Origin of the sequence: Brenneria goodwinii (genome assembly GCF_002291445.1) — a bacterium.
Lineage (GTDB): Bacteria > Pseudomonadota > Gammaproteobacteria > Enterobacterales > Enterobacteriaceae > Brenneria > Brenneria goodwinii.
On the sequence record NZ_CP014137.1, the window covers coordinates 922,615 to 980,285 of the forward strand.

The 57,671-nt window shown below is 54.3% G+C and carries 53 protein-coding genes and 1 pseudogene (2 of these 54 only partly in view); 35 read left to right on the forward strand and 19 right to left on the reverse strand.

Translation table 11 applies throughout. The annotated features are described in order from the left end of the window. From ACN28R_RS04055 to tssE, 9 genes are all read left to right on the forward strand, one after another. Positions 1–1,973, forward strand: the 3' portion of a protein-coding gene (locus ACN28R_RS04055; protein WP_095833666.1) for a type VI secretion system Vgr family protein. 538 nt of this gene lie to the left of the window's left edge; 1,973 of the gene's 2,511 nt are visible here — the last part of the coding sequence; the start codon falls outside the window, past its left edge; it ends in the stop codon at positions 1,971–1,973. Positions 1,974–1,989: 16 nt separating this feature from the next. Beyond that, positions 1,990–3,234 carry a hypothetical protein gene (locus tag ACN28R_RS04060; RefSeq protein ID WP_095833667.1) on the forward strand — a complete coding sequence of 415 codons (1,245 nt, stop codon included), beginning with the start codon at positions 1,990–1,992 and terminating at the stop codon, positions 3,232–3,234. Between the two features lie 6 nt (positions 3,235–3,240). Further along, complete coding sequence (locus ACN28R_RS04065) at positions 3,241–3,609, forward strand: hypothetical protein (RefSeq protein ID WP_145957960.1); 369 nt, start codon at positions 3,241–3,243, stop codon at positions 3,607–3,609. A gap of 53 nt (positions 3,610–3,662) precedes the next feature. Beyond that, entirely contained in the window at positions 3,663–4,052 is a 390-nt protein-coding gene (locus ACN28R_RS04070) for a hypothetical protein (RefSeq protein WP_145957961.1), read from the forward strand. Positions 4,053–4,191: 139 nt separating this feature from the next. Then, positions 4,192–5,808, forward strand: coding sequence for a type VI secretion system protein TssA (gene tssA / locus ACN28R_RS04075; RefSeq protein ID WP_095833668.1), 1,617 nt, complete (start codon positions 4,192–4,194; stop codon positions 5,806–5,808). A gap of 77 nt (positions 5,809–5,885) precedes the next feature. Beyond that, on the forward strand, positions 5,886–7,652 hold the full coding sequence (gene tssF, locus ACN28R_RS04080; protein ID WP_095833669.1) for a type VI secretion system baseplate subunit TssF: 1,767 nt from the start codon (positions 5,886–5,888) through the stop codon (positions 7,650–7,652). Continuing rightward, positions 7,616–8,698, forward strand: a complete 1,083-nt coding sequence (gene tssG, locus ACN28R_RS04085) for a type VI secretion system baseplate subunit TssG (RefSeq protein WP_095833670.1) — start codon at positions 7,616–7,618, stop codon at positions 8,696–8,698. Before tssF ends, tssG begins: the two co-directional genes overlap by 37 nt. After that, positions 8,679–9,215 carry a type VI secretion system lipoprotein TssJ gene (gene tssJ / locus ACN28R_RS04090; RefSeq protein WP_095833671.1) on the forward strand — a complete coding sequence of 179 codons (537 nt, stop codon included), beginning with the start codon at positions 8,679–8,681 and terminating at the stop codon, positions 9,213–9,215. Before tssG ends, tssJ begins: the two co-directional genes overlap by 20 nt. Before the next feature lie 7 nt (positions 9,216–9,222). Next, positions 9,223–9,651, forward strand: a complete 429-nt coding sequence (gene tssE, locus ACN28R_RS04095; RefSeq protein WP_048638260.1) for a type VI secretion system baseplate subunit TssE — start codon at positions 9,223–9,225, stop codon at positions 9,649–9,651. 505 nt (positions 9,652–10,156) lie between these two features. On the opposite strand, the gene iolG is transcribed toward tssE, so the two are convergent. The 6 genes from iolG to ACN28R_RS04125 form a co-directional block, all read right to left on the reverse strand. Next, entirely contained in the window at positions 10,157–11,185 is a 1,029-nt protein-coding gene (gene iolG / locus ACN28R_RS04100) for an inositol 2-dehydrogenase (RefSeq protein WP_197088989.1), read from the reverse strand. Positions 11,186–11,215: 30 nt separating this feature from the next. Next, positions 11,216–12,034 (reverse strand): sugar phosphate isomerase/epimerase family protein, encoded by an 819-nt coding sequence (locus tag ACN28R_RS04105; RefSeq protein WP_183092151.1) that lies wholly within the window; start codon positions 12,032–12,034, stop codon positions 11,216–11,218. 119 nt (positions 12,035–12,153) lie between these two features. Beyond that, positions 12,154–13,515: a sugar porter family MFS transporter gene (locus ACN28R_RS04110; protein ID WP_048638266.1), complete on the reverse strand. Its 1,362-nt coding sequence runs from the start codon at positions 13,513–13,515 to the stop codon at positions 12,154–12,156. A gap of 205 nt (positions 13,516–13,720) precedes the next feature. Beyond that, positions 13,721–15,655, reverse strand: coding sequence for a 3D-(3,5/4)-trihydroxycyclohexane-1,2-dione acylhydrolase (decyclizing) (gene iolD, locus ACN28R_RS04115; protein WP_095833673.1), 1,935 nt, complete (start codon positions 15,653–15,655; stop codon positions 13,721–13,723). A 27-nt stretch (positions 15,656–15,682) separates the two neighbouring features. Next, positions 15,683–16,846, reverse strand: a complete 1,164-nt coding sequence (locus ACN28R_RS04120; protein WP_095833674.1) for a Gfo/Idh/MocA family protein — start codon at positions 16,844–16,846, stop codon at positions 15,683–15,685. A gap of 20 nt (positions 16,847–16,866) precedes the next feature. After that, on the reverse strand, positions 16,867–17,790 hold the full coding sequence (locus tag ACN28R_RS04125) for a sugar phosphate isomerase/epimerase family protein (protein WP_095833675.1): 924 nt from the start codon (positions 17,788–17,790) through the stop codon (positions 16,867–16,869). Positions 17,791–18,481: 691 nt separating this feature from the next. Between ACN28R_RS04125 and ACN28R_RS04130 the strand changes: the two genes are divergently transcribed. From ACN28R_RS04130 to ACN28R_RS04165, 8 genes are all read left to right on the forward strand, one after another. Continuing rightward, the gene (locus ACN28R_RS04130) at positions 18,482–18,706 is read left to right on the forward strand and encodes a hypothetical protein (RefSeq protein WP_095833676.1); all 225 of its coding nucleotides are present in this window, start codon (positions 18,482–18,484) and stop codon (positions 18,704–18,706) included. A gap of 617 nt (positions 18,707–19,323) precedes the next feature. Continuing rightward, positions 19,324–20,763: a sugar porter family MFS transporter gene (locus tag ACN28R_RS04135; RefSeq protein WP_236840180.1), complete on the forward strand. Its 1,440-nt coding sequence runs from the start codon at positions 19,324–19,326 to the stop codon at positions 20,761–20,763. Positions 20,764–20,897: 134 nt separating this feature from the next. Next, positions 20,898–21,788: a TIM barrel protein gene (locus ACN28R_RS04140; protein WP_197088990.1), complete on the forward strand. Its 891-nt coding sequence runs from the start codon at positions 20,898–20,900 to the stop codon at positions 21,786–21,788. Positions 21,789–21,863: 75 nt separating this feature from the next. After that, positions 21,864–22,880, forward strand: a complete 1,017-nt coding sequence (locus ACN28R_RS04145; RefSeq protein ID WP_072065862.1) for a Gfo/Idh/MocA family protein — start codon at positions 21,864–21,866, stop codon at positions 22,878–22,880. A gap of 163 nt (positions 22,881–23,043) precedes the next feature. Beyond that, positions 23,044–23,868, forward strand: coding sequence for a transketolase (locus tag ACN28R_RS04150; RefSeq protein WP_048638273.1), 825 nt, complete (start codon positions 23,044–23,046; stop codon positions 23,866–23,868). A gap of 2 nt (positions 23,869–23,870) precedes the next feature. Beyond that, complete coding sequence (locus tag ACN28R_RS04155; protein ID WP_048638274.1) at positions 23,871–24,851, forward strand: transketolase family protein; 981 nt, start codon at positions 23,871–23,873, stop codon at positions 24,849–24,851. 57 nt (positions 24,852–24,908) lie between these two features. Continuing rightward, a complete protein-coding gene (locus ACN28R_RS04160; protein ID WP_048638275.1) occupies positions 24,909–25,697 on the forward strand; it encodes a 5-deoxy-glucuronate isomerase in 789 nt (262 codons plus the stop codon). Between the two features lie 21 nt (positions 25,698–25,718). Beyond that, a complete protein-coding gene (locus ACN28R_RS04165; protein ID WP_197089026.1) occupies positions 25,719–26,597 on the forward strand; it encodes a DMT family transporter in 879 nt (292 codons plus the stop codon). Positions 26,598–27,080: 483 nt separating this feature from the next. On the opposite strand, the gene ACN28R_RS04170 is transcribed toward ACN28R_RS04165, so the two are convergent. Then, positions 27,081–28,337: an MFS transporter gene (locus ACN28R_RS04170; protein WP_095833677.1), complete on the reverse strand. Its 1,257-nt coding sequence runs from the start codon at positions 28,335–28,337 to the stop codon at positions 27,081–27,083. A 232-nt stretch (positions 28,338–28,569) separates the two neighbouring features. Beyond that, positions 28,570–29,409, reverse strand: a complete 840-nt coding sequence (locus tag ACN28R_RS04175) for a sugar phosphate isomerase/epimerase family protein (RefSeq protein ID WP_095833678.1) — start codon at positions 29,407–29,409, stop codon at positions 28,570–28,572. 801 nt (positions 29,410–30,210) lie between these two features. On the opposite strand from ACN28R_RS04175, the gene ACN28R_RS04180 reads away from it, so the two are divergent. The 13 genes from ACN28R_RS04180 (at position 30,211) to ACN28R_RS04240 (ending at position 45,101) form a co-directional block, all read left to right on the forward strand. Continuing rightward, positions 30,211–31,146, forward strand: a complete 936-nt coding sequence (locus tag ACN28R_RS04180; protein ID WP_072065863.1) for a helix-turn-helix domain-containing protein — start codon at positions 30,211–30,213, stop codon at positions 31,144–31,146. Between the two features lie 785 nt (positions 31,147–31,931). Further along, positions 31,932–33,098, forward strand: a complete 1,167-nt coding sequence (locus ACN28R_RS04185) for an iron-containing alcohol dehydrogenase (protein ID WP_236840181.1) — start codon at positions 31,932–31,934, stop codon at positions 33,096–33,098. 61 nt (positions 33,099–33,159) lie between these two features. Further along, positions 33,160–34,674, forward strand: coding sequence for a 4-hydroxyphenylacetate 3-hydroxylase family protein (locus ACN28R_RS04190; protein ID WP_048638278.1), 1,515 nt, complete (start codon positions 33,160–33,162; stop codon positions 34,672–34,674). 186 nt (positions 34,675–34,860) lie between these two features. Then, a complete protein-coding gene (locus ACN28R_RS04195; RefSeq protein WP_095833679.1) occupies positions 34,861–36,168 on the forward strand; it encodes an acetyl-CoA hydrolase/transferase family protein in 1,308 nt (435 codons plus the stop codon). Between the two features lie 66 nt (positions 36,169–36,234). Next, positions 36,235–37,392, forward strand: coding sequence for an acyl-CoA dehydrogenase family protein (locus ACN28R_RS04200; RefSeq protein WP_095833680.1), 1,158 nt, complete (start codon positions 36,235–36,237; stop codon positions 37,390–37,392). Continuing rightward, positions 37,392–38,525: an acyl-CoA dehydrogenase family protein gene (locus tag ACN28R_RS04205; protein WP_095833681.1), complete on the forward strand. Its 1,134-nt coding sequence runs from the start codon at positions 37,392–37,394 to the stop codon at positions 38,523–38,525. The genes ACN28R_RS04200 and ACN28R_RS04205 overlap by 1 nt, the downstream gene beginning before the upstream one ends. Positions 38,526–38,570: 45 nt before the next feature. Next, positions 38,571–39,350 carry an electron transfer flavoprotein subunit beta/FixA family protein gene (locus tag ACN28R_RS04210; protein WP_095833682.1) on the forward strand — a complete coding sequence of 260 codons (780 nt, stop codon included), beginning with the start codon at positions 38,571–38,573 and terminating at the stop codon, positions 39,348–39,350. A gap of 7 nt (positions 39,351–39,357) precedes the next feature. Further along, positions 39,358–40,290, forward strand: a complete 933-nt coding sequence (locus tag ACN28R_RS04215) for an electron transfer flavoprotein subunit alpha/FixB family protein (protein ID WP_197088992.1) — start codon at positions 39,358–39,360, stop codon at positions 40,288–40,290. Between the two features lie 7 nt (positions 40,291–40,297). Beyond that, positions 40,298–41,578: an FAD-dependent oxidoreductase gene (locus tag ACN28R_RS04220; protein ID WP_095833683.1), complete on the forward strand. Its 1,281-nt coding sequence runs from the start codon at positions 40,298–40,300 to the stop codon at positions 41,576–41,578. Beyond that, a complete protein-coding gene (locus tag ACN28R_RS04225) occupies positions 41,575–41,865 on the forward strand; it encodes a ferredoxin family protein (RefSeq protein ID WP_072065864.1) in 291 nt (96 codons plus the stop codon). Before ACN28R_RS04220 ends, ACN28R_RS04225 begins: the two co-directional genes overlap by 4 nt. A gap of 107 nt (positions 41,866–41,972) precedes the next feature. After that, complete coding sequence (locus ACN28R_RS04230; RefSeq protein ID WP_095833684.1) at positions 41,973–43,148, forward strand: acetyl-CoA C-acetyltransferase; 1,176 nt, start codon at positions 41,973–41,975, stop codon at positions 43,146–43,148. Positions 43,149–43,344: 196 nt separating this feature from the next. After that, the gene (locus ACN28R_RS04235; protein ID WP_095833685.1) at positions 43,345–44,259 is read left to right on the forward strand and encodes a 3-hydroxybutyryl-CoA dehydrogenase; all 915 of its coding nucleotides are present in this window, start codon (positions 43,345–43,347) and stop codon (positions 44,257–44,259) included. 38 nt (positions 44,260–44,297) lie between these two features. Beyond that, on the forward strand, positions 44,298–45,101 hold the full coding sequence (locus ACN28R_RS04240) for an enoyl-CoA hydratase (protein ID WP_048638287.1): 804 nt from the start codon (positions 44,298–44,300) through the stop codon (positions 45,099–45,101). An 88-nt stretch (positions 45,102–45,189) separates the two neighbouring features. Here the strand turns inward: ACN28R_RS04240 and ACN28R_RS04245 are convergent, their stop codons facing one another. Next, positions 45,190–45,792 carry a TetR/AcrR family transcriptional regulator gene (locus ACN28R_RS04245; protein WP_220701760.1) on the reverse strand — a complete coding sequence of 201 codons (603 nt, stop codon included), beginning with the start codon at positions 45,790–45,792 and terminating at the stop codon, positions 45,190–45,192. 95 nt (positions 45,793–45,887) lie between these two features. Between ACN28R_RS04245 and ACN28R_RS04250 the strand changes: the two genes are divergently transcribed. Together ACN28R_RS04250 and ACN28R_RS04255 are read left to right on the forward strand one after the other, a co-directional pair. Next, the gene (locus ACN28R_RS04250; protein ID WP_095833686.1) at positions 45,888–46,751 is read left to right on the forward strand and encodes a nuclear transport factor 2 family protein; all 864 of its coding nucleotides are present in this window, start codon (positions 45,888–45,890) and stop codon (positions 46,749–46,751) included. 205 nt (positions 46,752–46,956) lie between these two features. Beyond that, positions 46,957–47,589 (forward strand): TetR/AcrR family transcriptional regulator, encoded by a 633-nt coding sequence (locus ACN28R_RS04255; protein WP_095833687.1) that lies wholly within the window; start codon positions 46,957–46,959, stop codon positions 47,587–47,589. 44 nt (positions 47,590–47,633) lie between these two features. Here ACN28R_RS04255 and ACN28R_RS04260 read toward each other — a convergent pair whose 3' ends face one another. From ACN28R_RS04260 to ACN28R_RS04285, 6 genes are all read right to left on the reverse strand, one after another. Next, on the reverse strand, positions 47,634–48,239 hold the full coding sequence (locus ACN28R_RS04260; protein ID WP_095833688.1) for a PqiC family protein: 606 nt from the start codon (positions 48,237–48,239) through the stop codon (positions 47,634–47,636). Beyond that, complete coding sequence (locus ACN28R_RS04265; protein WP_095833689.1) at positions 48,239–49,885, reverse strand: PqiB family protein; 1,647 nt, start codon at positions 49,883–49,885, stop codon at positions 48,239–48,241. The genes ACN28R_RS04260 and ACN28R_RS04265 overlap by 1 nt, the downstream gene beginning before the upstream one ends. Beyond that, positions 49,882–50,502, reverse strand: a complete 621-nt coding sequence (locus ACN28R_RS04270) for a paraquat-inducible protein A (protein ID WP_048638292.1) — start codon at positions 50,500–50,502, stop codon at positions 49,882–49,884. Before ACN28R_RS04270 ends, ACN28R_RS04265 begins: the two co-directional genes overlap by 4 nt. Next, the gene (locus tag ACN28R_RS04275) at positions 50,495–51,121 is read right to left on the reverse strand and encodes a paraquat-inducible protein A (RefSeq protein ID WP_095833690.1); all 627 of its coding nucleotides are present in this window, start codon (positions 51,119–51,121) and stop codon (positions 50,495–50,497) included. The genes ACN28R_RS04270 and ACN28R_RS04275 overlap by 8 nt, the downstream gene beginning before the upstream one ends. Positions 51,122–51,289: 168 nt before the next feature. Next, positions 51,290–52,042: a MipA/OmpV family protein gene (locus ACN28R_RS04280; protein WP_072065865.1), complete on the reverse strand. Its 753-nt coding sequence runs from the start codon at positions 52,040–52,042 to the stop codon at positions 51,290–51,292. Positions 52,043–52,093: 51 nt separating this feature from the next. Next, positions 52,094–52,756, reverse strand: a complete 663-nt coding sequence (locus ACN28R_RS04285) for a DUF3313 domain-containing protein (protein WP_095833691.1) — start codon at positions 52,754–52,756, stop codon at positions 52,094–52,096. A 744-nt stretch (positions 52,757–53,500) separates the two neighbouring features. Here ACN28R_RS04285 and ACN28R_RS04290 point away from each other — a divergent pair. Continuing rightward, the gene (locus ACN28R_RS04290; protein WP_095833692.1) at positions 53,501–54,694 is read left to right on the forward strand and encodes a CobW family GTP-binding protein; all 1,194 of its coding nucleotides are present in this window, start codon (positions 53,501–53,503) and stop codon (positions 54,692–54,694) included. Between the two features lies 1 nt (position 54,695). Here the strand turns inward: ACN28R_RS04290 and ACN28R_RS04295 are convergent, their stop codons facing one another. Next, positions 54,696–54,935 (reverse strand): hypothetical protein, encoded by a 240-nt coding sequence (locus ACN28R_RS04295; RefSeq protein ID WP_095833693.1) that lies wholly within the window; start codon positions 54,933–54,935, stop codon positions 54,696–54,698. 109 nt (positions 54,936–55,044) lie between these two features. Between ACN28R_RS04295 and ACN28R_RS04300 the strand changes: the two genes are divergently transcribed. Both ACN28R_RS04300 and ACN28R_RS04305 read left to right on the forward strand, forming a co-directional pair. After that, a complete protein-coding gene (locus tag ACN28R_RS04300; protein WP_236840182.1) occupies positions 55,045–55,188 on the forward strand; it encodes a hypothetical protein in 144 nt (47 codons plus the stop codon). Between the two features lie 90 nt (positions 55,189–55,278). Next, positions 55,279–55,425: pseudogene (locus tag ACN28R_RS04305) on the forward strand (DUF2501 domain-containing protein); the annotation flags it as partial. A gap of 260 nt (positions 55,426–55,685) precedes the next feature. Here ACN28R_RS04305 and ACN28R_RS04310 read toward each other — a convergent pair. From ACN28R_RS04310 to ACN28R_RS04320, 3 genes are all read right to left on the reverse strand, one after another. Next, positions 55,686–56,648, reverse strand: a complete 963-nt coding sequence (locus ACN28R_RS04310) for a sugar-binding transcriptional regulator (protein ID WP_048638309.1) — start codon at positions 56,646–56,648, stop codon at positions 55,686–55,688. A gap of 140 nt (positions 56,649–56,788) precedes the next feature. Next, positions 56,789–57,568, reverse strand: coding sequence for a triose-phosphate isomerase family protein (locus ACN28R_RS04315; RefSeq protein WP_095833694.1), 780 nt, complete (start codon positions 57,566–57,568; stop codon positions 56,789–56,791). Then, positions 57,559–57,671, reverse strand: partial view of a dihydroxyacetone kinase family protein gene (locus ACN28R_RS04320; protein ID WP_095833695.1) — the 3' end only. 1,648 nt of this gene lie beyond the right edge of the window; the window shows 113 of its 1,761 coding nt (coding positions 1,649–1,761); its start codon lies beyond the right edge, outside the window — the gene reads right to left on this strand; its stop codon occupies positions 57,559–57,561. The genes ACN28R_RS04315 and ACN28R_RS04320 overlap by 10 nt, the downstream gene beginning before the upstream one ends.

Below are 57,671 nucleotides of genomic sequence, written 5' to 3' on the forward strand. Positions count from 1 at the left end.
TGCTGGCGGAAGTGGGTATCTGGTATCGCTTCGAGATGGACGCGCGGCTGAAAAGGGAAGTGGTGGTGTTCGCCGACGACCAGCAGTTCTACCAGTTTGACGTGAGCCTGCCGCTGCGCAGTCCGTCGGGAATGAACGACAACGGGGTGGAGTCGGTATGGGGGCTGAGCTCGGCGCATCAGGTGGTCAGCCAGTCGGTGCGGGTGAAGGATTACAACTACCGCCAAGCGGGAGACGGTCTGCAGACCGAAGCGGAGGTGAGCGGCGGCGGGGAGAGCACTTACGGACAGGTGTACCGCTACGGCGACAACTACCTGACGCTGGGTGGCGAAAGCGGTGAGTCGGGCGGCGAGACGGCGGAAGGAGGCGATTTCTACGCGCGGCTGCGCCACGAACGGCTGCTGAATAATCAGCATCAACTGAGCGGGAAGAGCAATGCCTCAACGCTGGCGCCGGGACAGATGCTGGAAATCGCCGGCGGGGTGCCGGCGATATTCGCCAAAGGGATAGTCATCACTACTATCAGTGCCGGCGCGCGGCGTGACAGCAGCTATATGCTGACGTTTACCGGCATTCCCTACAGTGAAACGGTGGGATTCCGCCCGGAGCCAGAAGCGCGACCGAGGATAGCGGGGACGCTGCCGGCGCGGGTGACGAGTATTACCGCGGGCGACACATACGCGCATCTGGACAAGATGGGGCGTTACCGGGTGAAGTTCGACTTCGACCTGGATAACTGGAAGACGGGTTACGAAAGCCTGTGGGTGCGTCTCGCCAAACCCTACAGCGGCGACACCTACGGCATGCACCTGCCGCTGCTGGCGGGAACGGAGGTGGCGATAGCGTTTGAAGAGGGCAACCCGGACCGGCCGTATATCGCCTGTGCGCTGCATGACTCACGGCACCCGGACCATGTGACGCAGGCGAACAACAAACGCAACGTTATCCGCACGCCGGCCAACAACAAGCTGCGGATGGAGGACGAGCGGGGCAAAGAGCATATCAAGCTGTCGACCGAGTACGGCGGCAAGTCGCAGTTGAACCTGGGGCATCTGGTGGACAGTACCCGTGAGCAGCGGGGAGAAGGGTTTGAGCTGCGCACCGACCAGTGGGGGGCGATACGGGCGGGGAAAGGGATTTTCATCAGCGCGGAGAGGCGGGAGCGCGCCGGTTCCGAACAGCTGGACATGCAGGAAGCGATAGCGCAGTTGGAGAATGCCCGGTCGGAAGCGCAAGGGCTGCGGCATGCGGCGCAGGCGGCGAGGGCGGAGCTGGCGGATATCGAGAAGCAGACGGCGCTGCTGAATGAGACGCTGAAGGCGCTGAAACAGCAGGCGGTGCTGATATCGGCGCCGTCGGGGATAGCGCAGGTGACGCCGGGGAGCGTGCAACTGTCGGCGGGCGAGAATCTGATAGCCACGAGCGGAGCGGACGGGGATATCGGCATCGGCAAATCGTTTCGTGTGGCGGTGAGGGAGACGCTGAGTCTGTTTGCGCAGCGGCTGGGAATAAAGCTGCTGGCGGCGGCGGGCAAGGTGGAGGTGCAGGCGCAGAGCGATGCCATGGACCTGCTGGCGCAAAAACAGCTGACGGTGGCGAGTCAGGACGACAGGGTAGTGGTGACGGCGAAGACGGAACTGCTGCTGAACTGCGGCGGGGGGTATATCCGGTTTAAGGACGGTCAGATTGAGCTGGGGGCGTCGAATAATGTGCTGCTGAAGACGCCGGTGGTGCAGCGGATGGGATCTGCGTCAATAGAATCGCCTATATTGCCTCAGTTTAATAATATAGCTGATTATAATATTCGATTTCTTATGACAGATGATATGAATAAACCATATGTGAAGACTAATTATATCGCCTATTTCCCTGATGGGACATATACAAAGGGAACTACGGATACTCAAGGATACACTGAAGTTTTCGCCAGAAGCAGTGAAGAAGCTATATCCATCCATTTATTGCAGAGCTGATATTTAAGGAGGGCTCGTGGCCAAATATCGCATATGCACCAAATTTAGCTCTAATATACCCTATCAATATATTTATTATGACTTATCCATACATAAAACTAAAGGGGATGGCGAAAAATTTTTTTTACTTCAGGTAGAAAAACAACCCGTACTTCCTGGCTATATAACAGGTGTGCATGAGACAAAAGAAATTGATGATGATTTGTCTATTATTTATATTATGGATATCATGTTATATCGAAAGTCCGGTGAAGAGTATATTCGCGTTTTTCATGAACCGGTTAGTAGGATGTATCGACTGAAAGATATGATAAGTGGAAAACCGGTTTCATCTGATAAAAAAGAAAGTGTATGTTATTTTGAAACCTCTCAACAGGTGCAGAAATCAGAACAAGGGAATATAAATAATTATCATGTAAAAATTTCTTGTGAAGAAAGAATGTTTATTGCACCAGAACATCCTATCGGTGATCCTCTTGACCCGTTTAGTAAAGAAAAAATTGATAGGGAACTACAAATAAGAACGTCTTCTTCCACATTAAGTAGCCCGTCTCTTGGTGTCAATGTGTATCCTTATCCATTTCAACAGGAAACCATGTTATGTGGTCCTGCCGCATTTTTTTATTGTTTGCTTATAGATAGACCTGATTTATATGAAGCCATAGTTAGAGGGTTATGGCGCAATGGAAAAATAAAGGTCGGTGACTTAAATATAGAACCATCTTTTAAAACCAGAAGACCTGGTAATTTATTTTATTCTCATGGAAAACAGAAGATATCAAGCATCGACTGGATTTCACTTGCTAGCTTGAGGGATTCAGAAAATAGATTGATGACATATGACTCTCCTGACGATAAAGTTTCTGCTATAACTATGTGGGGGCGTATCGAAGATTGGTTTACTAAAATGGGATCAAGAAAATTATTTAGTAATATCTCTTTAACTCACAGTAAATTACGTGATGTTGTTATGCTTAATAATTATGTTGGGCAAGGTCGGCATATTACCAGTTTGATATCGGCAGGTATGTTGCAACTGGGTGCTGATTCGCCCTTTAAAGACCACTGGATTGTTTGGGAAGGTCCTGTCAGACTGGCGAAAGACAATACGCCAGTTACATTGGAGAGTGATTTAAACGAAATAGTAAAACTTAATTTATTTTCATGGGGTGAGGTTAAGGATTGGCTAGAGATGAATTTAACCTTGTCGGATTTTCTTAAAAATACATTTGGAGCTATGGTGTTTGAAAAAATACCATAATGGCATATGAAAAGAATAACGATTTTTTGTTTATCTCTTTTAATCTTAGGGTGTGTGTCTAAGGTTGAGTTTTCTCCGGATAAATTACCTGATGGCTATGTTGGTAAACCGTACTACGCCAAAGTAACTATCATTGGTAACTCAGGGCATGTAGATGGTGCAAGTATTGAGTATAAAATTAAACCAGAGGAGTCAGGGTTAAAAATTTCTTTTTGCGATCCAGATTCTCCTGTCCGATTTAATTGTGTGGTTATACGCGGCGTACCAAGTAAAAGCGGTGACTCCGTGGTTTCTTTGCAGGGTGCGACGCTGACGACGTCATATTTTTTATCAGGGAAGGTTTTTGATAAAAAATATGTCTTTAAAATTAATTAAAATATTTTCAAATGTGGGTTTTTATCTGATAAAAGGGAAGAGAGTGTACTGTTTTGAAAAAGCTCATCAGGTATATGAAAAACATAATGATTATATGCTTATCTCTTTTAATCTTAGGATGTGTGTCGAAGGTTGAGTTTTCTCCGGATAAATTACCTGATGGCTATGTTGGTAAACCGTATTATGCAAAAGTAACTATCATTGGGAATGCCGGCCCTGCGGATGGCGCTAGAGCCAATTATTCAATTAATCCTTCAGATTTTGGATTAAAAATACATCTTTGCGATCCGGATTCTCCTGTGCGGTTTAATTGTGTGGTGATAAGCGGTGTGCCAAATAAAAGCGGTGACATCGTGGTTTCTTTGCAGGGCGCGACGCTGACGACGTCATATTTTTTATCAGGGAAGACTTTTGATAAAAAATATGTCTTTAAAATAAATTAAAATGTTGTGTTATTAGATTGATGTTGATAGATCATTTTGAAGAATGGCTCTGGCAAAAATTTGTATGAAAAGTGCGAAAATATCTTTTTATTTAATCAGTAAGCCACTCGACTTTAGAATAATTATTAAGGATGCATAGATGTTGCAACAATTAATCACCAGCTGTTTTGGTCAACGTGATCCGTTGGCGGAAACCCGGAAGTGGGTGAATGGATGGCATCACTGGCTGCAACCGATTGATAGCTCATCACCGGTGGGTGAAGACCCCGCCTATGATGACGATTTTCAGCGAATGCGTGATGAGGTTAATAAACTTTCCGGGGTAGATACCGATCTGGTTTGCAGCCTGGCGGAAACGTTGCTCACCACCCGCTGTAAAGATGTCCGCGTCGCCACTTACTATATCTGGGCGCGATTGCACCGTGACGGAGAAGCGGGGCTGGCTCAGGGGTTACTGTTGCTGGCGGGATTGGTGTCGACTTTTGGCGAGTCCTTGTTGCCTGCCCGTAAGAACAGCCGGCGTCTGGCGTTGGAGTGGTTAACCGGCGGTAAATTGCAGGACAGCCTCTATCTTTATCCGGAAGTTGCCGCTGCGGATTTTGAAAAAATAGTCGGCGCGCTGGCGTTGCTGGACCACCTGTTCGCCGGCTGGAAAGAAGAAAACCGACCGGCGTTGCAGGGGCTGGCGGCAACGATGCACGAACGGCTGTTGCGCTCCGGCGGCGCGCCGTCCACGGCGCGGCCTGCGACGGAGTCCGCGGTATCCGGCGAATCGTCTCCGCCCCCCTTATCCAGCCAGACAATGCATAGCAGCCCGCCGCCGACGCAGCGTATTCAGTCCGGGCGCGATTTGCTGGATCAGGCGCGTGAGCTGTCTCGCTACCTGCGCGATCAGCCGCAGGGATGGCTTTCCAGCGCGCGGCTGATGCGTAGCTTGCGCTGGGATACTCTGCATCAGTTGCCGCCGCAGGATGCCTCCGGGCGTACCCGTCTGATGCCGCCGCGTAGCGAGCTGCGCGCGCAGTTAAAACGCCTGCACCAGCAGCAGCACTGGCTGGAACTGCTTGAGCAAACCGAACGTATGTTCGCCGAGGGTGTTAATCATTTCTGGCTGGATTTACAATGGTATACCTGCCAGGCGCTGAGCAAATCGGGTCACCCTTATGAGCAGTGGGGTGATATCATCAAGCGCGACTTGGGTATGTTTCTGGAGCGGTTGCCCGATCTTGAATTGCAAAGCTACAACGACGGTACGCCCTTTGCCGATGAAATAACCCGGCAATGGATAGATCAGCATGTACAGGGAAATCAGGCGCCGATCGAACCGGATCTTCAGGCTAGCGCGTCGCATGACGATAACGATATTTTATCGCAGGAGAGCGAGGCGCTGGCGCGAGTAGAAAATGACGGCATCGATGCCGCGCTGGCCTGGCTGGGGGAGTTGCCCGAGGTGAATACTCTGCGTCAACGTTGGCTGCAGCGCCTGCTGATGGCGCGGGTGTCGGAGCAGGGCGGACGCACGGACATCGCTCTCGCTCTGCTCAATGAACTGAATAGTTCGCCGCAGCCGTTGCAATTGCAATACTGGGAACCGGAGTTGATTTTCGAAGTACGGGCGAGATTATTGAAGATAATGCGGGTAAAAATGCAGCGCAGCGAGGGAGATAAAACCATGCTGGCGCAACAGATAGATACCCTAATCGCCGGTCTGGTGGCTATCGATCCGGTCAAGGCGGCGTTGGTGTGCGGCCAATAGAATGGCGTACCCACGCCCCCGTTAAAATATTTCATCTGCCATGATTGAGCAGGTAAAAATGTGATGATGAGGACAACATGGATGATCTAACCCTGCGCTACTTTGAAGCTGAAATGCGTTACCTGAAAGAAGCAGCGAAGGAATTTGCGCAGGCCCATCCAGACCGAGCGGCGATGCTCAATCTGGATAAAGTCGGCGATCGCGATCCCTATGTCGAGCGCCTGTTCGAAGGCTTCGCCTTTATGATGGGGCGGCTGCGTGAAAAGCTGGACGATGACCTGCCGGAACTGACCGAAGGGCTGGTCAGTCTACTGTGGCCGCACTATCTGCGTACGATCCCGTCGCTCTCTATTGTGGAGCTGGCTCCGGAGTGGCGCGATATGAAAACTACTGATGCGGTCAAGGCCGGGTTTGAGGTTATCTCCCGTCCAGTCGGTGCTCGCGGCACTCGCTGTCGTTACCGTACGACACGTTCCTTGCTTTTGCATCCTCTGAATCTGACCCAGGCCTCACTGCATAGCGAATCAGACGGGCGTTCGATTATCCGTTTGCGTTTTGATTGTAGCGAGCTGGCGGACTGGCGTCGTGAAGACCTGAGCCGGTTACCGCTCTACCTCAACGCGGACAGCCCTGTCAGTTCGGCGCTGCACTTGGCGTTTACCCGCCAGACCCAGGCGATATACCTGCGCCATCCTGGTCAAGGCAGTGAACGCAGCCGGCTGAACGGGTATTTTTCGCCTCAGGGATTTGGCAGCGAAGATCTGCTATGGCCAAAAGGCGATGCCGCCTTTAGTGGCTACCAGCTATTGCTGGAATATTTTACTTTCCGTGAAAAGTTCATGTTTGTCGAACTCAATGGTCTGGAGAGGGTTGATTTTCCGGATAATCTCCCCTGGTTCGAACTGGATGTGGTGCTGAATGAGTCATGGTCGCACGAGCTCACCTTCAGTCAGGAAAATATTCTGCTGCACTGCGTGCCGGTGATTAATCTGTTTGAACTGGATGCCGATCCTCTGACCATTTCCGGGTTGGAAAATGAATATTTACTGCGGCCGCTGCGGGTGCAGGACGGACATACGGAAATCTATTCCGTGGACAGCGTGCGTTCCTCGAAACGGGTAAAAGAGCAGGAATATGTTCCTTTCACCAGTTTTCGTCATCGTGGCGGCATGTTGCGCCACACGGCACCCGAACGCTATTTTCACACCCGCGTGCGGCGCGGGCCATCCGGACTGCACGATACCTGGCTTATTCTCGGCGGCGATGCGTTCGAGTCGGATAAATTGTTCCCCGACGAAACCCTGTCGCTACGTATGACCGGCACCAACGGACAACTGCCTCGCAAGGCGCTGCGCAGCACGCTGTTGGACAGTGCGCATCAATCGGCGCAGGTGCCGTTGCGCGTGCGTAATCTGTGCTCGCCAACCATGCCTTGCTATCCGCCCGCGGAAGATCGTTTTCACTGGCGCGTACTCAGCCATTTGGGGTCGAACTTTCTCAGTATGATGGATAACGCCGAGGTACTGCGCGGCACGTTGGCGCTCTATGACTGGACCGACAGTGAAATGAACCGGCGGCGGCTTGAGGCTATTGTCGATGTGAAACACCATTTGATGCAGCGTTTCGAGAAAGGGTTTATGCTGCGCGGCGTGGATATTGAAGTGACGCTGAACAATGAAGGATTCAGCGGGAAAGGCGATATTTGCCTCTTCGGCGAACTGCTCAACCGCTTTTTCGCACTGTATGCCGATATTCACCTGTTCACCCAGCTAACGTTAATTATACAACCGAACGGAGAGTGCCTGCGATGGAAAGAGAATCACAGCCAGCGCATACCCGGTTGATTGCTGCGTTGCAGGAAAGCCTGCCTAAAGCTAACTTCTATCGTTTTTGTCAGCTTATTGAGTTCGCTCAGGGGGCCGCGCCGCCTTTGGGGACCACCGTGACGCCCAAAGACGATCCTGTGCGTTTCCGGCCCCATCCGGGGATGGGATTTCCAGCCAGCGAGCTGAAAGGAGTCGAATGGGACGAACAGCGCCCCGAGCAGCCCCCGACCATTCGCACGACATTTTTGGGGCTGTACGGTGTCGATTCGCCATTGCCGACCAGCTATCTTGATGATATTGCCCAGCGGCGAGAGGGGCATGAGGCGCTGGAAGCGTTTCTGGATATTTTCAATCATCGCTTTTTGACGCAGTTTTATCGCATCTGGCGTAAATACTCCTATCCGGCTTCGTTTGAACCCGGCGGACGCGATAATACGTCGCAGTGTCTTTTGGGGTTGATAGGGCTGGGAATACCGGGCGCCGCCAAACACATTGCCACGCCGATTTCTCGTTTTCTGGCGTTGCTAAGCACCATGCGTATGCCGACGCGTACCGCGGAAGGTATCGTTGCGCTGGTCAAACTGTTGTCGCCCGAAACGCGCGCCGAAGTGCGGGCGCACTATCCACAGCGGGTTGCCATAAAACAGCGAGTGGCGCTTGGCGGCAAGACACCGGTGAATTTGTCTCAACGACAGGTGCTTGGCAAAAGCGCGATTGATGCGAATAGTCAGTTTGAGCTGACGCTTTACCCAGCGACGCCTGAACAGGCCAAAGACTGGATGGAGAACGGACAGCTTCACACCGATCTGATGGTTCTGCTGCGAGTCTATCTTGGCTGGCGCTGTACCGCCAGATTGCGCCTGAGGGTGCCGCGCAGCGTATTGCCCCACGCCACGCTTGGCAGTCGCGAAGTGTTGCTTGGCCGCAACAGTTTACTCAGTCTTAAAAAAAATATTTCACAATCTGGACTCCAGGAGGATGTTACTGTCCATCTGGGCATTTATCGAGGACTGGAGCCCAATACTATTAAACGAGAGGCCATTGATGGCGGTTATCACTTCTAAATTTAATGTCGCTTATGCGGCGATACCTTTGATTTTGGCTACCACACTTACTGGCTGTGGGTTAACGCAAAGTGTCTCTGATGGTACGGTTTCGATGACGAGATCGCTGTTTTATAAAACCATAAAGACGCTGCATCTTGATTTTACCACCCGTAGTACGGTCAACGCCGATGACAATAATGCGCCGCTGGCGACGGTAATTCGCATCTATCAATTAAGAGATCGCAAAGCGTTTGACCGGGCGGATTACCAGACGCTTTTAGAAAACGCGAATGAGGCGCTCAAGGGCGATATTCTGGCGGAGCGCGATGTGACGGTGATGCCTGACGGTTCAGCGGCGCTGGATATGCCAATGGAGCAGAATGCGCGCTATGTCGCGGTGTTCGGGCTATTCCGTTCGCCGGATATTCAGGGAGATACCTGGCGAGTGGTACTTGAACGCAACGATCTGGATCCGGATGAAGCTCGGCGTATTCAACTAGAGAGCGGCGGTCTGAAACTGCTGCCTGAGGACTAATGGTGCAATGAATCCTTCATTGTATGAAATGTTGACCTTCAATTTTGCGGGCGAACTGGATATTCATCAGGTCGACGAACGCCAACAGGTGATTATGTCGGTTCTGGATAATATGCAGCGCATTCTCAACAGTCGCGCCGGTACGCTGGCGCATCTGCCGGATTATGGTCTGCCGGACATGAATGAGATCTTACAAGGGCTGCCGGCGACGTCTCATTTGCTAATGGCGACCATGCGTCTTACGTTGCTGAAATATGAGCCGCGCTTAAAGCAGGTCACGCTGACGCTACTGCCAGAAATCGCGCCGGGCCATCTGCGTTACACCATCGAAGCCGAACTAAAAGAGGTGGGATTGGTGCGCTTTGGCACGGAGTTTATTCCTGAAGGGCGCGTGCTGGTCAGGCATTTGCGTCAGCAAGGACAAATGGAACCCTAGTTTTACCCCCACACGCCTTTTTTATCCCCCCGACCATGAGTCAGTCTGTTACGGGCGTTAGACTTGTTCCCGTAGCGGATTGATGCGACGAAAAAAAACGCTAATTGTTTAACATGCAAAAAGCAGACGCCTATCGACGTCTGCTATCCGCGTTGAACGTCTCGCAGGTTTCATCCATATTTCGCTCATTATCGAAGAGTTCAGGTCTGAAAACGTTAAAGTCATGCCCTATCTATGCACCAGAGGGCGAAAATATGATTGCAGTACTTTTCGAGGCGGATGTCGTGCCCGCACGGCAAGGTCGCCTTTAAAAAATGGTTTGATGTGATGGTGTGATCGGCTGGTTAGCGTGTGGCCCGTAGATGATGTGGTCGGCGGGGCGATGATCGGTATAACTCAGTCCGGTTGGCGATGGGGCGGATCGCTCACGTCGGACTGAGTTCCCTCCTAGTGTTCCGCTATTCGGAACAGTGAGTTGGGGGGCATGGTATAGATGAAACAATAGCTATTCCACTTCTGAAATTTTTACTGGACGGCCCTCTTTAATTGATTTATTTGCCGCGGCGGCGATGAGAACCGGATACAAACCATCCGTATCCGTAATCGGAGGAACTTTGTCGTTGATTACTGCGTCGGCAAAGGCTTTCATCTCATCGATAAACGCTTGCGTATAGCGATCCCACATTACCTTATAGGTCGTACCGTAGGAGGTGTCATCGGCGCCAAATACGACGGCGGTATTGGGGATATCATTCGCACTCTGTACCGAACCCTTCGTACCGAATACCTCCAAACGCTGATCGTAGCCATAGACCGCCTGACGACTGTTGTCGATTACGCCGAGCGCGCCGTTTTCAAAAGTCAGTGTGACCAGCGCGGTGTCCACGTCGCCTTCCGCACCGATAGCCGGATCGACCAGTACGGTTCCTTTGGCATAAACCTCGGTGACTTCGCTGTCGGCTAAAAACCGAATCATATCAAAATCATGGATCATCATATCGTAGAAGAGCCCTCCCGAACGGCGCACATATTCAATCGTCGGCGGCTGCGGATCGCGGGAACTGATGCGCAGGATATGCGGCGTGCCAATCTTGCCGTCGCGCACGGCGTCATACACCGCGCGGTGGTTATGATCGAAGCGGCGAACGAAGCCGATCTGCATTTTTACGCCGGCTTCCTTTACGGCGGCGAGCGCCTTACGAACGCGTTCAACGTCATGATCGACAGGCTTTTCGCAGAAGATATGCTTGCCGGCGGCGGCGGCCTTGATAATTTGGTCGGCGTGGGTATCGGTCGACGAGCAGATCAGGACCGCATCAATTTCCGGATCGGAGAAAACCGAATCCACATCCTTGGTTGCGACAGGAATTCCGAGTCCCTTAACGAAAGATTCGCCTTCCTGAGTGAGGTATGGGTCCGCCACGGTTTTGATCTGCATATCCCGTACGCTGGAATAGATATTTTCGATATGAACGCGCCCGATGCGTCCGGCGCCGAGGACGGCTATTTTCATTGGAGTCGTTATTTTTTTCATTTGTATTGTTCCTATTTAGGGTATGTAGGGCTATTGAATCGCTTTCTTCAGGATTTTTATGTCCTCACGCACAAGCTCATAAGGATCTTGGGCCTGTGAACGCAGAGGAAGCTGGTCGTAGTAATTTTCCAGTAGGATGTAACCGGTGAAGTCATGCTTTTTCAGCCAGGATAGGGTGTCGAAAAAACCAGAATCGCCTGAGCCCAGCAAGCCGCCACTCATCGCTCCTTGTCCGTCCTTGACGTGAATCTGGTTGCACATATACGGAAATGCGCCTTCCAGAATGTCGATTTGTGAATAATTGCGGAATAGGTGATAGTTCTGGCTGTCGTAATACAGATAGAAGTTTGGACGATTCACCAGGTCGGACATTTTGCCAAATTCGAGCGGGGTCATCAGGTTTTCGCAGGCAACGGATATACCGTGTTCGCCGGCTGCGTCGCATAAATATTGGAACGCGCGCACACTGTGTATAAGATCCTCCTCCGTTATGACCTCGCTTGCCGCGAAGCCGGGCACCTGGATGACCGGCACGTTGAGAACCTTGGCGGTTGTCACCGCACGGCGCAGTAGATCCCAGACGATCTCGTACTCTTTCGTGTTCTGCCGGGCGTGCATGGGAATATTGTCGAAGTCGTTGAGCGCGACCGCGCAATACTCGATACCGTACTTCTGCTGCTCATTGAGATAAATGGTCTGCATTTCGTGATGGGTAATAGGATAGTCGTTTTCATAAAGTCCGATCTTCAGCGAAAGCGCGTCCAATCCGACAGCGGCGGCGATCTGTGTGGCATACAGTCCCGCCCCGGGTAGACCCCAGTCGCACGCACCGATTTTAATTTGTTTCATAATGACTCCCCTGTACATTTTTTATGTTATTCATTTCGTCTCTCTCGTGCGGTTAGAGCGGCCATTACGTATGGTTAGCGCTTATTCAGCTTGCAGAATTGGACGCGCAAAGCCGGTCCTTATGCTTCGTAACGCATACGTAATTGCATCTCGATCGTTTCCAAAGAGCGGCGCGCGGTTTCAGGCACTTTGAACGTCACGAACAGCAATACCAGCACGTTGATTCCGGCAAAAATCAAGAAGATGGCGTAGTAGCCGATGATATCCGCCAGAATCGGGAAAAACTGTGACACCAAAGCGCAGCTTACCCACAGACAGGTACTGCAGATCCCCATTCCTAAGCCGCGGATTTTTAGCGGAAAGATTTCCGAAAGAACAACCCAGACCGTCATTCCCCATGAACCAGAGAATCCGACCATAAAGAGGCACATACATGCCAGCATCAGCGGACCCGAACTAATGTTGAGAACGCCCAGGCCGCCAAGCAATGCGATTGAAACACACATCAGGATGTTTCCGGCCATAAGCAGTTTTTTGCGTCCCCAGCGATCGATTAACACCATCCCCAGGAAGGTAAAGAGCAGATTGATGATGCCGATGCCCAGCGTGGACAGCAGAGCAAAATGTTCGGAGAACCCCACGCCGAGCAGAATCGTCGGCGTATAGTACAGAAGAACCTGCGCGCCAAGGATCTGCTGGCCGATGGCCAGCCCTATGCCGATCAGGATGACCTTTTGGACCCACGTCTCGGAGAGCACTTTCCTTATGTTCTGGCTCCGCTTCTTTTCCATTTCATTCACGCTGTTGATCTCCGAGATCTCCGCATCGACTTCCTGCTCGTTGCGTATCATGAGTAAAACCTTTCTCGAAGCGGCTTCGCTGACATTCTTAAATAGCCAGCGTGGGCTTTCCGGCATAAAAATCATACCGACCATCAGCATGACCGAGGGAACCACGGCCAAACCGACCATCATGCGCCAATCGGCAGTGGCGGCGCAGACGTTGCCAAAGATATACGCCATAAGGATACCGACGGCATTCATGCTGGTATTGATGCCGCCGATCATCCCGCGACTGCGCGCCGGCGCTATTTCGGAAAGATAGACCGGCACCAGACCTGACGCGCCGCCGACGGCGACCCCAAGGATGATGCGTGAAAAAACCAATACGGATACCGTCGGCGCCCAGGCGCAGCCCAATGCGCCAATCGTGAAGAGAAAACCCAACGCGATGATTACGCGTTTACGGCCGAAACGATCCGAAAGCGGTCCGCTCATCACCGCGCCGGGAATGGCGCCCCACAGCACGCCGCTGACAATCAACCCTTGCGCGGCGGAAGATAATTGAGTCGCGGACAGTGTGGGATCTTGTTTGATATAGGTGAGCGCTATGGCTATGACGCCAGTGTCATAGCCAAATAGCAGGCCCCCCAAGGCGCCGAAAAAATAGATGACGCCGGTCTTGACATTTCTATTGCTCATTCCCGGTTTCCCCTCCAAAGCATGCGAGACTCTATTGAAAGAGAAGCCGGTATTGCTGACTCATTGTCAGGGTGTTATGCCCATCGGTAAGTCTTTCAACCTATTCCCCCGGCAATCAACACCCCTAAATGTCTTAATTTAATAAATTTAGAAGCGACAACTATCCTGACAGAGGGGGCCCTCTATCATGCTAATGCATTAATAATTAATACATTCTGGCTTTCTTAAGCTTCTCTTCTTTGTTTTTGTAAGAAACCTGAGTCCCTTCGGATTTGCTGATGGAGGCCACACCGAAATGCCACCAGGAGTGATAGCCCTCAGCCATCGTTTTAGGCAGCACCTTGGCATCGATCAGCGTAGAAACCGTCTGCTTCTTGCTGTCCTCAATGGCGGCGCGCAGTTCCTCCGGCGTTTTGGCCGTATAGGTCTTTAGACCATAGCCCTCGCCGACCTTGGCGAAATCCAGATAGATATAGTCGCCGTCGGTTTTTCCGGTTTCCTCATCGCGGTAGCGGAACTCGGTGCATAGGCTGCCTACACCATTGCCCATTTGCAGGTTGTTTATGCAGCCAAAAGCGCAGTTGTCGAAAATTATCACGTTAATTTTCTTCTTTTCCTGAATCGAGGTGGTTAGCTCGGAGTGGAGCATCAGGAAGGCGCCGTCGCCGACAAGGGCGTAGACTTCTTTGTCCGGGCAGGCCAGCTTGGAGCCCAACGCTCCCGATACCTCATAGCCCATGCAGCTGTAACCGTATTCCATGTTGTAGGAATCCTTGGCGTCGGTCAGCCACATGCGCTCCATGTCTGCGGGCAGGCTGCCGGAAGCGCTGACCACGATGGCGTCGTCTGCAATGCACTCCCGCACAATGCCGAGACCGTTGGTTTCGGTAATCTTGCCGCCAATCGTGTTGATATAGTCGTCAATGATCTTCGGCGTCCATGAGGGAACGATGGGAACGAAGTCCTGGCCGTATGTCAGGCTCTGAACCCTTTTTAGCTCCGTTATATAATCGGCTTTGATACCTTCAATCTCTCCATTGGCATAACCGGGCCGATATCCCTTGGCCTTAAGTTCCGCGCCGATGGCGGCCAGACAGGTCTTGGCATCGCCCACAACCTTGGCGGCGTCCAGTTTCTCCGCGTGGTACTCGGAAACGTTGATGGTCAGCACCTTGACGTCGGGGTGGCGAAAGATCTCCTTTGAACCGGTGGTAAAATCGGAAAAACGAGTACCGATACCCACGATCAGATCGGCTTTTTCCGCCACGGTATTGGCGGCCGGTGTGCCGGTCACGCCTACGCCGCCCATGTTCATGGGGCTGCTTGAAGGGGTGGCGCTCTTACCGGCCTGGGTCTCGGCGTAGGGGATGCTCAGTTCCTCGCAAAGACTCTGCAGGGTAGCGCCAGCCTCGGAGTACCGCGTGCCGCCGCCGCCAATGAACAACGGCCGCTTGCTGGCCAGGATCATTTTCACGGCATCCTGTATCTGGTCGGGATCCGCCGGCGTTCTGGCAATGCGATGCACGCGTTTCTGGAAGAAATAGTCAGGAAATTCAAAGCTCTCACCCTGAACGTCCTGAGGAAGCGCGATACATACCGCACCGGTTTGAGCGGGATTGGTAAGCACCCGCATCGCATTGATCATCGCCGTCATCAGCTGTTCGGGGCGGTTGACGCGATCCCAGTACCGGCAAACCGGTTTGAACGCGTCATTGGTGGTGATCGCCAGGCTGGAGTCATGCTCTATCTGCTGCAGCACCGGGTCGGGCTGGCGGGTCGCAAAGGTGTCGGCCGGAAGCAGCAACAGCGGTACGTTGTTGACCGAAGCCGTCGCGGCGGCGGTCACCATATTGGCGGCGCCGGGGCCAATGGAGGATGTGCAGGCGATGATCCTGCGGCGGTTATTCTGTTTTGCGTAGGACATCGCCACATGGGCCATGCCTTGCTCGTTGCGGCCATGGTAGACCCGCAGTTCGCCCGGATCTTCATCCAATGCCTGTCCCAGACCAACCACGATGCCGTGGCCGAAGATGGCGAAGATACCATCCACGAACCGGTTCTCTACGCCGTCCAAGCTGACATATTGCTGGTTCAGAAACTTGACGACTGCTTGACCGACGGTCATTCTCGTTTTCTTCATTTTGTCTCTCTCCTTACAAACTAATTGTTATCTGTAGTCGATCCAAACAGCACCGTTATCAGCGGAACGAACGCAATTTTCCACCCAGCGCACACCTTCCAATCCCGCATGGACATCCGGGTACCAATAGTCGACCGTTTCATGCTTGTCGGCGGCGACCATTGCTCGTGCAAAGCGGCCATACAGATTGGACCATGCTTCAAAGAGCCCTTCCGGATGTCCGCCGCCGATGCGGTCTTCCTCCCGTGCGGAGGGATATAGGCAGTCCATCCCGCGGTCAAATATCCGTATGGGTTCGCCCTGCACCTCGTAAAGAAGTTGGTTGGGACGCTCATCCCACCATTCCAGGCTCGCCTTTTCGCCAATCACGCGAATTTTCTGACCATGCATCGAGCCGCTATTTACGCAGCAGGACCACGCCATGCCGACGGCGCCGTTGTCATATTCCATAAGGGTGTATGCGTTGTCTTCCAGGGGAGCGCGGCTTTTGACGAAACTCTGCCTGGCGCACATCAGACGTTTGATTTTGAGGTTCGGCAGCAGCACCTCGGATAGGTAGTATGGATGCGTTCCCACGTCCCCCAACACATAGCTGGGGCCAGCCATTTTGGGGTCTACGCGCCACCGGGTGCTTTCTGCGTTTTTTTCTACCGCCACGTTATGCGCGCCGTGCGCAAATTGCATATTAACGATGCGAATTTCGCCCAGATCGCCCGCGGCAATCATCTGGCGTGCCTGTTCGATCAACTGATGGCCGGCGTATCCATAGGTAACGCCGACCACCTTGTTTTTACTTTTTGCCAGGGCCACCAGCTCCTCGGCTTCTTTGGTGGTAAAGCAGAGCGGTTTCTCACAGACGACATGGAGGCCGGCGTTCAGCGCCGCCTTGCAGATTTCATAGTGGGTTCCGTTGGGCGTTGCGATAGTGACGACTTCGATTCCGTCCGGACGCTGCTGTTCCTTCTCGAACATGGTTTGATAATCCGGGTAGCAACGATCGTTCGCGATATGCAGTTTATTACCGAACGCCTTGCCGCGTTCTGGGTTAATATCAAGGGCGCCAGCCACCAGCTCGAAGTAAAAATCGCGCAACGCGGCGCTACGATGAATATAACCAATCTGGCTCGTGCCGCCGCCGCCGACCATGGCCCAGCGAAGAGGGCGTTCGATCTTTTTGTCTCCATAGATCATGGTAATCTTCCTCGGTTTTATCAGTAACCAACACTAAGCAAGTAATCCAGGCTCTTTTTTACTTCCGCGAGGCTGGCATCCGCATTTCTGGGATCCTTTTCCTGTTCCACGGTGATGAAACCGTTGTAGTCAATTTCCTTGAGCAGTTTCAGCACGGCTTGATAGTCGACGATCCCCTGCCCAATGGGGCACATAACGCCTTTGGCGCAAGCCTCGAAAAAGCGGATTTTCTGCTTCATAACCTCAGAATAGACTTTTGAATCAATATCTTTGAAGTGAACATAGTCAAGCCGGGACGCGTATTTCCGCAGCCACTCGACAGGATCCATGCCTGAGTAAGTCAGGTGGCCGGTATCCAGACAGAATCCGGCTACTTCCGGCGGAATATCATCGGCAATCCTGTCGATCTCGTCGGCAAACTCGACGTATCCGCCGGCATGGGGGTGAATAACGGCGCGGACGCCATACTCTTCCCAGGCTTTCTTGGCGATGGTGTAAAAGTGTTCCACGGTGCGTTTCCAGACATCTTCAGGCAATTTAGGCGCCCGGTCCGGGTGGCCTGCGGCGTAGTCACGTTCGTCGTGTCCCCAATCCATCACGGTAAGATACGGCGCCGCGAAATGCTGTCCCTCGTCCTTCGGCGTCTGTGGCAGTTTGGTGATCAACGAACAAATTTCTCCAGTCTGCCGCAGGAGGTTTTGATAGTTGCTTTCCGATACCATGTCATCAAAAATAGTGCCGGCGACAATAATCAGATCGTTCTTTTCCAATTCTGCTGACACGCGTTCCAGCTCCAGCGGAATATACCCATATGGGCCAAGCTCTATCCCTTTGTATCCCGCCTGATGCGCCTCGGACAACACTCGCTCCCATGGCGGAAGATGTGGATTTGTTACATCGTCCACTCCCCAGCAGCAAGGCGCGCTTGATATTCTGATTCCCATAAAATCCCCATCTATATCCAGTTAAAATATTAATTCGTTTAACATTATTTTTATGACGGCGATAAGACTGCACACTCCCTTTATTCCCTTACCGGACAAGCGAGCGGATATTCCTCAGGGAGATAAAACGCGGCCATTACGGCACAATCTAGCATTGTCCTTATATATTTAATTTGCATCAGATAAATAAGAAAGTTTCGGGTACCTAATAAGATGAGAGGAAGTATATTTCTCTCTGGCAACGAATACTTTAGCGATCTTGAGTTAAATAATGACGTAAATGCCGATCGGCATCACATATTACTTTCGGCTTATTCACAATGTTGCTTTGTTCTCCAGAAAAAGGCATGCAGCCCTCAAATGCTCAGGACTCTCCATAAATTGGAATATGCCGCATCGGAGAATATTCCGTGTGCGATAAAGCCGCCGTTTCTCTGCGGCGCCGTAGCATGTGCCCGACGCGGGGGGATCAACCGACCTTTGTACGAACCCAGGCGTGTGGCTAGAATCATGCCGCTGATGCGGTTCCTTCGGCGGTCGTTCCTTTTTCGAACCGCCAGTGACGGAATTCTCGTCTCATCCCTGAGACTCGCCTACCGGGCCAGCGCATTCGCAGGGTCGCCGACCTCTGCGTAATTTCTTACGCCGTGGGATGAGGAGTTTAAATTTTGAATTAATATTAAATATCAGTATGTTAAATATAAAAAGGCAAGCAAGGCATCAGGCCGCGTGGCTCGCCCTGGAAGGCTTCTTATTTACGCCCGACGCGCCGTGGTCGGGTATTTTTCAATGTCGCTTTTCGTTGCTGGATATCCTGCGCCTGAGTTTGGTGTTTGTGTTTGCCGCGCTGGCGAAGACGTTTTTCGCTCAAGATCCGAGAGCCGCTTCAACGCCAATTGCCGCCATTGACAGATAAAAATAGAGCGCTATTAAGCACATCTATTTAGACGGTGAATCCCGTTCCTGATGAACAAAGCAACATTGTGAATAAGCCGAAAGTAATATGTGATGCCGATCGGCATTTACGTCATTATTTAACTCAAGATCGCTAAAGTATTCGTTGTCAGGGGGAAATATACTTCCTCTCATCTTATTAGGTACCCGAAACTTTAGATATTTGGCTTATTTATTTGATGCAAATTAAATATATAAGGGTGACGGAAAATGGCGCCGTAATGGCCGTATTTTCCCCATCTTTATTAGGAATATCCGCTCGCCTGGCCGATGAGGGGATAAAGGAAAGGTTACAGGTACAGGGATTAAGGCCGATGCTGATAATATTTTATAAAAATCCTGTTTTTTAAACGGTTATGAAATTATATGAAAAGGATCGCTTGCTAGGTTATGTATAGGTATATCAATACTATTTAGTTAATTTATTGGGGTAATTATCCCCGTCAGGTCTGTCTGGAAATATCCTACCCACCACTGAGCCGTGTTGTTTGATTTACAGTTCAAATATAGGACGCGCCTGCGGGAAAAAAAAATTAAATAACATGAGGTAAGACTATGTCTTCAACAGGCAATGATTCAGTGGGATTAAAGCTGTCGGCAGGAGGCTTGCCAGTCAAACATAATGTGGGCTATCTGCTGAAAATATGTGGAGTGGCGGCGCTGGGCGGCCTCCTGTTTGGTTATGACACATCGGTTATTTCCGGCGCGATTGGGCCTTTGCGTGCGGCGTTTCAACTGTCGGCGGCGGAAACTGGATGGGCGGTGTCGAACGTGGTGGTGGGATGTATCCTCGGCGCGATAGTGGCCGGTTATTTCGCCAATCGCTTCGGCCGACGGGTCACACTGTTTCTGTGCGCCTTGCTGTTCACCGTCCAGTCCGTTGGCGCGGCGCTGGCGCCTGATTTTTTCTGGTTTGTCATTTTTCGCTTAGTCGGGGGTATCGCCGTCGGTATCGCCTCGGTCGTTTCGCCGATGTATATGTCGGAAGTTTCGCCGAAAAACATGCGCGGCCGGGCGGTCAGCATGAATAACTTCGCGATTATCTTTGGCCAAATCGTCGTCTTCATCGCCAACTATATGATTGCACGAGACGCGACGGAGATCTGGCTGCAAGCCGTGGGGTGGCGCTGGATGATTGCGTCCGAGGTCATTCCCTGCGTGCTTTTCTGCGCCGTGATTTTCTTTATCCCTGAATCGCCGCGCTGGCTCATGCTGCGTGGCCAGGAGGAAAGCGCGAAGAAAACGCTCACCCACATCTCCAACGAAGAGCACGCTCTGAGCCTCATGGATGAAATTCGCGAATCGATTAACGAAACCCGCGGAAACGTGCAAGTCCGTTTCAGGGATCTGCGAAAGGACTTGAATGCGCGCTGGCTGGTGTTTTTGGGTTTTATGATCGCGGGCCTTCAGCAAGTCATGGGCGTTAACGTGATGATGTACTACGCGCCGATGGTGCTAAGAAGCTCGAGCGGCAACATGGCGGAGGCCCTGTTCCAGACGATATGGATCGGCGTCGCGCAGTTAATCGGTAATGCGATCGGGGTTGCGCTAGTTGACCGCAAAGGGCGGCGGCCGCTGATTGCTGTCGGCTCGGTCGGCGTAATCGCCAGCCTATTGGTTGTTTCTGTCAGCATGTACACGAAAAGTAACCATCTGATGTTAACAGGCATGTTGGCTTATATGGTGTTTTTCGGCATGTCCTGGGCGCCGCTTGCCTGGACCCTGATCTCCGAAATCTTTCCCAACCGCTGCCGGGGTCTCGGTATGAGCATCGCGTGTACGTCCAACTGGATATTCAATTTTACCGTAGCCCAGGGTTTCCCCATGCTCAACGAAAACCCCTGGCTGTTGGAACGATTCCACGGCGCTTTTTCGATGTGGTTGTTCGCGGGTTTAGGGCTGTTTGCGATGTGGTTCGTGATGCGTTTCGTACCCGAAACCAACGGGGTTTCGCTCGAAAAAATGGAGGATACGATGATGCGTTATGCGCCGGGCCGTCGTCATGCGTCATCTCGGTGAAGCCGCGCCTAAGGAAGGGCGATAGTAGGGAGATGGTCTGGGTTATCCCCGGCCATGCCCCTGAAATTTGGCCGAATTACAAGCAGACCCTGGATTTTTACGCCTAATCAGGCACAAGTTTAGAAGAGGAAGACATGATGAAAAACAAGGTAAGTATACGTGAACGGATCGCCGCTGCCCCAATTTCCTGGGGGGTTTGGGAAGCGAATGGCGCCTCTGGCTGGACGCTTCCCCCCGACCTTTATTTGCGACAAGTTCAGGAACTCGGGCTGACGGCAACCGAGTTCGGCCCTGAGGGGTGGCTGCCTGTCGATGGGCGTGCCCGGAAGGCGTTGCTGGATGCCTACGGTTTGCAGAGCCTGGGGGCGTTCGTACCGGTGTTGTTGTTCAAGAAAGATCACGACCCCCTGCCGGAGGTAGAGAAGATCCTCGATAATTATGTGCAGGCCGGCGCTTCAACCATCATCTACGCCGCGCTGTCCGGCGGGCAGGGATACAACGATCGGCCGACGCTGAGCGCCGCCGAATGGACCACTTTCTTCGCTAACCTGGATCGGCTGGTCAAGGCGGCAAAGAAACGCAATATCACGCCCACACTACACCATCACATGGGGACGATTATCCAGACGGCGGATGAAATCGATCGGTTGCTCACCCATTCGGAAATCGGTCTGTGCCTGGATACCGGACACGCCATGATCGCCGGCATCCATCCGATTGACCTCGCCAAAAAGTACGGATCGCGTATCAATTTCGTCCATCTGAAAGATGTTAACAACGCCGTCGCCAAGCGGGTGCAAAAGGGCGAATTGATGTACATGGATGCGCTCAGCAAGGGAATCTTCCATCCCCTTGGCTCTGGAGAGGCGCAGATCGGCGAGATCGTCATGGCTCTCGAGGAGGCCGGGTACCGCGGCTGGTATGTCATGGAGCAGGATGCGATTCTCGCATCTGAGGACGACCTCGCAGCCACATTTAACGATATCAAGGAAAGCCTTGCCTTTCTTTGGAGTCTTTCCGAATAAGGCGCCGTACGCCGTTAGCGCACAAAATTCTTGTAAAAGTAAAAAACAACACATATCAAAGGAGATGTTGCAATTATGAACGCAAAATCGTTGAAAATGGGCGTAATTGGTATCGGACGAATCGGTTCCGATCACGCTCGAACAATAAGGACCGTCAGTGGCGTCGGCGACTTGTTCCTGGCAGATGTCGTTTCGGAGAAAGCCGAAGCCGTCGCTAAGGAGCTGAACGCCACCGCGATTCCTGCAGAGAAAATCCTCGACGAAGTTGATGCGGTGGTGATCACGACGCCGACCAACGATCACGCCAACTGGATTATCGCCGCGGCCGAAAGGAATATTCCCGTATTCACCGAGAAACCCGTCGCGCTTGATGCGGCTACGACCAAGTCGGTGCTTGATGTCATCGAGCGGACTGGAACCCTGGTTCAGGTCGGGTTCATGCGCCGTTTTGACGGGGGGTATATCAACGCCAAGAAGCGGTTGGAAAGGGGAGATATCGGCGAACTCCATCGCGTACATATCACCATGGGCGATTTTCCGCCTCCTCCGGCCTCTTACATCCCTGGGTCCGGATTCATATTCAAGGACTGCATCATTCATGACGTTGATGTCACGCGTTGGGTTACGGGACAAGAGATTACCGAAGTCTATGCGGTCGGCAAGGCCCGCGGCCCCGCCACCTATATTGGTGAGTTAGGGGACATCGACGAAGGCGGCGGTATCTGGACCCTAAGCGACGGAACGCTCGCCACCTTCCAGGTGAGCCGCAACAATGGCGCCGGCTACGATATCCGGATGGAATTGTTTGGCACTGAAGAGACGCTGTCCGTTGGGTTCGATACTTACATGCCGGTGACGTCCGCTGAACCGGAATTCGTCTTCCAACAGGCAGGCAAACGTTATCCCAACTTTTACCCGCGCTTCATCCCGGCCTACAAATCGGAGATTCGGCAGTTTATCGAAACGGTGAATGCCGGCGGAAAGAGTATCGCGACGGTTGCCGATGCCCTGGAAGCCTTATATGTCTGTGATGCTCTCGACTTATCGTTGAAAGAACACCGTCCCGTAAAAATCGATGAGGTTCGGCTGTAAGTCTGTATTCAGTTTGGGCCTGGGGCTGAAGGCTTGATGATGCTCAATCGACTGGGTAATTGGACCACTGATAAGGTGCGGGGAAACCGGGTCATGACTGCGTTCAGGTTCTTTTTGTCAGCCTCGCGCCTAACTAAAAACGAATTAAAGTAAGGAGAGCCAGATGTCTCATCATGAAGATATGCAGGTTTATGCCAGAAACATCCGAGTGGAATCGCTCAAAGCGTTTAGCGAACTGGGATTTGGTCATGTCGGCGGGGTTATGTCGGCGGCGGATTTGTTGGGTGTTCTGTATGGCGGCGTTATGAAGATTGATCCCAAAAATCCGCAGTGGGAGGATCGTGACTATTTCGTCATGTCCAAAGGGCATGCCGGCCCCGGCCTCTACGCGGCATTGGCGCTGCGCGGGTATTTCCCGCTTGAAGAGCTGAAAACGATTAATACCAACGGTACCCGGTTGCCCAGTCACTGTGACCGCAACAACACCCCCGGAATTGATATGACGACGGGATCGCTGGGGCAGGGAATGTCTACCGGTATCGGCATTGCTCACGGCAACAAGATTCTCGGCAAGTCGAATTATACCTACCTTCTGCTTGGCGATGGCGAATGTCAGGAGGGGCAGATCTGGGAAGGGGCTCTCTACGCGCCGCAACAGAAGCTATCCCATCTCATCGCCTTCATTGACTACAACAAGCAGCAGTTGGATGGCTATACCAAAGATATCTGCGATCTTGGCGATCTGCGTCAGAAATTCAATGACTTTGGTTGGTACGCCTTGGAGGTGGACGGACATGATATCGATGCAATCGTTGCCGCCATCGAACTGGGTAAGGAACAGGATGAAAAGCCGGTAATGATTGTCCTCCATACCCATAAGGGCAAGGGATGTAACTTTGCAGAGGGAATTCTGTACAACCACCACATGACGTTCACCAAAGAGCAATGCGACAGCGCCATTGCGATGCTTACAGAGAAGGAGTGCTAAACATGGACTACAAGGTGTGTACTGGTCTGGAAGCGGAAAAACTGGCGATGCGGGATGTCTATGCGTCAACCATGATCGATCTTGCCTCCAAAAATGACAAAATAGTGGCCCTGGATGCCGACCTGATGAACTCGGTGGGCATGGTCAAGTTTGCTAAAGCATTTTCCGATCGTATCGTCGACTGCGGCATCATGGAAGCCAACATGATCGGCGTCGCTTCCGGTATGTCGGCGGTGGGCTTGATTCCCTTCGCCCATACGTTCGCCTGTTTTGCCACGCGGCGGGCATTGGATCAGATCTTCGTTTCCGCGGCGTTTGCCCGCAACAATATCCGCATCGTCGGCAGCGATCCCGGCATAACGGCCGCCTTCAACGGGGCGACCCATATGCCCTTCGAAGACATCGGTTCCCTGAGAGACATTCCCGATATCACCATCATTGAGCCCACCGACTCGGTGATGCTGGAGGACATCGTCCGGCAGTTGGAGAAAGCATTCGGCGTGTTCTACATTCGTCTTTCCCGCAAGAATGCGATCAAGATCTATGAGGATAAATCGACTTTTACCATCGGCAAAGCCGCGCCGATTCGCGAGGGCAAAGATGTCACCATTATCGCCTCCGGCATCTGCGTCGCCGAAGCGCTGAAAGCGGCGAATATCCTTAAAGAACAAAACATTGATGCCGCCGTATTAAATATGTTTACCATCAAGCCCATTGACCGGGAAGCCATTGAGCAGGCGGCAATAAAGACCGGCGCCATCGTCACCGCCGAAAACCACAACATCCACAATGGACTGGGCAGCGCCGTCGCCGAGGTGTTGGTCGAGACGTATCCCGTTCCCATGGAGCGCATCGGCGTACAAGATCATTTCGGTGAAGTTGGTTCGGTAGATTATCTCCGTAATAAATTCGGCCTGTCAGCGGAGGATATCGCCGAGAAAGCCATCAAGGCGATACGGAGAAAAGGAAAAGTTAATAGTTAATGAAATGACGACACCGGTTCACCCGTAAATCGACGATTAAAAGGGAGATGATCTACCATGAAACTGACAGCAAGTGAATTCAAAAACGGCTACAACGCCATGGTGACTCAGGAAGCCAACACCGATATGAACATGGATTTTGGCGTCCAGAGCATGAGTAAAGGCGAAAGCGTTTCTTATAATGAACCCAAAGAATCCATCTATGTGCTGATGTTCGGCAAGATTACCTTTGCCTGGGACGGCAAACAGGAGACCGTCGAGCGGACGTCTTGCTTCAAAGAGGATCCCATTCTGCTTCACGTTCCCCAGAATACCGCCGTTAGCATTACATGCGTATCCGACAAGGCAGAGGTGGCTATCCAGCGTACAACCAACGCCAAAGGTTTTGTTCCCCAGTTGATGAAGAGCCAAGACCTGCTCTTTGCTTCCGAGAAGCGGGGCGCCGGCCTGATGAATGAGGCATCCACCCGCATCGTCCGTACCTTCTTCGATCGTTCAAATTGCCCCGAGACTAACTTCTTTATCGGCGAAGTCGTGAGTTATCCGGGTAAGTGGTCCAGCTTTCCGCCCCATTTCCATACGGAACCGGAGATCTATTACTACAAATTCCTGCCGGAGAACGGCTACGGCTTTGCGGAGATCGGCGATGATGTGCACAAGGTGCGCAACAACGATCTTACCGGCATGGCTGGCGGCGTTACCCACAGCCAGGCGACGGCGCCAGGCTACGCGGAATACTATATCTGGGTGATTCGTTTACAGGACAATGTGGAGATGAAAACCCATGTGGTTCCTGAGCATGCGTGGGTCGCGGATAAAGCGGCAAAATACTTCCCGGAAATATAAGCCAATAGTCAGCATGCCATGATAAGTCAACAACGACGCGCGGATTTGCTATTAGTCGCGACAACGTTAATAGCGGGTCTTGGGTGGATTTTTTCCAAGGAGTCACTCCAGGGCATGCCAATATTTGGTTTTATTGGCCTGCGCTTTTTACTGGCTGGCGTATTTTTGCTGCCTTTTTGTTTTCGACGGCAAACTCACCTTAGCCTATCGGCCGTCCCCGGCATCGTTGGCGTGGGCTGCCTGCAAGCGTTGTCGATGTTATTGTGGATCCTTGCGGTATCGCTAAGTAACGCGCTGGGCGAAGGGGCATTTATCATGAGCCTGTCCATGCTGTTTGTGCCGGTAGTGGCATGGATCATGTTCAAATTCAGGCCATCGCGCCCCTTTTGGGAATCTTTGCCCCTGGCGCTGTTCGGGTTGGCATTACTGACATTAACGCAAGGCTGGCGGGTCTCGGTCAGCCAATATTGGTTTCTTGCCGCCGCATTGGCGCAGGCGGTGTATTTTTGCGTCAACAGTCGTTATGCGCAGAAAATACCTGTATTCCCTTTTACCTGTATTCAGCTTTTTTGTACCGGCCTATGCGGCATGGCAATCTCACTGTGTTTTGAAGAGTGGCCCGACGCCATCAGCTGCAATATTTGGCTGTGGTTCGTGGCCAGTGCGCTAATTGCCACCTCGATACGCTTTTTATTGCAAATTGCGGGGCAAAAACGGACCAGTATGGCCAACGCCGCCATCATCATGGTGTTGGAGCCGGTATGGACCGTTATTCTCTCCGCCTTTTGGTATGGAGAAAAGATGCCCGCCCAGAAGGCGATGGGTTGCCTGCTGATTTTGCTCGCCCTGGTCTGGTATCGCGGCCGCTATTTCCTGCTGCTCAAGAAACTAAAAATGTAGCGGCTGCATCCTGGCGGTGATTTATTAATGTAATGATAAATGACTAACACCGTTTGCGTTTGATGACGAATCTTCAGGTTCCCAACCCAACCCCACCCCGACCCTTCCCCTGTCTCTTATACACAAATGTAGGGGCTATGAGGGGGGGCCGTTATCCGGCGTAAGAAATTATGCTGAGGAGATAGCAGGCTTAGGATGAGCCGCACGGACGCGGCGAAAGCTTGCGCCACGTCTGGAACGTGTCGCAAGCGGTCCGTTAAGCCTGATACCGACGAAGGCATCGCGCAGCGACATAATTTAGCCGCAAGCCGGGATTCATAGGGGGCTGGCGTTTGAGCCCCCTATGTCGGGCGCGTGCTGCGAGGCAGCATGAAAATAGCGGCATTGTGGCGCACGAAACTATCTCCAAGTCCGCATAAAAATGTGACTAAGAGACAGCTGACAAGGGGGAGGCCGGGAGGGGGTAAATCCCTCTTTGCGGTATCAGGCGCCCTGATGCTGCACCAGATAATGAACCACCGCCGCCCCCGCCAGGGCGCAGAAGGCGGCAACCAGGAACAGCGTCTGATAACCCGAAAATGTCGCCAGCATACCGGCCAGCGGGCCGGTTGCGCCGTAAGCGATATCCTGGAAGGCGGAATAGCCGCCAAGCGCCGTACCGTGCGCCTGGGGGCTGACCCGTTTGATAACCTCAACCCCCAGTGAAGGGAATATCAGCGAACAGCCGCTCCCGGTAATAGCCGCGCCTGCCAGCGCCAGAGAGGATACCGGCGCCAGCCACAGCAGCAACAGACCGACGCATTCCAATAACAGCGATAATTTTGCCACGTTAGCCCCACCGTACTTGTCCGGCATTGAGCCGAACAGCAGACGCATGGCGATAAACGCGCAGCCGAAAGCGGTCAGGGCAAAGCCGGCATTGCCCCAATGACGGACGCTGAAATGCAGCGAAATAAATGTGCTAATCACCGCGAAGCCAATGCCCTGCAGCGCCAGAGCCAATCCCGGTCGCCAGATCAGACTGATAACTTTCATCAGCGGCACGCGTTCACCTTTGCGCGGGGCAACGGGGGGGACGGTCAGATCCAACAGCATAGCCGTTACGGGTAATAGCAGGGTGACGAGGCCGAGCGCAGCGAATCCCCATAGATGGAAAATCACCAGGCCGAGGGGGGCTCCGGCCGCCAGGGCGCCATAAGTCGCCATACCGTTCCAGGACATGACTCTGCCGGAACGCTGCGCGCCGACCAGTCCCAGTCCCCAGGTCAGATTACCGGTCAGCAGTTGGCTTTCGCCAAGCCCGAGCAGTAACCGGCCGGCTATCAGCAGCAAAAAAGCCGCGACGGTGGAGTCAACCATTATGGCGGAAGCAATATAAGCCAGACCTGATAGCGAACACGCCAGCAAACCTTGAAAAGTCGTGCGCCGCGCGCCATGTTTATCCGCTGACCGCCCGGCATATCCCCGGGTCAGAACCGTGGCCAGAAACTGGATGCCCACCGCCACGCCGACCAGCGTATTATTCAACCCCAACTGCTGGTGGACATATAGCGGGATGACCGTTAGCGGCAGGCCGATGGTCATATACGCCAGGAACATGGAGCAAATGATGCGAAATAGCCGGGAGTGCGTGTTTTTTAGCGTGCCGTCGTCAATCACGGCGATAGGCACATTTCCTGCTAACGGCTCCTGTCCCGCGGGTGTGCGGCTGCTGCTATCCGCTGGTACTTCCTGATGCATTAATCTTATCCCCGGCTGCCGCCAATATCGCCGCCGACGCATACCGACGAAGACAAATTCAGCGTGGCCGGGAGGGGCGATAGGGAAAGAAAGCGCTAAATCGTCAGGTCTTATGTGGTAAGAGGCGCCGCCATGGCGACATCCTGTCAAACAGCGAATGAATAATGCAAAAAGCGGGTAATACTCCACCCCGCCTTTTACTCCGAGATCTTAGCCTGGCGCGTGACCGTGACTATGCGTCCGCGTTGAGGAAAGGTCTGGTTTTGTTGGCGCCGATCTCAAACACGTCTCGCGCTTCCATACGCCAATAGCCCGGATTGAAGAGCTCCAGCGAGCAAGGCCCCGTATAATGTATGGACGCTAACTGGCGGGAAATCTCGGTCAGGGGAATAATGCCGTTGCCGGGAAATAGCCGATGGCAATGATCCAGCTTATCCACCGGTAAATCATCTGAGTCATCAATATGATAGACGAAGATTTTCTCTGTCGGCACCTGGCGTAAGATCGAGGGATCCTGCCATTGATCAAATAGAAATAAATTGAAAGCATCCACCACCAGACCGACATTGTTCCGGTCGACGGCATCGACAATCTCCATCGCCAGGGGCAGGCTGCGTACGCAGCAGTGGGCACTGCCGATAGGTTCGAAGGCCAGGCGCATCCCATGCTCGCCGGCATAGTCGGACATCTCCCGCAACCGCTTCACCGAATCCTTGATGACTTCGTCCTGCGAGCGTGCAAGACCGGCTCGAATGGTGGGCACCACCACCAGGCAATCGCCGCCGATAGTCGAGGCCACGTTACAGGCAAAAGCCAGCTGGTCGCGCTTTTCCCGCCAGCTTTCGGGATCGCAGAAAGTGATGTCTTCCAGCGAGTTATAACCGTAGGGCTGCAAGTGGCTGGTGGCGAAAAACGCCGCCAGCTCGCTGATATCGTGCTGCTGCAGATAGTTCGTCAGCATGTCCAGGCGCAACTCGATCACGTCGTAGCCATAGCTTTCAGCCAGTTGGATATCCTGTTCCAGCGTCGAATTCATCATGCAGGTGGCTTGATTAAATCCCAGTTTCATGATGTGTATCCCCTTCTATGGGCCCAGGCATTGCGGCGCGACTGTCCGCTGGTTGAATCGAAGTGTATCGGGGCTGCGCACCGGCTGCCCGCATGATCCGGCCCGCCGGCACCGTCCCATTCGATAATTATATTTTTAATCACATCGGACATAATAAATAATCCCTCCATACGTAATCGTATTTATTTAATTTGAATCAGGTTTACGCGTTTATTTTTATAAAATGTTAGCTGGCTAATGAAAATATATTTTCTCTAGTAAAGAGAGAGTATATTTGTCCCTGACAATGAATACTTTAACGATCTTGGGTTAAAAAATGACGTAAATACCGATCGCCATCACATAGTGCTTTCGGCTTATTCACAATGTTGCTTTGCTTATCAGGGAAATGATCCCTTAAAAATGTTTTGTATAAATTATGTTTTTTTTTAATGACAATATGTGAAAACGATCACTTTACAAAGTCATGTATAGGTATACCAATACTGTCTAAATTAAAATTATGGGGGTCGTGATCCCCGTTTTGCCTGCCCGGAAATATCCTACCTACCACTGAGCCGTGTTGTTTGATTTACCGTTCAACTTCAGGGCGTGCTTACGGGGAAAGTTAAAAAAACGGCTTGAGTATTCCAGCTAGGTTCACTCAAGCGTGTATCGATAAAAATCATATAAAATTCAGACTTGATCATACCTCGTTGTGAAGGCACACGCCGAGGGCGTACCGGCTCAAGCCAGTGTTGTCTGACCGTAGGTTTCGAACAACCGACCTGACGGCAATGTCGATAATTTTAGGAGGAAGTGACAATGCGACAGTTTTTCTGCCAGCCTGATTCCCCCATGTCAGATCGCCCATGCCTGGCATGGGCCAGTAAAGTCGATCAATATCAGGGGCCTTATTCCCGTTTAATGCACATGCATCCGGAGACAGTGGAGCTCATTCTGATCACTGAGGGAACGGGAAGCATTTTCATTGGCAACCGGACATATCCTGTCAAACGTGGCGATCTGGTAATTTATAACAGTCTTGTGGTGCATGATGAATACCTTGAAAACGGCACCTCTCTTCTCTGCTGCGGCATCCGCAACATCGTCAAACGAGGCATGCGCCCAAATACCTTCATCCCGGGCGGGGCGGTGCCGGTATTCCCGCTCTACCAACATTTCAGCAACGTTTTTCTGCTGATGAATACCATCTTCATGATGCTCGGCAGCGCGGCGGAAAAAAAGGTCTCCATGACGCAGGACATGACGCAGGTACTGCTGGACTACATCAACAGCAATATCTTAGTGGAGCTTGATGACTGTGCCGACCCGCGGGATGATTCACTGCCGGCGAGCATAAAAAATTTCATCGATCAGCATTTCTACGAACCCATTCAGTTGGATACCCTGGCGCGTAAGTTCCGGGCGAGCTCTTTTTATATCTCACATGAATTTAAGAAGACCTACGGCTACTCGCCGATGGATTACCTGATAAAAAGACGGTTGGGTGAAGCTCAAACACTGCTAACCACCGCGGAGGGGAAGGCGATGGAAAATATCACAGAGATTGCCTACCGCGTTGGCTTCGCCAACCTGAGTCATTTTCATAACTATTTTAAAAACAAGGTGAGAGGGAAAACGCCAGGGCAGTACCGGAGCGAGTACCTGATGGAAAACAACAGTCCAGGCTCCGGGCAGAATATGCTTTTGCAAGGCCATAGCCAGATAAGTTCACTAAATAAGCGCGACAATACGTAGATCGTGTTGCGGGAACGCCATCCGATTTGCGCGATCTGGGCAATAGCCAAACCGCTCTTTCCACCCAAATGGATGAGCAATGCAAGCAGGCGGCCATCCCGTCTTGCTGATTGATTTATCGTTACTCTGTTCCTGGCTAAAAAACCAGGAACAGTCACCACCATGTTCCCGCCGTGGTTCCTGCCGTTATTCCCGCCAGAGGCGTTACCGTTGAAAATCATCATGCCGACAATGCCATGAGAGCGTAACGCGCCATCACCGATGCCGGTTATATGTGGCTGTTACTGCAAATAATGCAGGGCAATTTTGCAAGCGGCATCACTATTTTCCGGCAATAAACAGGGGTTGATAAATATCAAGCGCGATTAAGCGATTCTATTTAGAGGAACGGGCATTCCATGGTGAGTAAAGCAACATTGTGAATAAGCCGGAAGCAATATGTGATGGCGATCGGCATTTACGTCATGATTTAACCCAAGATCGTTAAAGTATTCATTGCCAGGGAGAAATATACTTTTACTCATCTTATTAGCTATCTCGATGTTTATAAAAATCAGCGCGTAAATCTGATTTAAATTAAATATTTATGCTTGCGAATAACGAGGTAATTAATATGCCCGATATGATTAAAAATATAATTATCAACCGGGACCTGCCGGTGGACGGCCCGCAAGGGCCGAGCCATCTTCACGCTAAGACCCGTTTTACGCCGGGCGCAAAGGAAAGGAAATAGGAGGCCGTATTTCGCCTCTCTTGAATTAATTAGGACAAATAGGAGAATCAGTGTGCCTAAGTTCATCGAACCTTTTGAATTCAACACGGTACCCAGTATCCAGATGGTCTGGTCGGGCGCCAAGCAGCTTGGCGAGTTACTGAAGGGGCGTTTCGCCGCGCGTAAAGCGCTGGTGATCACCGATGTCGGTCTGGTTAAGGCCGGCGTGATCGAGCCGGTTGTGGCGAACCTGAAGGCGAACGGCTTTTCCGTGTCTGTGTTCGACGGCGTGCTCGCCGATCCGCCGGAAAGCATTTTAATGCAGTGCGTCGAACAAGCCGGCGCCGCCGGCGTGGATATCGTCATCGGCCTGGGCGGGGGCTCGTCGATTGACGTCGCCAAGTTGTCCGCCATCCTGCTCCGTACCCCGCAGCCGCTGACCGAGATGGCCGGTATCGGCAATGTGAAGGGGGAACGGCTGCCGCTGGTACTGATCCCCACCACCGCCGGCACCGGATCGGAAGTGACCAACATCTCCATCATTACGACGGGAGAAACCACCAAATCCGGCGTCGTGGCGCCTCAGCTCTACTGTGATTATGTCTTGCTTGATGCCGAATTGACGGTCGGATTGCCGAAGATCCATACCGCGGCGACCGGCATCGATGCCATGGTTCATTCCATTGAGGCCTATACGGGCCGACTCAAGAAAAACATTATCTCCGATGCCTTTGCCCGCGAAGCGTTACGGCTGTTGAGCAGCAATCTTATCGCCGCTTGCAAGGACGGCAAAGACCGTTCCGCTCGTGAAGGCATGTTGGCCGGCGCCACGCTCGCCGGTCAGGCGTTCGCCAATTCGCCGGTCGGCGCCGTACATGCGCTCGCCTATCCGCTGGGCGGCCATTACCACGTCCCGCACGGGCTGTCGAACGCCCTTATGCTGGGGCCGGTGCTGCGTTTTAACGCGCAGGTGGCGGCGCCTCTCTATGCCGAGCTGGCCGATGTCCTGCTTGGCCCTGGTCCTGGCGATGAGCAAACGCGCTCGTCCGCGTTCGTCCGCGCCATGAAAACTTTGCTGAATGACAGCGGCGCGCCTTTGCGGCTGCGTGACGTCGGCGTTACCGAAGATAGCCTGCCTCTTTTGGCATCCGACGCCATGAAGCAAACCCGACTGCTGATGAATAATCCGGTGGACGTCACCGAGGCCGATGCGCTTGCCCTATATCGCGAGGCTTTTTAAGCGGAATCGCGCGTAAGGGCAATGACAGCACCGCAATGCAATTACTTTTGGACATATTATCATGCCATTAATGACACCCGAGCAGTACGAAGAAAGCCTTCGCAAGATGAACTTCAAAGTTTATCTACAAGGGGAGTTGGTGGAAAACACGGTGGATCACCCCATCATCCGTCCCTCGTTGAATTCGGTGAAGGCGACTTACGCCCTGGCGCAGGATCCGCAGCACCAGGATCTGATGACCGCGACTTCTCACCTGACCGGCCAGAAAGTCAACCGCTTCACGCATCTGCATCGCAGCACTGAAGATCTGGTCAAAAAGGTCAAAATGCAGCGCTTGCTGGGACAGGCCACCGCCTCTTGCTTCCAGCGCTGCGTCGGTATGGACGCCGTCAACGCGCTTGATAGCACGACCTTTGAAATGGATCAGAAACTCGGCACTCACTACCACGAACGCTTCGAAAAGTTTCTGCGGGCCATGCAGGAGAATGACTGGACGGTTGACGGCGCGATGACCGACGCCAAGGGCGATCGCAGCCTGGCGCCGTCGAAACAGGCCGACCCCGATCTGTACCTGCACGTGGTTGAACGGCGTGCCGACGGCATCGTGGTCAAGGGATGCAAGGCCCACCAGACCGGCGCCCTCAATTCGCATCAGATCCTGGTCATGCCGACCATCAGCATGGGGCCCGGTGACGACGACTACGCGGTTAGCTTCGCCATCCCCGCCGATACCGACGGCATCCTTTATATTTACGGCCGCCAGTCCTGCGATACGCGCAAGCTTGAAGGCGGCGACATCGACGTCGGTAACCCGACCTATGGCGGCCACGAAGCGTTGGTGGTATTCGAGAACGTGTTCGTGCCGTGGGAACGCGTCTTTATGTGCGGCGAATGTGAATTCTCCGGCATGCTGGTGGAACGGTTCGCCGGCTATCATCGCCAGAGTTACGGCGGCTGCAAGGTCGGCGTAGGCGACGTGTTGATCGGCGCGTCGGCGCTGGCGGCCGAATACAATGGCGCCCAGAAGGCGTCGCACGTCAAAGATAAACTTATTGAGATGACGCATCTCAACGAAACGCTGTACGCATGCGGCATCTCCTGTTCTTGCGAAGGTCACAAGACGGCCTCGGGCACCTATCTCATCAACCTTTTGCTGGCCAATGTGTGCAAGCAGAATATTACCCGCTTCCCCTATGAGATCGCCCGTCTCGCCGAGGACATCGCCGGCGGTCTGATGGTGACCATGCCATCCGAAAAAGACCTCAAAAACCCGGAACTCAGCAATGTGCTGGAAAAATATCTGTCCGGCGTCTCCTCGGTGCCGACCGAACATCGTATGCGCATTCTGCGCCTGATCGAAAATATCACGCTCGGCACCGCCGCTGTCGGATACCGTACGGAATCGATGCACGGCGCCGGCAGTCCGCAGGCTCAGCGCATCATGATCGCCCGTCAGGGCAATCTCAACGGGAAAAAAGAACTGGCGAAGACCATCGCCGGCATTCCGCCTGAGGCGAGTCCCGAAAAGGACGCAAAGGACATAAAAAAGAAGAAGGAACTTTCGCCCGCCAAGTAGGGTGAGCGCAGCTGTGGCGGCGGGCACCGTCCCGTCTTGCCACCCGGGGTTTCTTCGTTTTAAGGGGCTGCGGTGGAAGGGGTATCGCAGTGGTGAAAGATGACTTCGCCGCCCGTTCGCCGACCCGAAAAGCGGTCCAGGACGCGCAGACCGGTATGGCCTCAATCCATATATGAGGAACGAATAATGACCAGTTGGAAAGACAGGTATCGTGACAAAATCGTCAGCGCTGACCAGGCGCTGACGGTGGTCAGTTCGGGTGACCGCGTCGTCGTGGGCCATAGCACCGGCGAGCCGCAGGCGTTGGTCGAAGCGCTGGTGCAACGGGCCGATGAACTGAGAGACGTGGAGATCGTCCATATGCTGGCTATGGGGCCGGCGAAATATGCCCAGCCCGGCATGGAGAAAAGTTTTCGCCATAACGGCTTTTTCCTCGGCCAAACGACCCGCCAGGCGATCGAGGACGGACGCGGCGATTTCACCCCGTGTTTCTTCTCTGAGATCCCGCGCCTATTCAAGGAGGGGATCATGCCGGTGGATGTGGCACTGATCCAGGTTTCACCGCCGGACGCGGACGGCTTTTGCAGCTATGGCATTTCGGTGGACTACACGCAGGCGGCGGCTGAAAGCGCCCGTATCGTCATTGCCCAGGTGAACGCGTTTTATCCCCGCACCGGCGGGGCGAGGATTTCACTCGATCAGTGCGACTACATCGTTGAGCAAGACGAGCCGATTATTGAGCTGACGCCGCCGAAAATCGGCGATGTGGAGCGCAAGATCGGAAATTACGTTGCCAGCCTCATTCCCGACGGCGCGACGCTGCAAATGGGGATCGGCGCCATTCCCGACGCGGTGCTGCTGTTTTTGAACGATAAAAAAGACCTCGGCATTCATTCCGAAATGTTCTCGGACGGCGTCGTGCATTTGGCTAAACAGGGCGTTATCACCAACAAGAAAAAGACCATCAATCCGGGCAAATTCATCGCGACGTTCCTGATGGGCAGCCGCAAGTTCTACGACTTTGTCGATAATAACCCGGCGGTGGAGATGATGCCGGTGAACTATGTCAACGATCCTTTCGTGATCGGCCAGCATGACAATCTGATTTCGATCAATTCCGCGCTGCAGGTGGATCTTATGGGGCAGGTGAACGCCGAGATGATCGGCCGCCGGCAGTTTTCCGGCATTGGTGGTCAGGTGGATTTCATCCGCGGGGCGAGCCGGTCCAAGGGCGGTAAAGCCATCATCGCCATGCCGTCCACGGCGGCCAAGGGAAAGGTCTCGCGCATTTGCCGGGAACTGGATCGGGGCGCGGCGGTGACCACTTCGCGCACCGACGTCCATTATGTGGTGACCGAGTACGGTATCGCCGATCTGCGCGGCAAAACGTTGCGCCAGCGGGCCGAGGCGTTAATCGCCATCGCTCATCCCGATTTCCGGGATGACTTGCGTCAAACCGTTGCCGCGAGCGTCAAAGATTCCGTTTTGGCTTAACGGGCGCCTCGGGCGGCCGCTAAGTTTCATCATCATTTTCAGTCTATAGCGAAAGGGTAAAAAGACGTGGCGATCCTACATCCGGAACAAGAGAAAATAAGGCAAGCAACGAGACGTTTTGTTGCGGAATACATTATACCGAGGGCTGCGGAATTCGATAGGAGCGGCGAGTTTCACTCCTATCTCCTTGATGCCGCGCAGGAGAGTAAGATTTTTGCCATGGCCGTACCGAAAGAATATGGCGGGCTGGATTATGACTCTGTGACCCAGGCGTTGGTGCTGGAGGAGTGGGGATACGGCTGCGCCGGCATGGGGACCACGCTGGCGGCCAGTATTCTCAGCATGGATTCGGTGCTGGTGGCCGGCAGCGACGAGCAGAAACGGCGTTACTTCACGCCGATGCTCTCGGCCAAGCTCGGCGCCTTCGGTTTGACCGAACCCGGCGCCGGTTCCGATGCCGGTTCCGGCAAGACCACGGCGGTCAGGTCCGGCGACGAATATGTGATCAACGGTTCGAAGTGCTGGATCACCAACGGCGCCATCGCCGCGGTCTATGTGATCTTCGCCCTGACCGACCCGACCAAGGGCGCGAAGGGATTGAGCGCGTTTATCGTTGAGCGCGATCGTTCGGGTTTCACCATCGGCACCATCGACCACAAACTCGGCATCCGCAGTTCGAATACCTCGGAACTGCTGCTGAAAAATGTACGCGTTCCCGCCGCCAATCTGCTGGGCAAAGAAGGCGAGGGCATGAAAGTCGCCATGAAGACGCTCGACCTGGCCCGTCCGGCCATTGCCGCCCTGAGCGTCGGCCTGGCCCAGCGCGCCCTCGACGAATGCGTTAACTATCTGAATAAACGATTCCCGGGCAAGATGCAGCCGGGTCAGACGCTGCAATTTAAGCTGGCCGATATGGCGATCCAGGTGGAAGCCGCCCGGGAAGCTCTCCATCACACCATGCAACTGCGCGATAGCGGGCAGCCGTTCTCCAAGGAATCGGCGATTTGCAAAACCCTCTGTTCGGATGTGGCCATGCGCGTCACCGCGCAGGCGGTGAGCCTGGCCGGATCCCACGGCTACACGTCGGAGTTGGGGAAATATATGCGCGATTCGAAAATCATGCAGATCTATGAAGGTACCAATCAGATCCAGCGTCTGGTGATTTCCCGTGCGGTTCTTGCCCCCGCTCCGGTGGCGGCTCCAGCTCTGAAGGTAGGTGCATAATGAATTTCGAATTGAATGAAGAACAACATCTGATTGGGCAAAGCGCCCGCGAGTTCGCCAAGGAATTTCTGGACCCCATTGCCGCCGATCTGGACCACAGCGGAGAGTACCCCAGGGACGTCATCGAGCGGTTGGCCGGATACGATTTCCTGGGGCTGTTGCTGCCGGAAGCGGTGGGCGGCGCCGGCGCCGGCGCGGTCGCCTATGTTGCGGCGATCGAAGAGATTTCCCAATCCTGCGCGGCCGTGGCGACAATTCTTAATAACCATACCTTGGGTTCACTGGCCATCGCCGAATGGGGGAACGACACGCAGAAAAGCGAGTTCGTACCGCCGCTGGCCAAAGGGGAGCGCCTGGCGACTCTGGCTATCTATGAAAACGGCCCGGCGCCGGGCATCGGCCCTGATGCTCTGCTCGTCTCGCGCCAGGGCGATAACTATGTGCTGAACGGCACCAAGGCTTTTGTGCGCAATGCCGGCGTCGCCGATCTTTATGTGGTTTTCGCCACCCTGGCGCCGGCGGAGGACAAGAAGGGATTCAGCGTCTTCCTGGTGGATGGCGGGACGCCCGGCCTGACGGTGGCGCCCCGTTTGGAAACCATGGGTCTCAACGGATGTCCGGTGGCGCATGTTGTCTTCAACAACGTCACGCTGCCCGCGGCGGCGCTGCTGGGGGGCGAAAATGGCGGCGACGCCATCGCGCAGTCGCTGCTGGCCAAGGCTTCGCTATTCGAAGCGGCGCAGACCATCGGCATCGGCAAGGCGGCGGTTAAGCACGCCGCCGAATATGCCAAGCAGCGCATTCAGTTCGGGCGTCCCATCGCCGCGTTGCAGGCGATCCAGACGTTGCTGGCCGAAGTCGCCACCGACTGCCATCTCGCCTGGCTGGGCGTGCAACGGACCGCCCAATTGATTGAGGACGGCGAACCGTTCGCAACCGATGCGGCGATAGTTAAAGCGTTTCTTGCCCGTTTCGGCTCGAAAATGCTGATCGACAGTTGTCAGGTTGAGGGGGGATTCGGTTACAGCGAATTCATGCCGCTGCCGCGCTTGTTCCGTGACATCGCGGGAACCACTCTGCTTGATGCTCCGGCCGATTTTCCCGACAAGATCATCGCGGACTCCATTGCCTGATCGATATTAGCCCGGAGTGGAAACATACCGAAGGAGCGAGAAAAAATGGCTAAATTTTTGGTTTTGTATAAGTGGACCCTCAATGAACAGGACATCAAGATCAGGCCGGATGACCTGAGCCTGGATGTCAGCCGCGCCAAAGGCAAAATAAGCGACTTCGATCGCAATGCGATTGAAGAGGCGGTAAGGATCGTCGAGGCGCAGGGCGGCAGCGTTGATGTCCTGACTTATGGCACCGAGGCGCTTAAGCCGTCTCTGAAGGATGTGCTCTCCCGCGGCGCCGACAAGGCGTATTGGGTCGCCGACGCCTCCGCCGAGACGGCCGACGCCACGGTAACCGCCAAGGTGTTGGCGGCCGCCATCCGCAAGATCGGGCCTTACGACATCATCGTGACCGGTGAAGGCAGTTCGGATCAGTTCAATCAGCAGACGGCTCCCCGTCTGGCGGCGCTGCTCGGTCTGCCTTGTCTGACGCTTGTCCACAAGCTGGATGTCGACGGCGAGACGGTCAGCGTGACGCGCAAATTGGCCGATTGCACCGAACAGGTGGTCACGAACGGACCAGTGGTGGTCAGCGTGTTGTCCGATATCAATCAACCGCGCATTCCCAGCCTGAAACAGGTTCTGGGGGCCGCCAAGAAACCCAACGAAGAGATCGCCGTGAGCGCTCTCGATTTGTCGCCGGCGGATTTGCAACCGAAGGCGGTTCGCCGTTCGGTCAAGGGGTTCGTGATGACCCGCAAGAATGTGGTGTTCAAAGAAGCCAACCCGGCGGACTCCGTCGCCAAGCTGGTGGCCAGCCTGGCCTCCGAAGGTCTCATATAGAAGAGCGATGACGATTATGACTGGAATTTTCCTCTTTTCCGAAACCCCCTTGCTGGCCAAGCAATTATTGACCCCGGCGCTTGAGCTGAAGCGCTCGCTCGGACAACCGATTACGGCGCTGGTGCTTGATGCCGCCAATGCCGACGATTTGGCGGCGCTGGGCGCCGACCGGGTCTTGGTTTTGCAATCCACCGCAGGCTGGGTCGAAGGGCTTGGCGACGCGGTCTACGATCTCGTCAAGGATGACGTCTCGGTGCTGTTGGTCGGCGGAACGCAGCGGGGCAAGCATCTTGCCGCCCATGTCGCCGCCAAACTGGATGCCGGGTTGTCCACCGATGCCAAATCTCTGACCGTCGAGGACGGCAAACTGGTGACGTCGCGCGTTCTTTATGCCGGATTGGCGGTGGTGGTCGATGAACTGACATTCCCCGCCGTCGCCACCATCCCGCCGCGCAGTTTTACGATACCGGAGGCCGCGGCGACGGCCGGCAGCATCGAAACCATCGGCGTCATTGACGACGGCCGGGTGTCGATCGTCGAGACGACGCCGACCGAAAGCTCGGGGGTCGACATTTCAACGGCCAATAAGCTGGTGTCGGTTGGCCGGGGCTTCGCCTCGAAAGACGATCTGTCGCTCGCCGAAAGCCTGGCCGCCAAGCTGAAAGGTGAAGTCTCCTGTACGCGCGGAATTGCCGAGGACGCGCATTGGTTGCCTATCGAACGTTACATCGGCATCAGCGGTCAGACCGTGAAGCCCGATCTTTATCTTGCCGTCGGATTGTCCGGTCAGGTGCAGCATATGGTTGGCGCGCGCGAATCGAAGGTCATTGTCGCCATCAACAATGACGAACGCGCGCCGATTTTCGAAGCCGCCGATTACGGGATCGTCGGTGACCTTTATACCGTGCTGCCACTGCTAGACACGGCAATCGACAACTGAGGCGACGATGTCAGAAGATAAGTTCGATGCGATTGTAGTGGGGGCCGGTCCGGCGGGGTCGGCCTGCGCCTACACCCTCGCGAAGGAGGGGCGCAGCGTCCTCCTTCTCGAACGCGGCGCTACTCCCGGCGCCAAGAATGTGTCCGGCGGCCGTCTTTATACCTATGCGCTGGAGCTGGTGGATCCCGGCCTTTATGAGCGCGCGCCTTTGCAGCGCAAGATTATTCGCGAACAGGTCATGCTGCTGAACGCCGGGGGCGCCACCACCGTCGATTATTTCGATCCGAGCTTTGGCGCCGATGTGCCTCAGTCCTATTCGGTGATCCGTGCCGATTTGGATGAATGGTTCGCCGGTGAAGCGGAGGCTCAGGGCGCGATGCTTGCTCCCGGCGTTCTGGTCGATGATTTGATTGAGGAGGGCGGGCAAATCGTCGGTATCCGAACCGGTGAAGACGAGATGCGGGCCGATGTGGTGGTGGCCGCCGACGGCGTCAACTCGCTGCTCGGCCAGAAAGCCGGCCTGTTTCCCGATGCCAAGCCGCATGCCGTCGGAGTTGGCGTCAAAGAGACCATCGAACTGCCCGATAGCCTGATCAGCGCCCGTTTCGGCGTTCAGGACGGCGAAGGCGCCGCGCGGGTGGCGATCGGCTGCACGAACGGCATTTCGGGCGGCGGTTTCCTGTATACCAATAAAGGCAGCATTTCCCTTGGCATCGTCTTTAATCCCGTACAGGCCGGTCGGCAGGAACGCCATATTCAGGACATTTTCCAGGATTTCAAAATGCATCCGGCGATCTTGTCCCTGATCGACGGCGGTATCAGCATCGAATACGGCGCTCATCTGGTTCCCGAACTCGGATTCCACGGCATTCCCAAACGGTTGTCCCGTCCGGGGCTAGTGGTGGTGGGCGATGCGGCCCAATTCGGCATCAACACCGGCGTGATCATCCGCGGCATGGATATGGCGATCGTCAGCGGTCTGGCGGCGGCGCGGGCTCTCATCGCGGCCAAACAGCCGGCCGATGTGGAGCGGCTTTATCAGCAGCAGCTTGAGGAATTATTGCTGATCGCCAATCAGAAGGCCTACCAAAATTTTCACGGTATCTTCGAAATCCCGCGCATCTTTCACGAGTATCCCAATCTTGCCAACGACGCTATGCGCTTCATGTTCCGCGTCGATGGCAAAACGCCCAAACCGATGTTCAAGGGAATATTGGAAACCATTAAACGCAATGTCTCATTCGGACGGTTGGCGGCCGACTGCTGGAAAATATACAGGCACCTATGACGATTAAACGCTTAAGCCCGGAAGACCTTCTCGCCCTCGACAGATTCGGGGTCGATGAAGGCAACCCTCATATCCTCGTCGACAAGGCGATTTGCGCCACCTGTAAGGGACGCGTTTGCCTGATTGTTTGTCCCGCCCGTTGCTACCGGTTGAAAGACGGCGAGGTGAATTTCGAATATGCCGGCTGTCTGGAGTGCGGCACCTGCCGCATCATGTGCAGCGATGGCGGCGTCACCAGTTGGAATTATCCCCGCGTGTCTTTTGGCGTCACTTTCCGCTGCAGCTGATGGGGGGGAAGGGGTTCATGGAAGGCTGCCGGGGCAAGACGGGTATTCCCGACCTCGTTCCTGTCATGTCCCTCGGTGCATGACTTTAAATAATGGAGGCAATACACATGACTGATATCGTCATCGCCAGCGCCGTTCGAACCCCTATAGGCGCGTTTATGGGGAGCTTGAGTTCACTTTCCGCACATGCGCTGGGGGCCATAGCGGTTCGCGAAGCGCTGCTACGCGCCAATACGCAACCAGATGAGGTGACCGAGGTCATTCTCGGCCAGGTGCTGACCGCCGGTTTGGGGCAAAACGATGCCCGCCAGACCGCCATTGCCGCCGGGATCCCGCAAGAAAAAACCGCTTTCGGCATTAATCAAGTGTGCGGCTCAGGCTTGCGCGCGGTGGCGCTGGGGTATCAGGCCATCGCGATGGGCGACGCCGACATCATGCTGGTCGGCGGTCAGGAGAGCATGAGCCAGTCAGCCCATGTATCCCTTTTGCGTAAGGGCCACAAAGTGGGGCCAATCGAGTTGGTCGATACCATGATCCAGGACGGTCTGACGGATGCGTTCCACGGATATCCGATGGGCGTTACCGCTGAAAACATTGCCAAACAGTGGCGATTGACCCGCCAACAACAGGATGCTTTTGCCGCGGTTTCGCAGCAAAAAGCGGAAACCGCCATCAAGGAAGGTAAATTTACCGACGAGATCGTCCCGGTGACGGTTTCCGGCCGGAAGGAGGATGTGGTGGTCGACACCGATGAATTTCCCCGGTTCGGCACCACCGTGGAAACGTTGGCAAAACTCAAACCGGCTTTCACCAAGGACGGTACGGTGACTGCGGGCAATGCGTCGGGCATCAATGACGGCGCCGCCGCATTGGTATTGATGACGGCGGAGAATGCCAAAAAGCGCGGTATTACCCCTCTGGCTCGCATTGTGTCGTGGGGAACCGCCGGCACCGATCCCGCCATCATGGGGACAGGTCCGATTCCCGCCAGTCGATTGGCCTTGAGCAAGGCGCATTGGTCGGTGGCGGATCTTGATTTGATTGAAGCTAACGAGGCCTTCGCCGCCCAGGCTATGGCCGTCAACCAGGAAATGGGGTGGGACACGGATAAGGTCAATGTCAATGGCGGCGCTATCGCCCTGGGTCATCCCATCGGCGCATCCGGCGCCCGTATCCTTATCACTTTGGTTCATGAAATGCGCCGGCGCGGAGCGCGCAAGGGACTGGCCACGCTGTGTATCGGCGGCGGAATGGGAATCGCTATCTGCGTCGAAGCGCTGTGATTGCAGCGCTACGCCATGGTCGCCCGACGGTCAATTACAACAAAATGAATAAATACGGTGTGTTGGGTGAATAGCGGTTGTGCTTGATATCCGCGCGCGTCATACAGCGTCAATTTCCGTTGCCGTTGATGACCAAAAATGATGCGGAATATGAAACGCCGCCACAGTTGGTGGCGGACGATGGGAGAGTCTATTCATGACACACATAAGCAATTCCTCCATAGCATTAAACGCGGCGCATATTCGCTCTATCGGCGTTATCGGCGCGGGGCAGATGGGCAGCGGCATTGCCCAGGTAGCGGCCGTCAGCGGCTTTCAGGTACGGTTGCTGGACATCAGCGAAGACGCGATTAAAAAGGGAATGGATTCCATTGCCAAAGGCCTTGAAAAACAGGTCGGCCTCGGTAAATTGCCGCCCGAAGCCAAAACAGCGGCGCTGGCCGGGATCGCGACCGGTACCGACTACGACATTTTCTCTGATACCGATTTGGTGATCGAGGCGGCGTCAGAAAATGAAAGCATCAAAAAAGCGATCTTCGGCAAACTTTGTTTGGTGCTGCGGCCCGACGCGCTCATTGCTTCGAACACCTCCTCGCTGTCGATCACTCGTCTGGCATCGGCAACCGATCGCCCCGGTCAATTCATCGGCCTGCACTTTATGAATCCCGTTCCGGTGATGACGTTAGTCGAGCTCATCCGCGGTATCGCCACCACCCCGGCAACCTACTCCGTCATCCTCGACCTGGTCGGCCGATTGGGCAAGACGGCCGTCAGCGCCGAAGATTTTCCCGGATTCATCGTCAATCGCATTTTGCTGCTGATGATTAATGAGGCGATCTACGCCCTCTATGAGGGCGTTGGATCGGTCATCAACATCGACAATGCCATGAAACTGGGGGCCAACCAACCGATGGGGCCTCTCGAATTGGCTGACTTCATTGGTCTTGATACATGTCTGGCGATTATGCAGGTGTTGAATCACGGATTCGCCGACAGCAAATATCGCCCATGCCCGTTGCTGGTAAAATATGTCGAGGCCGGTTGGCTCGGACGCAAAACGGGGCGCGGTTTTTATGACTATTCCGGCGAAAAGCCGCAACCGACACGCTGAATATTACCTATCAACAATAGCAATAGAGAAGTCATGCTATGAACTACGAGAATCTAATTGTTGAAATCAAAGGTCATGTCGCTCTAATCAGGTTAAATCGGCCAAAGGCGCTGAATGCCCTGTCGAGCGGCCTCATTGCAGAATTAGTCAAGGTGCTCGACGGCGTCGAAGCGGATGACGAGATCGGCGCCATTGTCATTACCGGCAACGAAAAAGCCTTCGCCGCCGGCGCAGACATCAAAGAGATGATGGGGAAAACGTTCACCGAATGTTATCTTTCTGATTATATTACAAAATGCAATGACCAAGGCCGCGTCATCGAAGGGTGGGACGCCATCTCCAAAGTGAGAAAGCCGGTCATCGCCGCCGTAGCCGGATATGCGCTTGGCGGCGGCTGTGAGATGGCAATGATGTGTGATTTCATTCTGGCTGCCGACACCGCCAAATTCGGACAACCGGAAATCACGCTGGGCATCATCCCAGGGAGCGGCGGCACCCAACGTCTGACCCGTTTTATCGGCAAATCCAAAGCCATGGAGATGGTGCTTACCGGCCGGATGATGGGCGCGGACGAGGCGGAGCGTTGCGGATTGGTCAGCCGCGTTGTCCCCGCCGACGAATTGCTTGATGAAGCGCTCTCCGTTGCCGAATGCATCGCATCGAAGAGTCGCCCGTCGGTGCTTATCGCGAAAGAATCGGTTAATCGCGCCTACGAAACCACTCTGGCCGAAGGTTTGCGCTTCGAAAGACGCATGTTTCATGCCCTGTTCGCTACCGAGGATCAAACGGAGGGGATGGCCGCTTTCGCGGAAAAGCGCCGGCCAAACTTCAAGAATAAGTGATCATTGAATTATTGCGCAGTGACGGCGTGCGCGATGGCCGCAAGAGCCAGTGGATCAAACCCTGGAGGCAAACAACGTCTGGCCCGGATCAATTATCCGCTGGCGTATTCAATGCTTTCATCGCGGTTTCCACGATGCCGAGAAGTTCGCCGCGTTCGGCGCCGTCTTGGGCCTGAAGGGAAATGCCCAGGATGATGGTGGCGAAATAGACGGCCAGTCGTTCGCTATCGGTATCGGCGGCGAGTTCGCCGTCTGCGACCCCGCGTTCAAGCCGCTGGGCGATCAGCCGTGCCGTATGGCGCCGTAGCTCGCGCATGTGATCGCGCAAAGGGGCATGCTGTTGCTGGCAGTTGACCAGCCCCAGGCTGACCAAACAGCCGCCCGAAGAGGGACTGGACAGCGCGGTGTCCAGGCTCGCCAGCAGCATGGCCTTGACGGCATCGCGTACGTTGCCGGTCTCGGCAAGCGCCTTCATGCTGGCCGAGCCGGCCGTCGAGAGATAAAGCTCGAGCGCCTCTCGGTACAGCGCTTCCTTGGAGCCGAAGGCGGCATAGAAGCTGGGCGGGTTGATGCCGATGGCGGCCATCAGTTCGGAAAGCTGGGCGGCCTCATAGCCTTTAGCCCAGAAAATCTCCATCGCGCGTTGCAGAGCGGTATCGCGATCGAAGCTGCGGGGGCGTCCACGCGCCATATGGTTTCCTTTTTGTAAAAGTGACTACATAATTATTGACGACGCTTGCGCGTTTGCTAATATTGTAATCCTTATTACATAAATGGAGCAAGCGCATGTCTGACCTTTCCGAGGCCCGTATTGAAACCGTTCGCCGCTACTTTCGCGAAGTGGATGCGAAGTCCCCCGCGTTGCTGGATTTATTCACCGATGATGTCGAGTTCTTTTTCCCCAAGTTCGGCGTGATGCGCGGCAAGGCTGCGCTTGCCCGGTTTGCGGCGCGCATCGCCAAAGACGCGGCGCAGCTGAACCACGACATTGACGGGTTGGTCTTCACCGTCGACGGCAATCGCATCGCCGTGGAGGGTCGCGAGTGGGGCGTGACGGCGGATGGCCGGGCGTGGCCCGATGGCGAGATTTCGCAAGGGCGCTTCGCCAATGTCTTCGAGTTTGACGGCGCGCTGATCAAGCGAACCTTCATCTACGTCGATCCCGATTTCACCAGCGAGGACCGCCGGCGTGTGGCGCTGTATCACGGCGAGTCTCCCTTCGCGACGCCACGCGAGATTGCTTCACTGTACTTCGAACGATGGGCGGCGCTGTGGGCCACGCCGGACGATCCGCAGGCGTTGGCGGCGATCCTCGAACTGTTTGCCGAGGACGTGGACTGGGACATCCCCGGAGATCTGGACGCGGTGCCGTGGATCGGCCCGCGCCGCGATCGCCAGGCGGTGGGCGCTTTCCATACGGAACTTGCCGCGCAGATCGCGCCGGAACGATTCGAGGTGCGGCGAATCCTGGCTGACGACGAGGAAGCGGTGGCGGTCGGCGAACTGGCTTCCCGGGTCAAGGCCACCGGCCTGCGTATCACCTCGCCCTTTGCCTTCGTACTGACGGTTCGCGATGGCAGGATCGTCCGTTACCGCTTGCTGGAGGACAGCCACGCCGTTGCTGTTGCGGCATCGGGGCAGAACGCCTAGACGACGCTTTCCTTCCTACCTGTCCTCGCCTCATTGGCAATGGATGCATACCGGCCGCTGCAGTCTCAGGGCGGCTTATCCGTTTTATGATTCAGGTCTTAACCCTGTGCGGATAAATATGGCATACTTGCATGAAGTAACTGAACTGTTTAGTTATTTTGGCAATTACCGGCATCCGTGAGTTCAGTAACACGAAGGGGAGTGTATGAGAGTATTAACAGAAGAGCGGCGACAGGCCATCATTACCGCAGCGGCGCAGCTTTTTCAGGAGATCGGTTATGAACGTGCGTCGATGGATGCCGTCGCCAGACGCGTGGGGGGCTCGAAAGCAACCCTTTATAACTATTTTACCTCGAAAGAGGAGCTTTTTGAAACGGTCGTACGTCTCTACAGCGCTCGTTTTATGACGGATGCGGCGGCTTCACTGACGGAGCCCGGTTTTGAGTCGCTTTCCCTGGAGCAAAAACTTACCCGATTTGGTGAGCATATGCTTCAGGTTCTCACCGGTAATAACCAGGCGTTGCAGATATACCGGGTCGTGGTAGGAGAGGCCGGACATTCCGATATCGGTACTTTGTTTCGCGAGTCCGGCATCCGGCAGAGTATGGAAAAACTGGCGCAGGTGATGGCCAACGCGATACAAAAAGGGGAACTGGGGGATGGGGATCCGATGTACCGCGCAATGCAGTTCGCCACCCTGGTAAAAGCCGAGACCGAGGCTTTACTCTTTCAGCGTGAATTGCCGCGATATACCCCGGCGCAGATCCGGCAAATGGTCAGGAACGGCGTCCAGTTGTTCCTCTATGGCGCGGTACCGCGGGCAGACGGCAAGAACTAGTTCAGTACCGCACCGGATGTCATTTAAGGGATTTATCCATGTGCTCAGCGTGGACAGGTTTCAGCGCCTGCCGCCGACCACCGTGTTGCGGTGGTCGCAATCTGAATAGCCATCCGCGCCAGGAGATCCTGCCAGGCGGTAAACAGCTGCGTATAATCACCCGCCGCATTTTGTGTAAACTGGCTGCTGCATACGATCCGGCTTCGTTGCCCTGCGCGTCGGGTCGACAGGCTCCAGGTCGCCTCAAGGATGGCGGCATGTCCCGGCCAACTATCAAAGCGTCTGATCTGCACCAGTATTCGCACCACCGGCTTATCCTCTTCGCGGGCCAGCCCGGAGACATCCTGCGTTCCCAAGCGTTGTGTGATTTGCGTCGACAATGCCGTCTGGAGTTCGTCGCTCAATGGGCTTAGCCAGCGGTCATTGTCGAGTACGGTAACACTGCTGTCTCCCCCTCTGAGCACCACATTCTGTCTATCCAACTGCGCCGGCACCCCGACAGGGAGCATTTCAATCACAAAAGGCGCCGGCGTGGCGGGGCCGCTTAGCGGGGTGGGGCTGACCAGCGTATGATAGCGGACCTGCGGTGATGAGCAGGCCGCCAGAGACAGCATTACGCTGATGACCAGAGGCCGTAGCGTGATCCTCATCAGTGTTTTCCTCCAGTAGAAACTGGCCGTGAACCGTCAGTTTCTGGTATGGCTGAGTCTGCAGGCCGTCCCTGCAATAAGGACTCAGGGTGGCGACCGAGCTGGTCGCTCAGGCTGCGTACGGCGCGCAGGGTGCGGGTCGCTTCCTGGAGCGTCTGCATGAAATTAATCAATAAGGGTGAATCTTCCGCCAGCAGATCCTGGGCATTTTCCGTGGTCTTCTGTGTTTGTTTCATCAGGCTGTTGGCGGCAGGCAACGTCTGGTTGTTAACCGTCCTGAGCGTTTTACTGAGTTCCCCCAGGCTGTTGTTCAGATTATTGCCGATGGATTCCAGCGGCATTTTATTGATTTTCGTGACTATTCCGGCCATCTGTTCCTGAATTTTGTCGAGCCCGCCGTTGACGGTCGGCAGGCGCAGCGGATGATCGGTTATGTCAAATGCCGCTTTGGGCGCGTCAGGAACAAAATCGATAGAGATATACAGCTGTCCGGTCAGGAGGTTGCGGGATGCCGCGCGAGCGCGCAGGCCATGCGCGACCAAATCGCGGGTGAAAATAGCCGTCTCATGGGCAACATTGTCTGCGGTGGTTTTTGGCAGCTTCTCCAGCACGTGGCCCATGCGGGATGGATAAATCTCAATGCCCACTATGGTTGGGAAGCGATAGCCGTCCGGGTTATAGTCCAGACTGACGGAAACCACTCTGCCGATTTTTACACTGGAGAATTCCACCGGAGCCCCGACGGCTAGGCCATGTACGGCGCTTTCAAAACGCAGTTGGAAAGGTAAGGCGGGGCCGTCGGCCGGCGCCATTGCGCTATCCCGGTCGGGCGCCAGGGTAAATGTAGCCGGTTGCTTTTCTGCCGGGGCTAAACCTGTTTCCGGCGTGGCGAAGGCGATACCGCCGGCAATGATGGCGGCGACGGTCTGGGTTTTTAAATGAAAACCGTCGCCTCCCACGGAAAGATCAACCCCGCTGACATTCCAAAAGCGGGAATCTGAGGTGACTAGCCGATCGTAAGGGGCTTCGATAAATACCCGCAGCTCCACGCCTTTACCGTCTTCACGCAGCCGATAGGAGGCAACCCGCCCCACCTGAACCCGGCGGTAGTAAACCGGTGAACCGGTATCCAGCGAGCCAAGATCGTCAGTCTCGATGATATACTGGCTGCCCGGCGTATCACTGATGATGGCCGGCGCGATTTCAAGGCCGGTAAATTCCATGCGGGTGTCGGACGCACCGCCCCGATCCACTGCGATATACGCACCGGAAAGCAGAGTGTCGATACCACTGACGCCGCTGACGCCTATTCGCGGTCGGACAACCCAGAAACGCGTGTCGGAACGGGTCAGATTCTGTGCGTTTTTTGCCAGTTGCACTCTGACCAGCACCTGTGAGTCATCGGGGCTGAGGGTGATGTCCTTCACCAGTCCGACCGTGACGTCTTTGTATTTGACGGCGGTTTTTTCGGTTTCCAGTCCGGATGCGCTGCGAAAGGCGATGGTAATTTCAGGCCCGGCGGACAGCCGGGTCTGAACCAGCATTGAAACGGCAATCAGCAGCGCAATGGCAGGAACCAGCCAGATAAGGGCATGACGCCAGTGCCGGTGCGTCAGGAGCGGATCGCCAGGTTGCCAACCTTTCATTCATCACCTTCCCAGATTAATTTTGGATCAAAACTCAGAGCCGACAGCATGGTCAGTATGACCACCAACGCGAAGAACAGAATGCCGGCCCGAGGTTCGGCTTGGCTTAGCGAATGGAACCGGACCAATCCGCAGACCACCGCCACGACCACCACATCCAGCATGGACCAGCAGCCGATCCACTCGGTGATGCGATACAGACGGGTGCGTTCACGCCGGGCCCAGGAACTTTTACGGCCAGCGGTGACCAGCAGTATGCTCAGTGACAGAAATTTCATACAGGGGATCACCACGCTGGCGATAAAGATAATGGCGGCGATGCCGTATGAGCCGCTGCGCCAGAATTCGAGCACGCCCGACAGAATGGTGCTTTCACTGCCCCGGCCGAACAGGCTGGTGTACATCACCGGCAGGACGTTAGCGGGAATATAAAGAATCATGGCGGCAGCCAGCAGCGCCCAGGCGCTATTGAGTTTTTTCGCCTGTCCGCCATCCAAAGGGGAGTGGCAGCGCGGGCAATGTCGGGTCTCGCCCGCATGGGGTTGCGCGTCACAGACCAGCCCGCAGAGCGGGCAGCCGCGAACCTGTATTTGACGGGCAAAAGGGGGGTTATTCATGATGATTATCTTCGCGGATATGCAACAGCGTCCATAGCGGGCGTAGATCTCGACGGGTGACAATAATAATGAGCACGGTGGATGCCGCGAGCGCCCAACCGCCGGGGGCGGGAGCGACCTCCAGCAGCGAGGACAGCTTGACGGCTGCCACCAGAAATCCCAGCACACCGACTTCCACCATACTCCAGGGGCGCAGCCATAATAGCGCTTTCATGATGGCGATAAACCCCGGCGCCGGGCGGCGGTAGCGGGCAAACAGCAGTAGCCAGGCCAGCAGAATAATCTGCAGAAACGGTGCTGCAATCAGCAGAAAAACGGTGCACAAGGCCAGCAGTGGCAACGCGTCTCCTGGCGATAGCGCCCATGCGGCCTGCCAGAGCGTAACGTCACTGGTTACGCCATGAAAGCCGACGCTCATCACCGGATAGAAACAGGCGATGGAAAAGGTGACGGCGGCGGCTACGGTAAGCGGCAACGCGCGGTACAACTCGTTGCCGTCGCCCTGCCGGAGGATGGCCTGGCAGCGTGCGCACAGTGCTGTTTTGCCGGCTGTATACGGCCGATAGCGGTATACGCTGTCGCACTGCGGGCAGACGGTCAGATGCGGGTATATTTTCATGTTAGGCACTGAGAAACCAGCTGTGATAAGCGATAAAAGGGCAGCCGCGTATCGGCTGCCGCCTTGTTCAATGGTGACATTCAGTCACCCTGTTGCCCTGGTGTGGCGTTTTACCATCGGGGCAAAGGGTGGCGGAACTGAACCACGCTTTGCCCGGATACTCAATGGTCAGAAGCTGTAACTGAAGCCGGCGGAAACCATGCCCACACCGTCTTTATCTACCATCGGGCTGTTTTTCACTTCATCAGGCAGCGCCTCATAGCGGGCGGAGACAAAGGTCACCCACGCCGGGGTGACGTGGTAACGCACCGCCAGTTCTGCATAAGGCGTAAAGCTGTCTCCTGGTTCATAGGCGGCCAGCCCACTGCGGCGGGATTCACTCTGGCTGACGCCGAAATAATATTTGTTCTGGTCTTTGCTGTCCCAGCGCACGCCCACTTTAGGCAGGATCTCCCAGTCATTCAGCTTTATCGGATACAGGTAGGCGGCATTGGCGGAAATGCCGTCGCTGTTATCCAATACATCGCCGGCAACGGAGGCGTTGAAATGCCCGAAATCTGTACGCAGGGTATATTCCACCCCGGCAACGGCGGTTGAATCACGTCTGTCCAGCTGTTTCATCCGGCGATCGTCACTGTCTTTGGGCCTGAACTGGCGTGGGTCATAGGCTGCAAAAACATCAAACTGATTGACATCATCCTTCCACAGATGCACCCCGCCTTTTATGCCACGAAAAAACAAATAATCACTCTCATAACTAATCACCGGGAAAGGGAATACGGTGGGATCCGTTTCGCGATAAGGGCTTTCTGCGACCCCGGCGGAAAGTCCCAGAGACCAGTCATCGGCCAACGCAGGCGCCGAGCCGAATACGGGAAGTAAAAGCAACGCATGATATTTCCGAACAGAAAAAGTTTTCATCGTGTCATCTCTTTACGCTTGAGTTAGTTAATTTTGAGGTCCGAACCGGAGCTACTTCAATATCCCGGCAAGTTCTTCAGCCCCTTTATCGATCCCCACTTCCGCAGCGCTAAGCGAGCCGACGCTGGCAGAAACATTCATGGCGTTCGGGTACTGTTTGGCGACATAGGCATGCAGCAACTGGTTGGTCGACGCGTCGTAAACTTCGACGGCATAATTCACCGAGCCACTGAACATCCCCTGACCACCGCGGATTGACTGTACTATGTTGTAGGGGCCGCCGGCGAGGTCGAATTTGGTAACCGTGCCCACAACCTGCGTTGTGGTATCGGCCCCGGTCAGTGTTAACTTCAGACGCAACGCCTCGGGGGCGGGGGAAGCGATCTCCCTGAAACGCGGACGCAATTCTTCTGCGAACTTTTTCTGCATGTAGTCGGCAAGCTGCTGGCGGTCTGATGGTTCCATATCACCGAACTGGTTATCCGCACCCTGATAGAGAATCACCGGATCAATGATGATGCTGTTGTATTTTTTCCAGTCCACCTGTGGGGCATAGCGATAAGGAATACGGTCAGCGTTATCACTGGTATTGGCTGTAAGTTTTGCCGCCGAATCAATACCGGCATAACGCACGGGCTGATTGCTGGAACAACCGCTAACCAGAATGGCAAGGGTGATTAAAGCTGGGCATGCGGCCCGGGATAACGTCATCATCTGAAAATGTCCTGTAATAGTTAGGGGGAGTTGCACAATTATTTCCAGCTTTCAACGCCATCATGGGCAATAGAGAGCGGCGTATTTATCCCAGAAAAGGCCGTCAGGCAAAGCGTGACATCTCGGATATCGATGCTGTATAACTGTACGGGATAGTTTTGATTATGGCGATTTATCTGTCAACAAAATGTTTCATAATTTAATTTCATGTCTGACTAAGGGGTTGGGGATGTATGAAAACGAGGCAGAATATTCCGGTTGAGTACCTCATCGCTAAAGCGAGCAAACAGCTTCAGCACTGTGGCGGCAGGGCGTCGCCATTCCGGCTTGGCTGCCCGGATCGGTTGCTCCGAACGCATGGCGTCTAACCATTTTGCGCATCCTTAAGTACCGTAAGCCATACCACGATTTGGAGCAGTCCCGTTCCGGAGGATTGCTATCACGTATTGATAATTGTTATGTTATAACGTTTCCATTTGGAGAATCATCTACGTCGCCTTCTGAAAGGCCGCAATGCGCCTGACCGTTAATCAGCCGCAGGTAGCTGACAGGCTTCGGCGGGCGCGCAAGCCACTCAGAGCGCCTTTATCTTGTTTAAAGGTCTGGAACTGGCTGGATTTAACATGCCGATGCCGATGCAGTGTGCTCTGGCATGGCTGATGAGGATGGGATAATTAACCGACTTGAAACCCTGAACGCCTATGTTGCCTGTACGCAGGACGGGTTGCCGCTGAGAGAAGATGAATGGAAAGAGTACCACTGACGATCCTGAACGGTTTTCTCGGTGCCGGAAAAACCACGCTGTTAAAGAGTTTGCTGACGCAGGCTCATCGGCAGCAGCTTCCTGTGTGCGTTATTGTTAACGATATGAGTGAACTGGATATCGATGGCGTCCTGATCGCCGGTACAGAAATCGTCGGGTCGAAACAGCACAATTTTGTCACTATTTCCGCTGACAGTATCAGCAGCGCCAGCGGCATACAGAAACTGGATGCCGCGCTGAAACAGTTGCTGTCTCACCCGCGTCCAGCCCATATTTTGCTGGAAACCTCAGGCAGCAGTCATCCGCTGCCACTGGTGAAGTATCTGCGCGATCACCCGCAGGTCAGTCTTAAGGGGCTGTTAACCCTGGTGGATACCGTGATGCTGCATGACGATTTTGCTGGTGGTGAAGCGTTTCTCAGTGCGTGGCGGGAGAATCTGCGGCATGGCCGCAGGGGAACGGCAAACTTGCTGGCTGAGCAGGTGTTGTTTTGCAGCCATCTGCTATTGACCAAAAACGATCGCCTGCCTGTTTCTCAGGTCACCGCCCTGGCGAAGAACCTGCACTCCATCAATCCCTATGTCTCCGTGATGGCCGTGCCGTGGGGCAATCTGCAACTTGCTGAAGTCATCGCGATGCCGGATTACGATTTTCACCGGGTGACGACGCTGATCGAAGAACTGGAAAACGAAATCGCAATGGTTCCGGGGCAACCTTACGGCATTGAAGCCCGTGTGCTGGCGGATGATCGGCCTTTCCATCCCCAGCGTCTCTGGGATACCTACCATCAGTTTCTGGGGGCCGGAATACACCGCAGCAAAGGTTTCTTCTGGTTGCCGAGCCGGGATGATTTGGCTCTGTTGTGGAATCAGGCGGCGGGCAGTATCAGCCTGGAGTTTGTCAGCTACTGGAAAGCGGGCGTGCTGACTCATGATGATCCGTTGCTGACGCGGGAAGAGCGTGAAGCACTGCGCCAGCAGTTACATCATCAGTGGCCTGGACGTTTCGGCGATCGACGTTGCCGCCTCACGATTATCGGACAGCGCAGCGAACTGGATCGGTTTGTTGATGCGCTGAAATGTTGTTTTCTGACGGAGGCGGAAATTGGTCATTGGGCCGAAGGCGGAACGTTCGTTGATCCATGGCCCAGACGTGTGGCGCGGCGGCAACCGTGAGTTATCGGCCCAGACCGCGTAACTGTGTGCAATAAGGGCAATTACAGCCATTAACGGAAACGGCATCGCAGATGCCTGGCTGTAGCGTTTTCACGTCCATGGCGTGAAATGATGCGAATGCGATGCTGGCGCGGGTTGCCGCTTCAGTTTTGCCCGTTTGCTCTGACGGGATCTTGACCGTGAAGGCCTGAGCTTTGACCGCGCACAGTGAGAGAATCAGCAGAGAGAGTGGATGTTTCATCGAACAGTCCTCGCAAAAAAGAAATATTGCCAGCAGGCATGACTATCGCTGCGGAGATTGATATTGCTGAATACTACTCCGCTTGTGTGGATAGATGAATGCGCGCGGTATGAAAAAACCGTCATTAGAAGAAAAAAACGGATCCTGGCGATATCGCCGGACGGATCGGCAGCAGGCGTTCTTCGCCTTGTTGAAGCAGGAATCGACTGCCGAGTTCTGGCCCGTGCCGGCAAATCTGCACCCGCCGGAGTAACAACGGTTGAAGGGAATATCCTCGATCCGTCTTCGCTGGTTGTTGCAGTGGAAGGCGTCGACGCCATCGTTCACCTGGCCGTCGTGCTCACAGCAACAGACCGACTATACGCAAGGGGTGGCTGGTCTTCTGAATACCAGCGATGGCAAGCTGTTGAACCTGAATAATATCGGGAATACTCCCCTGGCCGAGAAGGTGAAAACCAAGGCGTGTGATCTGGTATTAAACAAAGTGTTATTTCCTGATAAATGTCCTCTTTCTAAGGGCCGGTTAATTGGCCCTTATATTTTCTCTGTCGCTAGTGCGAAAATGAGATCTCAACATCTTCCAGCGTTTTACCGCTTTCAGGGGCGGCGGTGATGACCAGACGTTCGTCACTGCGGCATCTTATCAACGATATGATCGCAGTAAAGAAAGCGCTGCGGATGCAAAAAGTGTTACGCACATGTGAGATAGAGCGTGAGTGAAGGCGTGGGCTTGAATACAAGCCCGACGGGCTACTGGCTCATATTTAAAATGGTACGAACATTACGTGCACTGGTTGCAATAATATCAATTACGCCGGTGCGCAACGCACCCATAATCGCCATTGCTTTGGTATTTTCAGAAGCGATAGCGATGACGCAAGGGATCTGTCTCATCTCTTCAACACTCAGGCCAATCACGCGGTTATCCATGACGGTGTTCACATGCTCACCACGGGAATTGAAGAAATCGTAACCGGCAATATCGCCGATTACACCCTGAGTAAGACTGGCATCGTTAATCTCCTGCGGAGTGAACCAGCCCAGCTTCACCATATAGCTTTCTTCATTCATATCGCCAATTCCCACCAGCGCGATATCGGCTTTACGTGCGCGGTCGAGCGTTTCCTTAATGGTGCCGTTTTGCAGCAGCAACTCTTTTAACCGTATGTTTTCAACGTAGGCCGGGGCGTACAGTGATTCGCTACTACCGCCAAACTTTTTCGCCAGAAGGCGGCTGATATGATCGGCGTTGATGATATCACCTGGCCGGTGAGTCCCGCCGATGCCACAGATAAAGCGGCAATCACGCTCCTGAATGGTGCCGGAAAACTCCGCCACCGCGGCCACATTGCGGCCTTGTCCAACCGCCACCACGACATTATCTTTCAACATATTATTGAGATGGCTTGATACCAGCGTGGCAACCTGACGACGCTGATCTTCTTCGTCGTTATGGTCCAGCGCGATAAGCGCGCGGGTGATGGGAAAGCGTTCTTTTAACTGTTTTTCGAGTTGTGTACTGAAAATCGGGTGGTAACGGACGTTGATCTCGACAATCCCTTCTTCTTTTGCTCGTTTTAGTAAACGTCCGACCTTAATACGGGAAAAGCCAAATTTATTAGCAATCTCCTCCTGCGTCACCTCATCACAGTAGTAGGCGACAGCAATCTCGGTGAGTAACTCATATTCCTGGGACGCGCTCGATTTTTCCATTCGGCCGCTTTCTCCATGTAGTAGATTAATGTTTAGGGCGTGAACATTTGCTAAAAGTATATCAGAAATGTTTTTGTCTCAAGCACGGTGAGCGCGACGGGGCTGCCATGTCGCCCCGTCACATGTATCAGAAACGTAACTCAGTTTCCTGAGTGGCTGGTGATGATTTTCTGCGCCTCATCAAGAATCGACGCGAAGGCTTGAGGCTGGTGTGCGAAACGTCCGAGGAAAATCCCGTCAACATCTGGCCACAAACGGCTCAACAAGCCGGGGCCAGCGCTTCCTCCGTAAATAACCTGAAACTGTGGGCCGTAATATTGATGCAAATGCGCGCGCAACGCCTTACAGACATGCCGAATATATTCATCGCTGGCAGGTTGCGGCGCGCCAATAGCCCACTGCGGCTCCCAGGCGAAAATCGCCGGGGGCAGGGGCGTCTCCTCGCGATGCGCCAGCAGCGCCTGCACCTGGTTAATGGCGAAAATGGCGGCATCTTCGGCGCTCATCTGCCGATCTTCACCGATACAAATGACCGGGGTGAGACAACATGCAAAGGCTATATCAATTTTCTGATTGATGATTTCCGTTGTTTCGCCGAAGTGGCGGCGACGCTCGGCATGACCAAGTTCTACATAGCGGCAGCCCATTTCCTGCAACATCGCCGCACTGGTCTCGCCAGTCCATGCGCCGGGTGGAGCGGCGCAGATATTCTGCGCCCCCGTTGCCATAGCCGTACCGTTAAAGTATTGCAGCGCCACCGCCACCGCAGGCATGGCGGGAAAGGTGAACAACTGCAATTGCGCGGTCAACTCCGCCGGTTGCCGGCGCAATATGTCAGCGACCTGCCGGCACCAGTTCTGCGTTTGCCGATAGCCAAAATAGGTTTTATGACTGGTGCCGATGACCAGATTCAGGGACATACGTTCTCCCGGGTCTCTTTTGTTTCGGTTTTATCGGTCATACAGGCGCTCACTGCGGTGATGATCATCGCCAGCGATACCGCGCCTGGATCTGGCGTCCCGA

What these genes read in the sequence shown, in the direction of transcription:
- ACN28R_RS04065 (WP_145957960.1), top strand. Translation starts at nt 3,241, where the DNA reads ATGAAAAGAATAACGATTTTTTGTTTATCTCTTTTAATCTTAGGGTGT.
- tssA (WP_095833668.1), top strand. Translation starts at nt 4,192, where the DNA reads ATGTTGCAACAATTAATCACCAGCTGTTTTGGTCAACGTGATCCGTTG.
- tssF (WP_095833669.1), top strand. Translation starts at nt 5,886, where the DNA reads ATGGATGATCTAACCCTGCGCTACTTTGAAGCTGAAATGCGTTACCTG.
- tssG (WP_095833670.1), top strand. Translation starts at nt 7,616, where the DNA reads ATGGAAAGAGAATCACAGCCAGCGCATACCCGGTTGATTGCTGCGTTG.
- tssJ (WP_095833671.1), top strand. Translation starts at nt 8,679, where the DNA reads ATGGCGGTTATCACTTCTAAATTTAATGTCGCTTATGCGGCGATACCT.
- tssE (WP_048638260.1), top strand. Translation starts at nt 9,223, where the DNA reads ATGAATCCTTCATTGTATGAAATGTTGACCTTCAATTTTGCGGGCGAA.
- iolG (WP_197088989.1), bottom strand. Translation starts at nt 11,185, where the DNA reads ATGAAAAAAATAACGACTCCAATGAAAATAGCCGTCCTCGGCGCCGGA.
- ACN28R_RS04105 (WP_183092151.1), bottom strand. Translation starts at nt 12,034, where the DNA reads ATGAAACAAATTAAAATCGGTGCGTGCGACTGGGGTCTACCCGGGGCG.
- ACN28R_RS04110 (WP_048638266.1), bottom strand. Translation starts at nt 13,515, where the DNA reads ATGAGCAATAGAAATGTCAAGACCGGCGTCATCTATTTTTTCGGCGCC.
- iolD (WP_095833673.1), bottom strand. Translation starts at nt 15,655, where the DNA reads ATGAAGAAAACGAGAATGACCGTCGGTCAAGCAGTCGTCAAGTTTCTG.
- ACN28R_RS04120 (WP_095833674.1), bottom strand. Translation starts at nt 16,846, where the DNA reads ATGATCTATGGAGACAAAAAGATCGAACGCCCTCTTCGCTGGGCCATG.
- ACN28R_RS04125 (WP_095833675.1), bottom strand. Translation starts at nt 17,790, where the DNA reads ATGGGAATCAGAATATCAAGCGCGCCTTGCTGCTGGGGAGTGGACGAT.
- ACN28R_RS04130 (WP_095833676.1), top strand. Translation starts at nt 18,482, where the DNA reads ATGTTAAATATAAAAAGGCAAGCAAGGCATCAGGCCGCGTGGCTCGCC.
- ACN28R_RS04140 (WP_197088990.1), top strand. Translation starts at nt 20,898, where the DNA reads ATGATGAAAAACAAGGTAAGTATACGTGAACGGATCGCCGCTGCCCCA.
- ACN28R_RS04145 (WP_072065862.1), top strand. Translation starts at nt 21,864, where the DNA reads ATGAACGCAAAATCGTTGAAAATGGGCGTAATTGGTATCGGACGAATC.
- ACN28R_RS04150 (WP_048638273.1), top strand. Translation starts at nt 23,044, where the DNA reads ATGTCTCATCATGAAGATATGCAGGTTTATGCCAGAAACATCCGAGTG.
- ACN28R_RS04155 (WP_048638274.1), top strand. Translation starts at nt 23,871, where the DNA reads ATGGACTACAAGGTGTGTACTGGTCTGGAAGCGGAAAAACTGGCGATG.
- ACN28R_RS04160 (WP_048638275.1), top strand. Translation starts at nt 24,909, where the DNA reads ATGAAACTGACAGCAAGTGAATTCAAAAACGGCTACAACGCCATGGTG.
- ACN28R_RS04170 (WP_095833677.1), bottom strand. Translation starts at nt 28,337, where the DNA reads ATGCATCAGGAAGTACCAGCGGATAGCAGCAGCCGCACACCCGCGGGA.
- ACN28R_RS04180 (WP_072065863.1), top strand. Translation starts at nt 30,211, where the DNA reads ATGCGACAGTTTTTCTGCCAGCCTGATTCCCCCATGTCAGATCGCCCA.
- ACN28R_RS04190 (WP_048638278.1), top strand. Translation starts at nt 33,160, where the DNA reads ATGCCATTAATGACACCCGAGCAGTACGAAGAAAGCCTTCGCAAGATG.
- ACN28R_RS04195 (WP_095833679.1), top strand. Translation starts at nt 34,861, where the DNA reads ATGACCAGTTGGAAAGACAGGTATCGTGACAAAATCGTCAGCGCTGAC.
- ACN28R_RS04205 (WP_095833681.1), top strand. Translation starts at nt 37,392, where the DNA reads ATGAATTTCGAATTGAATGAAGAACAACATCTGATTGGGCAAAGCGCC.
- ACN28R_RS04210 (WP_095833682.1), top strand. Translation starts at nt 38,571, where the DNA reads ATGGCTAAATTTTTGGTTTTGTATAAGTGGACCCTCAATGAACAGGAC.
- ACN28R_RS04215 (WP_197088992.1), top strand. Translation starts at nt 39,358, where the DNA reads ATGACGATTATGACTGGAATTTTCCTCTTTTCCGAAACCCCCTTGCTG.
- ACN28R_RS04220 (WP_095833683.1), top strand. Translation starts at nt 40,298, where the DNA reads ATGTCAGAAGATAAGTTCGATGCGATTGTAGTGGGGGCCGGTCCGGCG.
- ACN28R_RS04225 (WP_072065864.1), top strand. Translation starts at nt 41,575, where the DNA reads ATGACGATTAAACGCTTAAGCCCGGAAGACCTTCTCGCCCTCGACAGA.
- ACN28R_RS04230 (WP_095833684.1), top strand. Translation starts at nt 41,973, where the DNA reads ATGACTGATATCGTCATCGCCAGCGCCGTTCGAACCCCTATAGGCGCG.
- ACN28R_RS04235 (WP_095833685.1), top strand. Translation starts at nt 43,345, where the DNA reads ATGACACACATAAGCAATTCCTCCATAGCATTAAACGCGGCGCATATT.
- ACN28R_RS04240 (WP_048638287.1), top strand. Translation starts at nt 44,298, where the DNA reads ATGAACTACGAGAATCTAATTGTTGAAATCAAAGGTCATGTCGCTCTA.
- ACN28R_RS04245 (WP_220701760.1), bottom strand. Translation starts at nt 45,792, where the DNA reads ATGGCGCGTGGACGCCCCCGCAGCTTCGATCGCGATACCGCTCTGCAA.
- ACN28R_RS04250 (WP_095833686.1), top strand. Translation starts at nt 45,888, where the DNA reads ATGTCTGACCTTTCCGAGGCCCGTATTGAAACCGTTCGCCGCTACTTT.
- ACN28R_RS04255 (WP_095833687.1), top strand. Translation starts at nt 46,957, where the DNA reads ATGAGAGTATTAACAGAAGAGCGGCGACAGGCCATCATTACCGCAGCG.
- ACN28R_RS04260 (WP_095833688.1), bottom strand. Translation starts at nt 48,239, where the DNA reads ATGAGGATCACGCTACGGCCTCTGGTCATCAGCGTAATGCTGTCTCTG.
- ACN28R_RS04265 (WP_095833689.1), bottom strand. Translation starts at nt 49,885, where the DNA reads ATGAAAGGTTGGCAACCTGGCGATCCGCTCCTGACGCACCGGCACTGG.
- ACN28R_RS04270 (WP_048638292.1), bottom strand. Translation starts at nt 50,502, where the DNA reads ATGAATAACCCCCCTTTTGCCCGTCAAATACAGGTTCGCGGCTGCCCG.
- ACN28R_RS04275 (WP_095833690.1), bottom strand. Translation starts at nt 51,121, where the DNA reads ATGAAAATATACCCGCATCTGACCGTCTGCCCGCAGTGCGACAGCGTA.
- ACN28R_RS04280 (WP_072065865.1), bottom strand. Translation starts at nt 52,042, where the DNA reads ATGAAAACTTTTTCTGTTCGGAAATATCATGCGTTGCTTTTACTTCCC.
- ACN28R_RS04285 (WP_095833691.1), bottom strand. Translation starts at nt 52,756, where the DNA reads ATGATGACGTTATCCCGGGCCGCATGCCCAGCTTTAATCACCCTTGCC.
- ACN28R_RS04290 (WP_095833692.1), top strand. Translation starts at nt 53,501, where the DNA reads ATGGAAAGAGTACCACTGACGATCCTGAACGGTTTTCTCGGTGCCGGA.
- ACN28R_RS04295 (WP_095833693.1), bottom strand. Translation starts at nt 54,935, where the DNA reads ATGAAACATCCACTCTCTCTGCTGATTCTCTCACTGTGCGCGGTCAAA.
- ACN28R_RS04300 (WP_236840182.1), top strand. Translation starts at nt 55,045, where the DNA reads ATGAAAAAACCGTCATTAGAAGAAAAAAACGGATCCTGGCGATATCGC.
- ACN28R_RS04310 (WP_048638309.1), bottom strand. Translation starts at nt 56,648, where the DNA reads ATGGAAAAATCGAGCGCGTCCCAGGAATATGAGTTACTCACCGAGATT.
- ACN28R_RS04315 (WP_095833694.1), bottom strand. Translation starts at nt 57,568, where the DNA reads ATGTCCCTGAATCTGGTCATCGGCACCAGTCATAAAACCTATTTTGGC.